Here is a 57,671-nt window from a genome sequence, read left to right on the forward strand (position 1 = left end):
TGTAAAAAAAGTAATTGCAGGAGATATCTATCAATATACCGGTCCAAAGTTCGATACTTTATTGATGCTGATGAACGGTATCGGTTTAGTGGGAACGCTAGATGGTCTTGCAGAGTTTTTAGTAAAAGCTAAAGACTATCTAAATCCGGGAGGTCAACTAGTATTTGATTCTTCAGATATCATCCATCTTTTTGAAGATGAAGACGGTTCATACCTTATTGACCTTACTGCAGAGTACTACGGTCAGATTCAATATTGGATGGAATTCAAGGATATCAAAGGAGCAGAATTTGATTGGCTTTATGTGAGTTACCCTGTATTAGAAGAGTATGCAGCAACGGCCGGTTACGACATCAAACTACTGTATGTTGGAGAGTTAAACCATTATTTGGTTTCCTTATCATTAAAAAACGATTAAATAATCAAAATATCATCAATAGTATAGAACAATACTTCTCAATACAGTTTAAATTGGAATATACTATTGGTACTGAGTAGAAGTTATACACTTCAATCTCAATAGCTTAGAATAGCCCTTTTATTATTGATTTATCCTTCAACTCTATTAACTATTTACTCTACTGTCTGAAACGACAGACTAACTTCAATTAAAAACCATATAAATAAAATTAATTTATGATAGAATTAACTAGAGCACAAGCATCGAGAGCTGCCATCGAAAGAATGTATGTTGTAATGCGTCACCTTTTTATAAGAGGTCATTACAAGCCAGGTGGAGCTTCGGGGCGTGCTATTATGCAGGACTTATTAATTTTACAACCTGAAATTTACGGCACATTGGCCGACCCTCAAAAAGTAGATCTTAATGGCTTGGTCTATGTTTTTGATCGATTACCAAAAGGTATTGAAGAAACTAGATATATTAAATTAACCTCTGAAGAAGGATATGAAAAATCTTCCTTCGAAAAAATTATTCCTCACGCAAGAAGAAGAAATTGCTACAGAATTGATGAGGAACAAATGTTTATCGAGATCACAAGAGGTAGATCAGAAATATACGACATCCTAACACATCTAACATTTATCTATATTGAAGCTCAAAAAATTAAAGAGCACGCAGAAGATGAAAAAGGAAACCCTGTTAGAGAGTGGGTTCAATTAGAAAAAATTGTCACAGGTGAAGAGGAATTATCACCTCAAAATGAAGAGGTTGCATTCACTTACCTAGCAACTTTATTAGGACAAACATACAAAGAGACGAAAAATGCCCACCAACGATTTGTTCAAAATCACGATAAAAATAATGGCCTTTTTCACATTGTTTACTGGATGGGTAAATTAGCTATCGATGAAGCTCAAAAAGGTGATGCTAGAGTGATTAGCTTTAGTCCAACACTTAGAGAAAGAATCGGACATCACATTTATGGCGATCGTTGGGCAACAAGAATTAAGAAAGTCCTGTCTGATCATCAATTAATTCATAGACCAATTCACATTATCAGTGCGAATTTGCACAGTGTAATGAATTCATTCTATGCTAAAGAGGCACTTTCCTCAGATGTAAATGAGAAAGACTTCGATAAATTGATGGAGATGGTGAGTCAGCCTGAAAATGGTCACCTAAGAGATAACATCAGAAAAAAGGCATTTGATAAAGGAATGATTCAAGTGACTGAGGATTCAGGAACCAACATTTCAGTTCAGATATTTGATACAGCATTTATCAACGATGCCCAATTACCTAAGGCGCTTAAACCTGAAAAGAAAAGAGATAAGAAAAATGCTCCGATCATTTTGGTAATGGATTACGCATTTGGTGAACAAGCCTTTGAAACAATGGATGAGTTATTAAAACCATACATTAACGAAGGATTAAACATTCCTTTGGATATCCAATCGGTTTCTATCATGGGTAAAGCAGGAATTCTGAAAGGTAACAAAGGAGATATCATGATACCTACAGCCCACGTTTTTGAAGGTACAGCCGACAATTACCCTGTAGAAAACGACCTAAAATTGGAAGACTTTACAGATGTAGACGATCTTAACTTTGTAGACGGCCCTATGATTTCAGTATTGGGTACGTCACTACAAAACAAAGATATTTTGAAGTTCTTTAAAGATTCTTCTTGGGGAGCAATTGGCTTGGAAATGGAAGGTGCACACTATCAAAAAGCCATCCAAGGTGCCTCTAAAATCAGGAACAACATCAAGAAAGATGTGAAGGTAAGATATGCCTATTATGCATCAGACAATCCTTTGATAACAGGTAGTACTTTAGCCAACGGAAGTCTTGGTTTGACGGGTGTGAAACCAACTTATGCCATCACTTTAAAAATCTTGGATAAGATTTTAAACTAAGTGCTTTGATAAAGTCGTAAGTCCCTTATTGAAGGAGATTTAATAATATCTAGAGGTTGTACCATTTATATGATGGTACAACCTCTTTTTTATTGCTTTTTCACTTTAAATTTTTGAATTTATATATTAGTTTAAGAAAATAAGTATTTACTTTCTGATATAATTAGAAACATGATAGGATTTTTTTAGTTTTGTATGCTGAGTAGCTGTTTTTTACTACTCACAATTATCCATTAAAAATATGTACTAATTATTAATTGAATTAGCCGTATTTATTTGACTAAAAAAAATGGGAAACTCTAATAATAAATCGAAAGAAGAAGAAATTGATTGGGATGCTTTAGAAGCAGAAGATAAACGTAACGCTGCTAATCTAAAGGAAGAGGAAGTGGATCAAGAAAAAATTGATTCTGAAAAGAAACATCTTTCCAAAGAAGAAAAGAGTAGCCCCTATCCAGATGATTTCCTAGCGGAAATCAATATCATTAGAAAAGACTATGATGATGCCCTTAAAAATGATGATATAGAGGAAGAAGACTTGTAAAATTTATAAATTCCATCGACTCTATACAATAGGACCAAAATCATATCGTTATATTTTTTGAAGTGCAAATACTAATGGAGTGTATTATTTTTTGCACAATTTTTATGTTGAAATTCTTTAGTACTATTTGATATGCCATTGATGTTTGATTCATCAAAATCCAGAGCCATTTTAATTGGAATAGGAACTTTTCTTAAGGATGAGCAACTCCAAAGAAGAGAGCATGTGTATAAAGATATCAGTCTTTTAAGAGAGACTTTTACAGACCAACAAATTCTTGGACTGAATGAAAAGGATATCATTTCTTTAGTGGATTCGGAAGGAAATACGATGATTAAGGAACGTATTGCCGAAATTGCCGATACCACTCAGGATACATTAATATTTTTCTACTCTGGCTACTTAATCGAAAGAAGAGGAAAGTTAATTCTTTCTTCCCCTCATACTACTATACAACAATGTCACATTAATGGAATTCCACTAAGTGAAATTGTAGAGTTAATCAATGAATCTCAAGCGAAAAGAGCATTCATTATTCTTGATGCAGAGTATAGAAAATCATCTACTTTTGGTGATGATTTCGAAGAACTTAGCATTAAGTCTATTGAAGATTTAAAACCTTATGGGCCTGACAAATCATTCATATTAACTCAGCTACTTCAAGAAAATAGTACAAAAACGATTGCTTCCGGCCTTGCCGATATTTTTCAAAAAGGTGTCGAAAAGGAAAGTGAAGTATTGACCGTTTTAGATTTAAAAAATCACTTTTCTAATACTGCAGGTTTAGAAGAAACCATATTTTTATCTGATAAATCTGAAGATGCTCCTATAAGTTTAAATAAGAGATATTCTATCACTAAAAAACTTAGAGTAGAAATTGATAAATGCTTCCAAGAAAAACGTTTTGATGATGCACTACCTTTATTAAAAGAGGGTATAGAGAATTATGAAAACGATGAGGATTTCAACAACCTTGCTTCTTTTATAGAAACACTCCAACAAGCTGAACACATGTACATTACGCAGTCTTATACTGCATCAATGGAACGTTTTAAAGCAGCTTACGAAATCAGAAATGAGAAAGTAGCAAAAGATGGCATTATCAAATCGTTAGAAAAAATTGCGATTGATCAGTTCGATCGTAAAGATTTTATTGCCTCTAAAGAAACATATCAACAACTTCAACAACTTAATCCTGAAAATACAGCCTACGTTCAACGTATTGAATATTGCGATACGGAACTGAACTTTGCAAATTGGGTCGACCAAGGAGATAAGGCCTATTTCGAGAATAAGTTTAACGATGCAAAAGAACTTTACAGTAAGGCATTAGAACATAGAAACGACCCTGTAGTGGCTCGTAGAAAAAAAGAATGTGAGAATGTTCTTTTAAGAGAAAATGAATTACGTGAAGAAGTTAGAAAAGAGCTTGAAAAAGAATTTGGACAACAAATCGATTCAAAATTATCTGAAGAAATTAAATCTAAGGAATCTCAGATTGAGGAGGAACTTAGAGCAAAAATAAAAGCTGAACTTATTGCTGAACTTCAACCACAATCTAAAGAAGAGGTCACAAAAGAGTTAGAAGATAATATCTGGAAAAAGACTGCTGTTTGGAATAGTATTGAAGGCTATCAGTTTTATTTATCGATGTTCCCTGAAGGAAAGTATATCAACAAGGCACATCAAAGAATGGAGCAGATCAACAATTTGATGGTTAATGAAACGATCAAAAAAGAAAAGTCTCCAACGGAATCAAAAGTCTTTGTTGATCCTCCAAAGAAAGCTGTAATTGTCGAAGAATTAGGCATTGACAGAGCTTTATTGATGGATCTAAGAATGGAACCTATCGAGGAAGTTCTTGCTAAAATAGAAGAAGCTAAAGGTTTAAAAGGTGAATTACTCCTTTGGACTGAAACTGACCGATTGCTATTCGATAAAAAACAAGAAACTATTACAGAAACAAAACCTGTAGAGGAGCCTGTTTCTGAATTAGACCTTGTCATGGATGAAGCAATCAGGGAGGTTGAGGAAGAAACGAAACCTGAAACTTCTACAGAGAAAATTGAAGAAGAAACTTCTGCTGTTGAAGAAGTAGAAGAAGTGATCATAAACGAAGTTGCTGAAGAGAATCCTTCTGCAATAGAAGTAACTGAAGTTAGCTCTGAATCTTTCTCTATTGAAGAGGCACAACAACTTTCTAAAGATGCTTTAGAAAAAGAGAACAATGAGGCTGAAATTCAAGCAGAGATCATTGAAAACACTTTTACAACAGAAGATAGTAGCATTGAAACTGTTGAAGAAGAAGCTGAATCTACTAACGATGTAGTTGATTCTATTGTAAATGACTCTGTAGAAGAAGAAACAGCGGCAGCATCTCCTTCAGTTGAAACAGAAGATATTGAAAATCTATCTGAAGAAGATTTATGGAAACGTGCTGAGCAGCTTAATAATAAAGAAGGATATTTAGAGTATATCAACCTTTCAAAAACTGCTGATCAGATTGCCGAGGCTTATTACAGAATTAATAAGATAGATCAAGGTGAAATTCCAGAAGTTTCAATTTCTGCTATAGAAACTCCTATTCCTGAAATAGTAGAAGAAACTGTCGAAGAGAAAGAAGAAGAATCTGTTGTAGATTCAATAATTAATACGACTGAAGAAGAAGTTGCTACTCCATCCATTTCTTCTTTTGAAGACGGAATGTCTGAAGAGGAACTTTGGTCAACTGCTAGCAACATCAATTCTATAGATAGTTATAAAGAGTATTTATCGAGAACGGAAGAAAACAATTTCCTTGCAGATGCCTACTCAAGAATTAATACACTTCAAAATGGAGAAGAGGTAGTTGTTACCTCCGAAACTTCAACAGATAGTATAGACACTACTAATGACATATCTTCAATAGAAGAAGACAGTAGTTTAATAGACGATCTTACTTCTGAAGAGATTACTCCATTGGAAACATCTGATGATTCTGAAAACACTTTTGGCTCTGAAGTAACAAGTCAAATTGAAGACGATTTAAACTTGGATACTCCTTTACCTACATCCTTTGAAATAGATGAAGAGGAAGAAGTAGAAACAGATGCTGAAGAAGAAGAATTGTGGTCTTCTACATGTGATGAAAATACTTTAGGTGCTTATTTTAATTATCTCAACCTGACAACCAAGAAGAAATATTGGAAAGATGCAAAAGAGAAAATTAAAGATCTGAAAAACGATTCTCAAGCAAAAGAAGAAGACGATTGGAAAAGAGCACAGAAAATTGATACCGTAGAAGGTTATAAAACGTATATTAGAAAGTATCCACTAGGAAACTTTTACGCAGCAGCAATGATGCGTTTAGATAAACTTGGTGATTAATTTTTAATCGCCTTATGAGTTAGAAAACTCTTAAATTAAGCCTCATGATAACAAATCGTGAGGCTTTTTTTATTTACTGACCGTAGTCATTTGATTTTCTTGAAAAAGTACTAATTTTAACAAGGAAATGAAGATCACTTACGTAAGATCTATAAATAATATAAATTGGGTATTCTACTCATTTTTAATTGATAAAACTATATAAATCCCTTTAGCCAATGTCAGTATTTAAAAGAACAATAATCGCTTTAGATGGAACAGAAAAAGACCTTCCGTTACTAAAACATGCAAGCAAATACCTGCAAAGAAATGAAGTAGAGAAAATTTATTTTGTGCACGTTCAAGAATCATTGGACCTGCCTAAAGAAGTATTAGAAAAATATCCTGATATGATGAGTCCTTTGGATGAGTCAATCAGAGAAAATATCGAAAAGCTAGTTACTGAACATATTCCATATATTAAAGATATGGATTATGACCTAATGGTAGAAGAAGGCGATCCTGCTGAGACCATCATTAAGCTTTCAAAAAGAAAGCAAGCTACTATGGTGATTCTTGGCAAAAATTCTTCTGGAAAGAAAACAGGTGCAATTGCTCGTAAAATTGCTTCCTTCTCTCCATCGTCTATCATGTTTGCACCAGAACTATTAAACGAAGAGACACCGAAAGTACTTCTTCCTATTAACTTTAGCGATACCTCTAAAGAAGCCTTAGAACAGGTAGAAGAAATCGCTGAATTAATCGATAATGTAGAGGTTGTTGCAGTAAACTGTTATAAAGTTCCCAGTGGTTACTCATCTGTGGGTAAAAGCTATGAAGAAATGACCAAAATCTTAGGAGATGTTTCTCAGAAGAAATTAGATAAGTTTGTGAGCACAACGAATAACTCTGATAATATTAAAACAGTATCTGTTTTAGTTAAAGACGACGAAAATGTAGCAGATACAGTCTATAAATATGCTAAACAAGAAGATGTCAATATCATAGTGATTGGATCAAAAAGTAGAACTTGGATGGCCTCTATGTTGTTAAGTTCTACGGCGGAACAATTACTTCAGTCTGATATAAATATACCTCTAATGATTTACAAGAATAAAAAGAAAACATTAGATGTATTCGATTTCTTCGAAAGAATTTAATAGTCATCAACAAAGAATATAGAAAGTTGTATCTCAATACTTTACTATTCTTTAAATTTTATAATTAGTCAAAATGCTATCATTTTATCACCTAATTTAATATTAGAAGATAAAATGGTAGCATTTTTCAATAACGTACTTTAAACGCTTAACAAACTATCACTTTTTTCGAAAAAAAGAATGAAAAAAATCATCATATAAAAGCAAAAATTATAATCATCTTTGTATTGTGCATCGTGCATTTTTGCAGGGTCAATTAAAAATAATCTCAAACTCAACATTCTTTCATTAATGGAGATGTTCTACACGCTACTGAAATCAGATTACGTAGCATTATTCGCAATTATTGCATTTGGTATATTATTAGGGAAAATCAGTGTTAAAGGAGTTTCATTTGGATTATCTGCCGTAATATTTGTGGCGATGTTCTATGGTTACCTCACCAATGCACTTGGTTTTGATGATTTCCAAATCCCAGGTATAATTCAAAAAGTAGGATTACTATTGTTCATCTTTACAATAGGCATGCAAGCTGGTCCTTCCTTCTTTGAAGCATTCAAATCTCAAGGTAGTAAATTAATCATACTCGCTATTGTCTCTGTGGTAGTAGGTGGTATTGTCACATTTGCTTTAGGAGTAGCATTTGATGTTGATTTTAAAATTGCTGTGGGCCTATTAACTGGTGCACTTACTTCTACACCAGGTTTAGCAGCAGCCATTGAAAGCTCACAATCTCCATTAGCCTCTATTGGTTATGGTATTGCATACCCGTTCGGTGTAATTGGTGTTATTCTTTTTGTGAAACTTGCTCCAAAGTTCTTTGGAGTTAAAGTAGAAGATGAAGAAAGAAAATATGAAGAAGAAGCTAATGCTGGCACTCCAGAGTTAATGAACAAAAACTTTATCGTAACTAACGATAACGTGGATGGGAAAAGTATTGGTGAGCTAAATATACGTTTCATGACAAAAGCGAATGTTTCTCGTGTGATGGAACCTAACAATAATGAAAGTAAACCTCCTACAAAAGAAACAATTTTACATAAGGGTGATCTTGTAAAGGCAGTAGGTACACAAGACGCTTTAAAACGTGTTGAATTACTCTTAGGAGAAGTTACTGATAAGAAAATCCCTCGTTCTGGTTTACATGAAATCCGTTGGTTTGTGGTTTCATCAAGAAATATCGTAGGTAAATCATTAGGTGAGCTAGATCTTCATAATAACTATTTGGCTACTGTTACAAGAGTAAGAAGAGCTGGTTTGGATCTAACTCCACGTCCCTCAACTAAATTAAGATTTGGTGATAAAATTCTAATTTCATCTACGAAAGGTAACGTTGAAGGCTTGACTGAACTATTCGGTGACAGTATCAAAATGGTAGAAACGCCAAGTTTCTTACCTGTAGCCTTGGGTATTATCGTAGGTGTATTACTTGGTAAAATTGAAATTCCTCTATTCGGAGGTACATCCTTCTCACTTGGTTTAACAGGTGGTGTGTTAATGGCTGCATTAGGTTTAAGTAGATTAGGTAAAACAGGTCCAATTATTTGGCACTTACCATCAAACGCAAATGCACTATTAAGACAATTTGGTTTATTACTTTTCCTAACTCCAGTAGGTGTTGGTGCAGGTTCTAAACTAGTAGCTACTATTAGTGAATATGGTTTCCAACTATTCGGTATTGGTGCTTTAATTACACTGGTACCTATGTTAATTGTTACCCTTTTAGGACACTTTGTTTTCAAAGTAAACTTCCTTTCTTTAATGGGTGCACTAACAGGTGGTATGACCTCTACTCCTGGTCTATCTGCAATGGATAATATGACAGAAAGCGATGCTCCTCAAGTAGCATACGCTACAGTATATCCTTTCGCATTGGTAGCCATTATCATTGTCGCACAGATAATTGGAGGTTTATAGCATAAATTATTATATTTGTAATAACAATACCTTAAATATCCCTTCACCTGTTGAATTCTTCAGCAGGTGTTTTTTTATGTCGATGCAAAACAAGGGATTTCACCTCCACTCTCAATATATTGCAAAATTACCCACTTCGTTTCTTAGTTCCTTAGTTTCTTAGTTATGAACGCGAGGTCAGGAGACCTCTAACGTCTATGGGCACAGATGACGCTATCGCTTAACATCTGCGCCAGTTTTACTTCTTCCCTCTTACTTCTTACTTAAAACTAGCGTTAATTTTGCTCCTGCTACCTGCTACCTAAAAATGTATTTATATTGGTAAATCCACCATCAATATCCACACCATGCAAGCTAAAGGCATCTTTTTCCCATAATTATACATATTTAGCCAATAATTTTACATCAAAATACTGTATTTAATCCTCCATCTTTGTAAAGTCAAAAAACTAAAAAAGGAGGACACTATGCATTACGAAGGAAAAATTTATCGCCCATGGATAGAATCTGAAAGTTTACTTATCCAAACAACTATAGGCTGTACACACAATACTTGTACGTTTTGTGATATGTTCAGAGAAAAGAAGTTTAGAAAAAGAAAGCTAGAAGATGTCTTTAAAGATATTGAAGAAGCGAGAACATTGTACCCCTATGTTCACTCTATTTTCCTTACCGATGGTAATGTAATGGTTTTAAAAACCGATTATCTATTACAAGTAATACAAAAGATCAAGGAAACTTTTCCTGAATTAGAAAGAATAGCTTTATATAGTAGCTACAACGATTTAAACAGAAAGTCAGTTGAAGAGTTAACCATTCTAAGAGAAGCAGGTTTAACAATGGCTTATATTGGTTTAGAATCAGGTGATCAGCAAACTTTAGATTTTGTTGAGAAAGGTCTAGATCACAATGAGATCATCAATGGTGCTAGAAAAGCCAAAGAAGCTGGAATACGTACTTTAGCTTCATTCATCTTCGGTTTGGGAGGTAAGTATCGTTCTGAGGAACATATTAAAGAAACGACTGATCTATTGAATATCATTCAGCCAGAAGAAATTGCTCCAATGGCTTTGGCTTTACAGCCAGGTACAACTTTGGAACAACAAGCTAGGGATGGTGAGTTTATTCTGGCATCGCCGCTTCAAATATTAGAAGAAGAGAAATATTTGATAGAGCATATGACTTTCGATACGATGTATTGGGGTGATCATGGCAATAATTTAACTCCTATGAAAGGGATGTTTATGGAAAATAAAGATCGTTTCTTAACTTACTTAGAACATGCGAGACAATATCATCCGGAGATCCATAAAGAAACACTAAGAACCTTCGCTTGGTAAGAAATTTCTCATTTAGAAAATAGAAATAGCGTTTGATAAATCTAAAAGTTTATCAAACGCTGATATAAAAATCCAAAACATGAAAAAAACAATCTTTATTACTGGAAGTACTGACGGTATTGGAAAACTAGCTGCTATAAAATTGGCTTCAGATGGACATGAAGTATACATACACGGCAGAAATGAAAATAAATTAAAGGCAGTCATTGAAGAAATCAAAGCACAATCGAACAACCAAAATATAGATGGTTTTGTGGCTGATCTATCTTCTTTTTTTGAAGTTAAAAAACTAGCTTCTGATGTAAAGAATAAGCTTAAGAAGTTAGATATCCTGATCAATAATGCGGGTGTTTACTATGGCGGAAGTTTAAAAAACGAAAATGGACTGGACTTACGTTTTGTCGTAAACTATTTTGCACCTTACCTACTCACCAAAGAGCTATTAGAACTATTGAAAAAAGGTGATGCTCCAAGGTTAATTAATTTAAGTTCTGCAGCTCAATCGCCAGTATCGATACCTGCATTACAGGGAACACAAGATATTTCTGAAAATGCTTCCTATGCTCAAAGTAAATTGGCTTTAACTCAGTGGTCATTTAATATGGCTGAAGAAGAAAAAGGCATTACTGTGATTGCCGTTAACCCAGGTTCTTTACTAAACACCAATATGGTGAAAGAAGCTTATGGTAAATTTTGGTCATCAGCTGATAAAGGAGGAAATATATTGTATGAATTGGCTGTAGATGATACCTATAAAAATAAGTCAGGTATCTACTTTGATAACGACCAAGAACAAATTGGCCGTGCACATGCTGATGCTTATAACTCATCAAAAAACCACAATTTAATTCAAGAAACAGAGTCTATATTGAGTAATTTATAAGGAAATGATCACACAATCGTTACAAAGAATATTTGAAATTCATATTGAAGAATTATCAGTTTGGGAAAAAAGACCACACAAACACAACTTTTTTGAAATCGTGTATATCGAAAAAGGAAGTGGCTACCAGTGCATTAATGATCATGAATTTGAATACAAGGAAGGTAATATTTTCTTGCTTCCACCACTCGATTGTCATTCATTCAAAATAAAAGAAACCACACGGTTTATGTTCATCCGTTTTACAGATCATTATTTTATGAATAGTGATGGTAAAACGGATTACAACCGTTGGTTTGAACAAATTTCTTATATCATTGCTCATTACAATAAAGTTGCAGGTGATATTATCTCTTCAGAAAGTGAGCGTCAGTTTCTTATTCAGAACTTGAATATGATCTACAGAGAATCACTTAAAACGGATGTATACTCAAAATCTATCATTAACAGTATTCTTGTGACTGTCCTTGAATTGTTAGGTAGGAACATTGAGGAAAAATATCTCAAAGAAACCCAAATATCTGATAGTAAATTCACTGAAATACTTCGGTTCATCAATCAGAATATTACGAATACTGAACAACTGAAAATACCTTATTTAGCTGAGAAATTTAATGTATCGAAAACTTATTTTTCTGAATACTTTAAGAAGAACGCTCAGATGAGCTTGGTGGATTACATCATCAAAGCGAAGCTTAGAATTGTTGAGACAAAAATTAAGCATACCGATCTGTCTCTAAAAGAAATTGCCTATCAGCTTAACTTTACGGACAGCAGTCATTTATCAAAATCATTTAAAAAAATGTACGGTATGAGTATTCGTGATTTCAGAAATACCCAAGTATGTTAGAGTGCATCTACAAAAGATAACATCTCCCCTAACACTTCGTCTTTTTTCTTTTCGTTATGTAATTCATGTCGTAAACCGTCCCAGCTTTTAAAGGTTAAAAGTTCACCTGCACATTTAAGTGTAAAGCTTCTTGAGGCATCGTATGAAGTGATATTATCATCTGTACCATGCATTAATAGTGTCTTCACTTTTAATTTTTGAGCCGTTTTTAAAGATCTTTTTCCTGATTCTTTCACCCCAAAATAGAGAGCTGAACTTATTTTTTTATGTACCAACGGATCTTTCACATACGCCTCTCCTACTGATAAATCGGTTGACAAATCTGATGGAGTCAACTTCGATGGCATCACAAAATCTTTGATTAAACCACCAAGGAACTCTCCAATTTTCTCTTGCCAATTAGGTGGTGATTTTGTTAAGCGCAACCATGGGGAAGTGATAATCGCTCCTTTTATTGGTGCATCAGGATAATTCAACACATAAGAAGTAACAATGTTTCCGCCCATACTATGACCATATAAAATTAGTGGAGTGTTTGGAAACTTCTCTTTGATTAATGAAAGGAACTCAGTGACATTATCAATAACATCTTTATAGCTTGGAACTACCCCTCTTTTCCCTTTGGTCTGTCCATGTCCTCTTTGATCGTAAGCAACAAAACCATAATTATGATCTGTAAAAAATTGAGCTACATGTTCGTATCGAAGTATATGTTCGCCAAAACCATGTACAAGACAAATCATTCCTTTTAATTGAGAATCGTTTTCTGGTAACCAACATTTGCCGTAGATATCTATTTTGTCGTACGTTTGCCAACCGTAATCAAAATTCTTCATGAGTATTTATTAGTTTTGGTTTTTATCATTTAAATCAAATAGTAAGTTAGGACAATGTGAGATACATTCATACTTTCTATATTATTTTTTTCATTCTACCTATATAAATGAATAATAAATCATTTCTTAACATCCATCATTCAAGTAAAAGATTATATTTGTGATTCCTTTTTCAAGTTATTAAAACAAAATTGTTATCATTTCTATTTAATGATAATGAACTAGAAATTAAAATTATGGTGCAATCGATGACTGGCTTTGGCCAACAAAGTGTAGAAAACGATCAGTTAAGTGTATCTATAGAGATTAAAACTTTAAACTCTAAGAATGCTGACTGTAACATTAAAATGTCATCTGCTTTTTCAGATAAAGAAATTGAAATCAGAAATCTTTTAACTTCTAAATTACAGAGAGGTAAAATATTACTGTTATTAAATTATGCATCTAAGAGAGAGGATTCTTTAAAAGCGGCTTTGAACACAAGTGTAATCAAAAGCTATTATAACGACTTAAAGAGTATTTCTGATGATTTGAATGAAAGCAATGAATCGCTTCTTCAAATTGTGATGACTATGCCTGAGGTTTATCAAAAAGAAAACAATGAGGATGTTTTAGCGGAAGATTGGCCTGTTGTTTTAAAAGCGATTAAAGAAGCAATTGATAAGACTATCGAATTTAGAACTCATGAAGGTGAAGCTTTAGAAAAAGCCCTTAGAGGTTCTATCGAAAAAATATCAGAATACTTAGAAGAGGTAAAAGTGTTAGACCCTCAGCGTATTGATCGTTTAAAAGAAAAATTAAAAAATCAGATTGCTGAATATGAAAACAACGATAACTTCGATCCAAGTCGTTTCGAACAAGAATTGATATTCTATATTGAAAAATTAGATATTAACGAAGAAAAGGTTCGCCTTACACAGCACCTTAAATATTTTATTCAGACTTTAGATACTCCACAATCAAATGGTAAGAAACTTGGGTTTATTGCTCAAGAAATTGGTCGAGAGATCAACACTATCGGTTCTAAAGCCAACGATGTAAATATTCAAAAAGTCGTGGTGAATATGAAAGATGAACTCGAAAAAATAAAGGAGCAGAATTTAAATATTCTGTAAAACAAAAAGAGGTTGAACGAAAAATTCAACCTCTTTTTTTATTTTGAGAAAGTGATTAACAATCTCCTTCTCTAATATTTTTTTCCCATGCCCATGCAGAACTCATCATTTCGTTCAGGCCTTTAGAAGCTTTCCAACCCAGTACTTCATTGGCAATTGTTGTATCAGCCCAAATCTGTTCTACATCTCCTTCTCTTCTATCTACAATTTTATATTTCACGGGGATGCCGTTGGCCTCTTCAAAAGCATTGATAACCTGCAATACAGAACTTCCTGTTCCTGTACCTAGATTAAAGAACTCAAAGTTTTCCTCATTATTTGCGTCCAACAATCTTTCTGCAGCAATAATATGTGCTTGTGCTAAATCAACAACATGAATATAATCTCTAACTGCAGAGCCATCTATAGTATTGTAATCATCTCCAAAAACAGATAACTGATCTCTCAATCCAATGGCCGTTTGCGTAATGAAAGGCACCAAATTTTGAGGTACTCCTTTTGGTAACTCACCGATTAAAGCAGTCTCATGTGCTCCTACAGGATTGAAATAACGAAGGGCAATGGTATTTAACTCTGGATAAGCCTTTGCGGTATCTCTCAATATTTCCTCACAGATTTGCTTGGTGTTACCATAAGGAGATTCTGCTGGTTGTACTGGAGCATTCTCAGTTACAGGCAATTTTTCTGGCTGACCATATACCGTACAAGAAGAAGAGAAAACCATATGCGGAACTTTATATTCCTTCATTGCATTCAATAAATTAATCAAAGAGACTAAATTATTTTGATAATATGCCAATGGTTTTTGTACTGACTCTCCCACAGCTTTAAAAGCTGCAAAATGTATAATTGCCTCTATTTTCGGGTATTTTTCAAAAAGTTGATTGGTTTTTAAAGGATCTACCAAATTGAACTCCTCAAAATGTGGTTTCACTCCACTGATCTTTTCAATACGGTCTAAAACATTTTTTTCAGAATTCGAAAGATCATCTACAATAACCACATCGTAGCCTTTTTTTTGTAATTCCACAACAGTATGAGAACCAATATAGCCGGTTCCTCCTGTAACAAGAATCTGTTTCATTTATATTTTATTTAATTGACTTTTACTTTGATTGTCTTTGTTTCTTTATCAGCTGAGACTTTTAGCAACAAATAATTACCCTGTGCCTTTTTAGGAACGTTCAATATCGTCACTTTTTCTACCTGATGAAGTTTATTTTTATCCAATTTACGACCGCTCATGTCGTACCATGTAATATCTAGTGTTTTTCCAACGACCTTTTGAGGCACTTCCATTTGAAATCGTTCCCCATTTACCGGATTTGGATATACCTTTAGGTCACCTAACAGATTTAAATCATGGATTGAAGTAACAGTTAAAGATTTCTCAAAATTAGCTGTACCATAACCATAATCATTCGTTATATCAGTTGACCTAGAGCCAGAATTTCTAATCTTTTGGAATATTTGTGATGGTGTTAGGTTGGCATCACTTTGCAGTAGACCTGCAACGAAAGAAGCCATTTGTGGTGCTGCAAAAGAAGTACCACTTGATGTTTTCACATTTGAGCTTGTACCTACAACATAACAAGCTTTCCCCAAAGCCATAATATCAGGTTTAATTCTACTATCCGCAGTTGGACCAATAGAACTACTTTCTGCTTTTACTTCATTTTTATCTATTGAACCTACAGTTAAAACAAATGGTGAATCAGCAGGAAATGTAATACGCTTCCAAGATGTTAAACCCTCGTTTCCTGCAGAAACTACCACACAAATACCTTTTGTAAAGGCATGATTGGCCGCCATGGTGATCCATGCTCTTCGACCATCTAAATCATCATGCGTATAGTTCTGAGAGGCATCATCAAAATCATAATATCCTAATGATGATTGAATAATATCTACTCCTAAAGAATCTGCTCTTTCAGAAGCAACTAACCACATCAACTCTTCTATTCTTGATTCATAGTAAACATTTTCAGTACGATACAATGCATAAGAAGCTTCAGGTGATCCTCCTAAGTAATCACCTCCTACAGCTGCCATGGTTGACATCACTTCAGTACCATGATGATGATCGTCTTCCACTGTAGCATTTTTAGAATAAAAATCGTAAGTATCTAAAATATCAGTTTCATCAAAGTAAGTAATGCTATCATAGTTATTAAACCCTGCATCAAGAACTGCAATGGATATTCCATTTCCTTTATAACCCATCTCATGCATATGATCAATACCAATCAATTCATTTTGAACTTGATTATCCACATTACTTCGTTTCCATTCAATCTCTTCACTTCGCTCAATTCCTCCCTTCGTTTTATCACTCATATTCATTACTTTATCTACAATAGATAGCTGAGCAATAGCAGTAGAGTCTGCTTCAGAAACAATTACTGCATTAAACCATTTAGAAGGATACCAAATTGTAGCTCCTGTGGTTTCTACCTCATCAATATTAGCTTGTGGTACAGGTAAATCTGTTGAGTCTATAGCAATAGAATATTTTGTTCTACGAGCAATAGCTTCTGCAGATAAATACTCTTCTGGACGATCCAACGCATGAGTAGTATTGTCTTTATTTTTAAAAGACACTAAATAAAAAGTCTCCTGTGCCTGAAGTTCAAACACAAAAGAAAGGAATAGTATTATAAAAAATGGTTTCATGTGAGATGCCTACTTTTGTCAACACAAAATTAAATAAATTGCTTGGTTGATGGTCGAATATATAAAAATTAAAACAAGTATCTTATTAGATAGTTTAGTATTTTGAATATTATCCTTAGAACACCTCTACAATTAAGAAAAAGTTATATTCTATGTCCAAAATCACTATCGTTTGGTTAAGAAGAGATTTGAGATTAACCGATCAAACAGCCCTTTCTGCAGCCCTAAAAACATCAGATAAGGTGCTTCCTATTTTTATTTTCGATAAACATATTTTAAATGACCTAGAGGATAGAAAGGATGCTCGGGTAAACTTTATACATCAACAATTACTTCAGATCAAAGAACAATTAGAAGAGTACGGTAGTTCATTAAAAACCTATTATGACACTCCAAAAAATGCCTGGGAGCAAATTATTCAGGAATTTGATATTGAAGCTGTGCATACTAATCATGATTATGAACCTTATGCCATCAAACGTGATCAAGAGATAGAAGACTTCTTATCTGGTCACAATATTCCATTCATCACACACAAAGATCAATGTGTATTTGAGAAAAATGAGATTACCAAAGACAATGGAGATCCTTATGTAGTCTACACTCCTTTCTCTCGCAAATGGAAAGCAAAATTAGCTCAAGAACCAGAAGCAATAGAGGTACGAAATTGCACATTATTTGATCATTATTATACCTGTGATCCTTTTTCGTTTCCCACTTTGGAAGACATGAATTTCTCCAATTCCTCCATCAAAATTCCATTAATTGATGTTGACCCTGAAATAATCAGAAAATATGATGAACAAAGAGATTACCCTGCCATAGCAGGCACTACTCATTTAGGCATTCATTTACGTTTTGGGACAATCAGTGTAAGGGAATTGGTTAGACAATATCAATTCTTAAACGAGGTGTTTCTCAACCAAATAATATGGAGAGATTTCTACATGAGTATTTTATTTCATTTCCCTCATGTGGTTGGAGAGAATTACAATAGAAAATACGATAAAGTACCATGGGAAAACAATGAGGCCTACTTTGAAGCATGGAAACAAGGGAAAACAGGATACCCTATTGTAGATGCTGCAATGCACGAGTTAAACACCACCGGTTACATGCACAATAGAGCACGTATGATTGTGGCTAGTTTCCTTTGTAAACATCTTTTGATTGATTGGCGATGGGGAGAAGCCTATTTCGCAGAAAAGCTTTTGGATTATGATTTAGCCGCCAACAATGGTAGTTGGCAATGGGCAGCAGGTACAGGTACTGATGCTCAACCTTATTTCAGAGTATTTAATCCTGAAGCCCAAATGAAAAAGTTTGATAAGTCTTTAGCGTATGTAAAGAAATGGATTCCTGATTATGATCCTGATAATTATATAGCGCCAATTGTTGAGCATAAAGCGGCTAGATTGAAGGCAATTGAAACCTATAAATTGGCGTTAAGCTAAAAAATAAGGACTGATTTAGGTTTAAATCAGTCCTTATTTATTATACTTTATCTTCTTAATTGTGATTCATCCTTGAAAACCAAAACTCTATTGGAGGATGGATTTAATTCCACATAATTTCTCTCCATACTAGACCCTAATAAATTCCAAGAATTAGAAAAAGATTGATCAGATAATTGATGCTCGCTATGTACTCTTAACCCAAAAACGGCATTGTTTGAAGAGATGATATTTGCAATGGATGGATCTTTATACTCTTCTAAACCAAAATCAATAGTATTTAAATCTATACTTATAGGATGATTACCTTTAGAACTTATTTCATTTTTGATTAAATACTCTCCTTCCTGATAAGATAATTTTTTTTGAAAACGATATACTATATCGTCGTCTGTCAATGAACTTTCTAAAATGACTTTATTACCTGCTACTGAGTAATTGAAAAGATTCTCCGGTACAAAATCCAAATAATTTTCAAAAGGCAAAGTGGTTGATGCTCTTGATATTGACTTATATTTACCATTCTCTGTTACATAAGAATCGATGAGGTACGTATTTTCATTTCCTGCATTCAGAGGGATATAACATTTTATTAACCTTCCGTCTTCAGTTGAACTTATGGTATTAAAATTAGTAAATACTTTTTTACCATTATAATTATACACGCCATATAAAGTAAAACTTATATAATGGTTAGATTCTACAGAAAGTGCATCGCTGTTAAATATCTGACTAAAATAATCTGTGGAGAAATCTTCCTCTTTTAATACAAGTGGTGTACCCGTCTCAATTAAATCTAACATCACATAAATGTAACCGCCTGTACTTTTTTCAATTCTAAAGAATTCTGGAAATATAAAATCATAATTCCAATAATCAGGGTCGTTCACTTTAAATGTCTTAGTGATAAGGTTGTTTTCCTCGACAGTTGTCACCGCTTCGAGGTTTACACTGATATCGTGATCATCAAATTGTTTTGGATAAGTGATACTTACTTCTTTTGTTACTTTTTCACCCATATTAATATATTCTATTGAAGCTTCATTTGAATATATCTTTTTCAAACTAATATTTTTATTCTTCTCACTTTCGGTACTTGGAGTCAAAGAATTCAATTGATAAGTCTCTAATTCTACCAAATAAAACTCTTGACTTGTATTGTCTTCAGGTATTTCTAAATCAATAGCATCTCCTTCAAGGTCCTTGAAGTTATAGATATCAGTTATTCTAACTCCCTCTTTATTCGCAAAAAATACTGAAATATCTAAGTCAATTAAATCTGAAAAAGTAATTTTGAGTGGTGACTGACTACGAAATTCAAGATACCCTTGATCAATCACGATTGAAGGAAAATAATTATCCACCTCCATCGAAAAATTAAAGGTCTTCTTACTTGTTTCTGATCCATTTACAGATAAAAATTCGGCCATTACTTCGAAATCATGGATACCATCTTTCATTTGTTTAGAATCTACTTCAAAAACATAATCTCCGTTCTCAGAGATGACGGCTTCTGATAGAACATTTCCATTATTAGATAATTCTATTTTACCTACCGAGATAATACTTTGGTCATATTCAGATAAACTTATCGATAAGTTTGTGGTTTGTCTTAGAAATTGAGAAGAGTCTGTTAAAGTTAAAACAGGAAGGATGTCGTCTGACAAGTTAGGGTTTTCGACATCATTTTTAGAGCAACAAAAAAATAGTTGCATAATAAACACCACTAAAAGTGGTTTAAGAGGTAATAGTCTCATTAATAGTCTGTTTTGTTAATTGTTTACTTTATTAAATAGTATTACAAAAGTATTTAAAAACACGAGTAATCCAATAATAATTAAAAAAGCCATTCAAAACTTTTCGTTTCAAATGGCTTTTTTCTACCCCCCTGCCTTCTTGGCTTTATACCCAGAGGCTTTCAGGAGTTCTAAGACTTTATCTCTAAAGTCACCTTGTATAATAATCTCTCCATCTTTGGCAGATCCACCTACACCACATTTGGATTTTAGTGTTTTGGCCAATGATTTCAAATCGTCTTCTGTACCCACAAAACCAGTAATTAGAGTAGCAGTTTTTCCTTTTCGGTTTTTACGGTCCAACATCACCTTTAAGTTTTGTTGTTGAGGTGGCAATGTTTCTTCTTCTTGCTCCTCGTCATAATCATAATCGTAATCAGGATCAGTACTGAATACTACACCTAAACGATCTTTCCAATCTCCAGAATCTTGTTTTGCCATAATTATATTTTTTGAGCTAGTACAAATCGTCTAACTTCATTTTTAGATACTTACTTATAGAGAAATATACGCTACTTACCACTACAAAGGTTCCTAAAATGATAGAAAACAATGCAATTAAGCCTACATCTACTGTATTTAGTAATTTTGATACCTGAGGAACCGAACTAATGGTTGAAGTGCTAATAAAAAGCAATAACACCGACGCAATCAATCCGCCAATAGCTCCTTGTATAGCTCCCCTCACTAAGAAAGGCTTTTTGATGAACATTTGAGTTGCACCTACCAACTGCATCGATCGAATTAAAAATCGCTGAGAGAAAAGTGCCAAACGGATAGAATTGTTAATTAGCATGATGGCAATAACAAAGAAGATCACTGATAATCCAATGATTATCCCCCCAATTATTTCCATATTGTTTCTAACACTTCTAATCAAATTGTTTGTGTAGATTACTTCGTAAACTCCTCCAAGGTTTTCCAAACTCTTTTTCGATTGAAGTAATTCTTCATCACTATCCAAACCTATGTTCACTCTTACAGCGAAGGCATCACGCAGTGGATTATCTCCAATAAACTTTACAAAGTCTTCGCCTGTACTTTCCTTCATTAACTCGGCGGCCTCTTCTTTACTTATGTAGATAGGTTCTTCACCTACTGCTACAAATTCAAATGATTTGATTTGTGCAAGAAGAGTATCTTTCTGAACATCAGATAGATTTTTCTCTAAGATCACCTGCATTTCCAGGCCAGATGACAAACGATTTGCCAGTCTAGTTGTACCCAATGCAAACAATGCAAAAAGGGCAATCATAAAGAGTGCTGCAGAGATACTAAATAAAACGTTTGCGTAAGGATAGCTTCCAACAATTTTCTTCTTCATATATCAAAAAAATAGGATCTTACCATTGTATCTCAGTCTTACCATTTTGCTTCAAATAGGCATTGGTATTACTGAACTGATGATTCCCAAAGAAGCCTCTTGATGCCGATAAAGGAGATGGATGTACCGATTTAAACACCTTGTGTCTCGTTTCATCGATCACTTCTCCTTTTTTCTGAGCATAACTTCCCCACAATAAGAATACAACCCCTTCACACTCATCAGAGACTTTTTTAATAACCGCACTGGTAAACTCTTCCCATCCTTTCTTCTGATGTGAACCTGCTTTATGTGCCTCAACTGTTAGTGTGGCATTCAGTAATAATACGCCTTGATCAGCCCATCTTTCCAAGTTACCCGATGTTGGAGGTTCAATCCCCAAGTCGTTGTTGATTTCCTTGAAAATATTTCTCAGAGAAGGAGGAATTTTCACCCCATCGTTTACTGAAAAACATAAGCCGTGTGCTTGGTTTACATCATGGTAAGGATCCTGTCCGATGATTACCACTTTAATGTCATCAAATTTACAACGATCAAAAGCGTTAAAAATTTGACTTGCGGGAGGAAATATTTCTTTTGAAGCATATTCTGCTTTCACAAAAGTAACCAACTCCTCAAAATACGGTTTATCGAACTCTTCCTGAAGTTTGTCTTTCCAGCTCGATGATATTTTAACGTCCATAGAGTAGACTATTAGTCTTTTACAATTTCAAATGATAAAGCTGCTGCTAATTTAGCAGTTCTACGATCAATATCATAAGTTGGATTTAATTCGGCAATATCTGAACTGATTACCTTACCACTTTTATGAATTTTCTTAAATAATTTCATAAAGGTTGGGTTTGGTGAAATACCATTAAAAGCTGAGGCACTTACACCTGGAGCGTAATGGGCAGCAAAAACATCCAAACATGTTGTCTGATATATAAAATCGACTTTATCCATAAAACCCACCAACTTATGGGTTGTTCCTACTTTATCTGCTTCGGTTAATCGACGACCAGAAATGTATCTTGCTCCTAGTTCATCTGCTATATTATACAAACGCTTTGTGTTGCTGTTTTTCTGAATCCCGATCACTAAATAATTAAAATCCTCACCTCTTTCTTTCTGATCTTGGGCAATCTGATAGAAAGGTGTTCCTGAACTTGGTAGTGGATTAGGTTCTCTCAAATCGAAATGAGCATCGATATTCACGATTCCCAAAGTTTTCCCTGGGTGTTTTTGATCCATAAAATCACGAATACCTAAGTAGTGTGCATAAGCAATTTCATGTCCACCACCCCAAACAAATGGCTGATAACCCGATAGCAATGCTTTAGTAATTAATTGACCAAGATTAATTTGAGCTTGCTCTAGATCTTCGTTTAAACATTGAATGTTTCCTAAATCGACTACCTTCAATTCTTCTGAAAAGTGAACAGGCAAGTTGGCACATGCTTTTCTTAGCTCATAAGGGCCATCAATAGCGCCTAATCTACCTTTATTTCTTTTCACTCCTTCTTGACACATGAAACCAATTAAGGCAATGCCTTTTTGATTTTCTGCAAGTGGAGGAATTTCTGAAGTGGATAAATCAATAACATCTACTCTTTGATGCCATCTTTGTAGGTCATAGTCTTCACCATCGTTACGTCCTGACCAAATGTTTTCATTGGTTGCTAAATATGCTTTATCTATCATTATAATTGTACTATTCTAATATGGATTTAGGAAAAAAAATTAGTATGTGTTTTATCAAATACAAATAAACAAAAAGCTTGATTATGAGCGAAAAATTTTGTATAATATAATTCGATTCTTTCAAATATATCACATAAACACATTAATATTTTATTCAAAATGTTCTTACCCTTGACATATTCAACTAGCTGTTTGTCTAAATATATAAGAACGCAACCTAATAACTTAATCTCATTTAAAAATATAATTTTCCCATGAAAAAGATTCCTTTATCACCTACTTCTACCATCCATCAATCACAACTTGAACATCCATCTACTGCCAACGAATTAGAAATCCCTAGAGATACACCCGAAGAAGAACGTATAAATAGTTTAACCCACGGAGTTGCTGCCTTACTTGCTGTCGTTGGTCTTTGGGTATTACTTTCTAGAATAGATATTCATGATCCTAAAATGATGATCAGCGCCATGCTTTATGGTGGTAGCATGATTATCTTGTTCACTTGCTCTACACTATTACACTTACATACTGACGACGCCTTTACAAAGACTTTTGTTATTTTAGATCATAGTGCAATTTATTGGTTAATTGCCGGAACATATACTCCAATGGCCTTAATCAAGATTCCTCATCTTGGTGGACATTGGTTATTTATTATGGTTTGGATCATCGCTTTCCTTGGTACAGTCTTTAAAGTAATTTTTGCTGATCGTTTTCAATGGCTGTCCGTAACACTATACATTTGTACCGGTTGGGTTGGAATATTCCTCTTACCGGAGATGTTTACTGAAGTGGGTGATGGCATGAATTATGTCATCGCAGGTGGATTATGTTATACATTTGGAGTACCTTTCTACCTATGGAGAAAGCTTAGGTATAACCATGCGATTTGGCACTTATTTGTAGTTGCGGGAGCTGCATGTGTCTACTATGGTTTTTATCACTATGTGTTTTAAAAGAATAAATGAGATAAGTAAAAAAAACAGGGTTGTTTCAATTTTTTGAAACAACCCTGTTTTTTTTATCCTTCTATATTTAAAACACTATGCCCAGATATCGTTCCTTCTGAAAGAACGATTTTGGTAGGTATCCTTTCTTTAATTTGTGGTAAGTGTGATATCAAAGAGATCGTCTTACCACCAGTATCTCTTAGATGTTCCAATGCAGATATTGCTTGATCCAACGTTTGTTCATCGAGGGTACCAAATCCTTCATCAATAAATAAACTTTCCACTTTTACATTCTTACTAGCCATATCGGCTAAACCCAGAGAAAGTGATAAACTTAACAAGAAGGATTCCCCTCCACTAGTGGAATTTACCACCCTTTCCTTATCTCCCGCATAACGATCAATAATGAAAAGCTGTTTATTATCTCCCGTTTTTGGTTCTGCAAACAGGTAGCGATCAGTAAACTTCACCAAATGATGATTGGCTTTCATCAATAAAGTTTTCAAAACAATACTCTGCGCAAACTTATTGAACTTATCTCCTTTTGCTGACCCAATAAGATCTTCCATTATTCGCCATAAGTTATACTCCGGCGTTAGTTTATCTCTTTGCTCAAGTTTATCTTTTACCTCTTTTTTCTTCTCTTCATTATTTTTTATCTCCCCACCAATCTCTTCCAAGGTCAGTCGTAATTCCTCCATTTTCAGAAGCTGCTGCTTTACTTTTTCCTCTATCTCATCCAATGTTTCATTCGGTAATGTGTCTTTAAGTAACGCCTGCTGTCTTTCCTGATTATAAGTCTTAATAGATGTTTTTAAAGTGATTTCTAAATCATCTACTTCCTTCAATAGCTTTTTATTTTCCTGATGATTTGATTCTTCTTTTAAAACTTCATCAAACTGCCCCACTAGAATTCCCTTTTCTTCAAGTGCTTTATCAAAAGATGCTTCTTGCTCCAACAAACTATCTGATAATTCCGCTAATTCAGTTTTCAAATCAGCTAATTGATTGGTCAGACTTTCTTCATTACTCTTTAGAGAAGCTAATATTACATTGATTTCATTTAGTTGCTCATCAATTTTCTTCCCTTTTTCCTGCATTAATTTTCTTTCTTCAGGAACCATTTGATCTTTGAAGAGTTCAAAACGTTTATCTTTTAGTTTTGATAAAAATGATTTTGTCTGATTCGTCTCCTCTTCTTTAGATGTATATAGAGTTTCCAGCTTTCCCAACTCTGACTGAAGTGCAGTTAATTGCTTTTGATATTCTTCCAACCACTTCGGTGCATTCTCTACAATTTGTTGCTTCTTCTGATATTCATCCAACCAACGTTTCAGATCCACCAGCAAACTTTCTTCTTGATAATACCCCTCATATTTCGATAAAATGCCATCCGATTGAAGATTACTTTTTCTAACATCATCTGCTTTATTCAATAACTCAAGCACCTCATTTAAACCTTCTTTTTTATTTTGAATGTCCTGAAGTAATGATTGTTCGTTCTTAAAAGTCTTGAAAGTATCTGATGTATAGGAAATATTCTTAAGTTCTAACTCACTTTGACTTTGAGCAATCAAAGTATTAATTGCCTCCAATTGAGATGTTAGGCTAACAATCTGTTTTTTCTTTTCTTCAATTTTAGTCTTGAATTTCACTTCATTTTGAAGGTATGTATTGAGCTCGTTCTCCTGTTGACTTTTCTTTTCCGTTACTTCTTTGAGTTGTTTTTGGACCGTTTGCAACTCATCTTCCGATTTTACTTCTTTTGTATAAGGATGATCCAAAGAACCGCAAACTAGACAAGGTTCATTCTCCACTAACTGATTTCTCAATACCTTTATATCCTCAGCAGCTTCCCACTTTAACCTTTTCTCTTTAGTAGAGAGCTCATCTAAAAACAACCCAATCCCCTCCAACTGTTTTTTACTTCCTTCAACCAGCTTAGTATTCCCCTCAATTTCTTGCTGAAGATCAACTACTTCTTGCTCCAAATCCTTCTTTTGTTCTTCTACCTTATTCGATTGCTGAGAATTAATATCCATCAACTGCAACTGCTCCATCAGACTATTTACCTCTTCAGTATTTAAATCAGGAAGCTGACGTTTTGCTAAAGCCTCATTGATATAGTTTTCAGTAGATAATTTCCATTGATTCAGTAGTGCTAATTGATCAGGAAATGATTTCCCATTCAAATGCTTTTTGATTCCCTCTTTAGATTGATCAATTTTAATATCAAATGCTTTTTGATCCTCCTCCACTTCTTTCATCAAATTGGTTAAAAGTGGGTAATCAAAAGCTATCTTTTCTATTTTTTGATGTTCAGTTAGCCATTCTTTTCCTAATTGGAGTTCCTGTTCTTGTTTATAAATTGAATCCGATTTTTGACTTATATCCGCTAGTAATTTCTTTTTATTTTCCTTTCTCTCCTCAAGATCTGATTCTTGATTTTTTAATTTTATTCCAGCATCATTAATTGCTTTATCCACCCCCTCTACTTCATTCCATAATTTCTCAGATGCTGATAATTCTTGGAGATACTTCTCTTTTTTACTTTGTATCTCAGATCCTTTAAGCTGATTTTTATCTATCTCCAGCTTATTATTTTTTGATTGATTATTTAACTCCTCCTGTTTTACTTGTCCTTTTGCTATTCGATCTTTTAGTGACTGACATTCTTTATATAAAGAAATTACAGGAAGCACTTGTTCATATTGTTCCACCTTTAATCGTAAAGGCTTCAACTTATCCTTCTTCTCGATTACTTGATCTAACTCCTCATTTTGTTTTTCTAATTTGAGATCAAAATCAAGAACAGTGCGTTTAACATCTATCGATTTCTGTCCAACCGTTTTGTCTTTATCGAGTTTAATCAATAAAGCATTGTGTTCATCATAAGATCTTTGGAGTTCTTCAATCTCTTCCTCTCCCTTAATTTCTATCGCATCAATTACTTGTGAAAGAATATCATATTGCTTCTTTAATTGTGAAGCTCTTTCAAAGACCGCAATACTGATTTGTCTATAATCAAGCTTCTTCGTAATCTTCTCCAATAATTCAGAACGATCTTTTTCATCTGCCGCCAATAATGCTTTAAACTCCCCTTGTGACAACATGATAGATTTCACGAATTGATCGTAACTCAAACCAATAAGTTCCTCGTTTTTCTTTGGGACTTCTCCTTTTTTAATAGGGATGATTTCACCTGTTTCAAGATGCCCTACTTCCATATGATAATCACGGATTTCTCCTTTTCTTGCCCCTTTAACTAAAGTAGAAACTGTCCATTTACTTCTATAACTTGATACTTTACCCAAGTTCTTCACCTCATAGTCCACTTCAACCACTGCTTCGGTTTCCCCTCTTGTTAATAATGATCCGGAAGACTGAATATTATTACTAGAAAACTGACCTGAAGCCCTGGGAATTCTGTTATACAAACCCAAAGTAATAGCATCTAAAATAGTCGATTTACCAGCACCTGTTTTCCCTACAATCGCTATTAAACCCGCCTCTTTTAAGGGAGTGTCATCAAAATTTATGGTGTGCTCACCTTTAAGTGAGTTTATATTCTTAATGTATAATCGTTTTAGTCTCATTAGTTAGTCGTTTCTTCGTTTTGTTCTATTTCAATAAAAGCCTGTATCAACTGATCTTTCAATTCCTCATCAATCTCAATTTTATCTTCTTTTTCTAATCGTTGTTTAAAAATATCCAATGGAGTCAGATCGTCTAAGTCAATATGATTTTCGAACAAATCGGCAGCCGATTTAGACTCAGATTTAAAAGTATGTCGATGTTTGATAATTATCCCTCTATGTTGTTCATAGTTTTCACTAAACTCCTTGATAAGCGTCTCAATATCAATAAATAAAGTGGGATTATATTTTGCTTCAATCACTTCCAATTCGATCAGTTGATCCAGCTGATTAGCATCATTTTCTAATTTGAAAAGTTTGGTTTTGCACTCCTCAAAAGTTCCACTCACTTTAACTAATTTTCTTTGAGGTGGAATTACCACTTTTTCAGAAGTCACTTCCTTGTCATTCACCTCAATTATTCTCACTCCGTGCTGGTAATTACGTTCTGAGAAACTCAAAGGATATGGAGAACCTGAATAAAAAATGGGCACTTTTCCTTTTACTTGTTGAGAAGAGTGAATGTGTCCTAAGGCAACATATTCAAAGATTTCTGGGAAAATATCACCTTCTACCCCCGCTTGATGCCCCATCTGTATTTCCCTTTCGCTGCTATTATCTGATAATGCTCCATGTGCATATAAATGCCCCATTGCTAAAGCTGGAACAGAATAATTTCTATTTTTAATTATCCCCCCAATTTCTTGATAATGAGATTTCACACCTTCTTTTATAACTTTAATTCTATCATCAAAAGTACTCCCTTCAACCATTTTCTTGAGGTCTCTATCTCTTAAAAAAGGGACAGCAGCTACCACCAATTGAACTGCACCATTTTTGTCTTTTACTTCAATTATTTCATCAGCTAACTGATGAGTCACACCACTTATAATTTGAGTGTTCACATGCTTGGCAATTTCAATAGTTATCCCCATAGATGAAACACTGTCGTGGTTACCATCCGTGATAATTACTTGGATCTGATGACATTCGTTTTGTAATCGACTTAAGAGATCTAAAAATTGTTTTTGACTACCTAAAGAGGGATAAGCTGAATCAAAAATATCACCTGCTACTATCAGTAAATCAATATTATTTTTATTTATGAATTGAATTAACCAATCTTTGAATCGTTCAAAATCTTCTTCTAAAGAATAATTAAGTAAGCGTTTACCAATATGCCAGTCTGCTGTGTGAAGTATTTTCATTAAAAAGGAGTACTTTGATTTAAGAAAATGAAAATACCGCTTTTACTTGTAAGCACAAAACGTAATATTCTTTTGTAAAACAATCTGATGATTATTGGATAAAAAATCGTTTGAGTATAATAATTATTTGGGATATTCATACACTCATTTACGTATGTAAGGGGTAGGCATACACATGTATGAAAAAATTCTAAAACATAAAAAAACTCCAATGTTTAAAACATTAGAGTCTATATCTATTTTGAATCTGTATTCGATTGATTTCCTACAATATCCGATCTTCTTTTAAATCTCTTCTTTTTTGAACGGTAATCTAAGTAATAGCCTACCATAGGGAAAATCGTACTTAAAGTAAGAATAAATATAACTTTATAAATAAAATTACTCGTTTCCATAGTTTATTGTGTTTAAGTTGACTCAAATATAGGGGTTTGATTAATTATTATAAAGTAGTTATCAATATTTAATGATAAGATGTAATTTCTTTTTTATTTTCATCCATTTAAATATCAAATACTATCGATGTAAGACCTTTACAAGAGAACCAATTATGTGTTGAATTGTTCTGAAATCTGATTTTTAATTAAGCACGAAATTACATGACTTATTAAATAAACTGTTCGGCATATTTAATTTTTTAAATCAAAAATGTGTTATTGTGATGACCCTAAACATTAAACTCATGAAAACCATTATTACCATACTTTTTACTTTACCTTTTATTCTACCCCTTACAAGTTTCAAGAATACTGTTATTGAAAATCCTTATGCTCAGCTCACTGTTTTCAGTGAAAAAGGGGGGCAATTTGAAGACAATATTCATGTCTATATAGTAGAATTTAGACAATCTTTTGATGTAAAAGCAAAAGTGACTTACAACAAAAACAATAAACAAGTTATCTTGGATTTTATTGGAGCAGATGGCTCACATCATCACGAAATGCTCGATGGTGTAATTATAGAAAAAAATAAAGAAACACCAAGTGTAGTTACTTTCGAGAATCATGATAAAAACGACGAAATCTATGTTTCTGTCACTGAATACATGGGGAAATTATCTGTCATTTGGAATGGGGAATTCTATCATATGATGTAAAAAAAAGCCATCAAATAATTGATGGCTCTCTTAATTTATCCTTTAAAATGTCCTTGTATCTAATTCAACAATTCTTGATTGTTTATTTTTTTTTCATACTTCAAGAATTATTTTTTCAATTTAGATTCATAATAGACATTTACTTTTGATCTTTGATACTGACGATCGCCTGCTTGACCGTCTGCCCATAAAATTCTTCCTTTATTTACATCATAAAATGGTTTGATATCAATTACTCTTAGTGTTAACTGACCTGACAATACGTGAGACGCGATTGTATGACCATTTTTTTCGTATTTAAGAATGTATTTATACGCCATATCACGCATATATTTTCCTCTAAAAGATGCTAACTTAATATTTCTTTTATCTTCTTCTCCAGATGCTTGTCCTCTACCTTCTAAAGAGATACGGTAAATACGATCCGGGTTTGCAGATAAGTTTTTCAAGATGCTTTCGCAAATCTGATCAAGTTGCTTTTTTTGATCGTCCGAGAAAATAGATAGTTTAGTTTCTCCTGCTCCATAAGTTTCAGAACTGTAAACTACTCCAATTGGATTATTTCTTAATTTTTCCCCTACTGGGACGATTTTTTCTTTTGATAAAATATAGCTCATAGGACGTGATAAATTTTAAAAGGATGATTTATTTTTAATAGGCTTTTTAAATACTGCCTACACAAAAGTACATAAAGTCTACCAACTTACAAGAGTATTAAGATATTTTTTATGTAAACCTTCGTTTTTTTGTATAAAATGATAGATTTTTAAGAGTTTAAAAGCATCTTCAAACGGTCAATTTCTTTGACATATTCTTCTTTCTGTCTTTTTAACTCCTCTTGAGTGGCTGTCATTTCCTCTAAGTTCTGTCTCATTTCTTCTTCCTGAGACCTCACCTGTTCAGCTTGCTCTTGAGAAACCTTAAGTAATTCTTTTAATCGTTCTGCTCCGATTTTGTTTAAGATAGTAATCGCTAAGCTTTCGCAAATACGTTTTAAGAAATCTAATTCAAATTCTTTTAGTTCCTTGAATCCAGCCACCTCAATTACACCTTCCACTTTTTCATAAGCGAGTAATGGATAGATAGCTACAAAAGATGCTGTTGCATCACCAAGTCCGGAACTAATATTTACATATCCTTGAGGAACATCTTTAATAATGATCGGCTTCTTCTCAATGTAACACTGACCAATTAGGCCCTCACCTCTTTCGATATTTGTCTTATCAAGATATTTTTTTCTATCGTAGGCATAAACCGACTGCTTTTTTAAAAAATCATTCCCATCGGCATCTTCTTTACGAGTAAAAACTGCTACTTGATTAAGATTAAGCACTCTTGCCAAGAAGCTAGCAGAATGATCGATCAGCTCATCTAGATCTTCTACAGATCGGGTTAAATCGTTAAAATCAGAAATATTTTGAGTGGTCCAAGACCTTTCTTCGTCTTCTTGTTTTGTTTTTTGAACTTGAGTAAGTGCTTCTTTTAATTCTTTTTCCGACTTCTCTAATGTTAAGTTTCGTTCAACTCTTTCTTTTGTTAATTTTTCGCTTTCATTTCTATACCTTAATTGCTCTTTTTGCATTAAAAACAGAAGAATTGCTAAACCAGCAAGACCTATAATTAATCCTCTTTTCGACATTGGAGCATAATTTAAATCATAATCCAAAAGTGGGTCAATCAGCAAGTCCGATAAAGGGAACATGGCAACAATGGTAAAGCATAAAACCAAAAATAGTGACCATTGAGCAATCCTCTCCTTCATATCAAAAACAAGGAATGGGATAATAGTATGCACCATACCTATTAGATAACCTGACATTCTTGGAATTGCACCGACTGGTGTTAAATAAGAGTTGTATATAATCACCACCGACATAGGTACCGTACAAAGCAAAATTCTAGCAATGGTAAATAACCTTAGATAATTTAAAGACAATACAATTAGGTTAGCAAGTATACCCATTAATGGCCATTGCAATAATGTAGGGGCTTTAACGATAGAAACAATAAGATAAAAAATATGAAAAATCATCAAGTAAAAAGCGAATTGATTGGTAGTGAATACCTTTTCGCTCATTATTGTTTTGGTATTTTTGTTTATACCTATATTAAATATCTGTTGAACTAAATTCATCTTAAAAAGTACTTCATTAATGCCTTTTGATTCTCATGCAATATTGGTGCTAACATGTTTATTTATGAAACGCATTCTATATAAAAATTAGTATGAGAGTGGATTAAAACCTTGGTTGGAGAAATTATTTTTCATCGAACACGGGTTATTAAGGAAAAAAATAGATTGTTTTTAATTACTCTCCAAAAAATTGGTAAATTAGTGTAAGCTGATGAAACAATAAACGGTAATAATACAATCTAGTACTCATTACCAAGTTAAGTGCTGTACATTTCCTCTTATGAACATTCGGTAAATCTATAATTTACCTTATTATTTATAAAGAACTGTAGATTTATTCCATATCCGATTAAATTATTATAATTTTGAAAGGATTCATTCCTGGTAAATGGAAACTTTTTAAACTTTCGCCACAAAATTCTAAATATGTCTTCTGAAAGAAAACAGAACGTAAGAAAAAATATATACAAACCTTCTTCAAATGATGAAAATTCTCATACATCTGATGAAGAGAAAAAGCCTAAACGAATCTCATTTGATGGTTTAAAATTCAATAGAGACAAGTTCAGTGACCCCCGATTTAAAACGAGCATAGGCCTTTCCCTTATTTTCTTAGCCATCTACTCATTCCTCGCACTATTATCTTTTGTCTTTACTGGCAAAGCCGATCAAAGTGTGATTGAAAATGTGGGTGGAATTTCCGAGTTAATTTCTACGGGAAAAGAAGTAGACAATTGGCTTGGTTTATTAGGTGCTGCCTTGTCACACTTATTGGTGTATGACCTTTTTGGTATTGGTGCTATCCTAATTGTACCTATGCTTCTTTCTAAAGGCTATGAACTATTTACTTTGGGTAGAGGCAAAGTGATCCGTTTTAGAAAGTTAGGATACATCTGCTTTTTCTACATGCTATGGACTAGTTTATTCTTGGGATACATAGTAGTAGTTAAAGATTCCCCCAATATCTTAGGTTTCTTGTGTGGTAAAGTTGGTTTCGTAATAGCCGACGCTTTATATAGTTTAATTGGTTTTGGTACATTAATACTTCTGATTTTAATGGTATTGATACATTCAGTGTATATATCAAAATTCAAAAAGTTAGACAAAGCCCTTCGTAAAGTCACAACAAATCGTTTTGAAACTGTTGAAGATCAAGCTGCAGCAGAGGAAATAGAAAAACTACATCAAGAATCACTACAAGAATTTGAGAATGATAATGAAGAGATTACTGAAAACAAAGTAGAAGAGGAAGATATCACCACTTCATCAGAAACTCAGATAGAAGAAAATTCTGTTACTGAAACAAAAGAAACTGTCAAGGAAACAGCAGAATCAAATGATTTGATGCCTGCAAAACCAATTCTCCCCGAATTAAAAGACGAGAAAGAAGAACAATCTATTAAAGTAGATCCTATTTCTGTAGATGTAAATATTCAAGTGGAACATGTACATGTAGGTCAAGAAACTTCACCTCAAGAAATTGAGGCCAAAGAAATTAACCGTCCAAACAATGTTACTCCACAAATGGAGGCTCCAAAACAAAAAACTGCTCCTGAAACTCCTCCTACACCTATGATTGATGTAAAGGAAGAAGGTAATGCAGCTCCTCCAATTGAACTTGATCCCCCTGCCCCTCCAAAACCGAGGGACAAATCGGTTGATCCTACATCATTAAGCAGTGTAAATAATACCGATGATGTAGATAAAGCCAGTTTAGATGCTTTAGATGAACCTGATGAATTAGTACAAGTGGAAGATATGGACGAATACGATCCACGTTTAGATCTAAGTCATTATCGCTTCCCTGAACTTACTCTTTTACACCCTCCGAAAGAGTCTAAGGCGAAGGTAACGAAAGAGGAACTAGAGGCAAATAAAGAACGTATTGTTAATACACTTCGTCACTTTAAAATTGGTATTGCATCAATTAGTGCGACCATCGGACCTACAGTTACTTTATATGAGATTGTTCCTGAAGTGGGAATCAAAATCTCTAAAATTAGAAACCTAGAAGATGATATCGCCTTAAGTTTAGCAGCTTTAGGTATTCGTATTATCGCGCCAATTCCAGGTAGAGGTACAATTGGTATTGAGGTACCAAATAATAATAGAGAAATGGTTTCGATTTCATCTGTGATAGCCACAGAGAAGTTTGCGAAGGCGAAAATGGCGTTGCCGGTTGCTTTTGGTAGAACTATTTCGAATGAAGTATTTGTCATGGACCTTGCTAAAATGCCTCACCTTTTGATGGCAGGAGCTACGGGACAAGGTAAGTCGGTGGGTATTAATGTTCTATTGAGTTGTTTACTTTATAGAAAACATCCATCGGAACTTAAATTTGTGATGATCGACCCTAAAAAGGTAGAATTATCACTCTTCAATAAAATTGAAAGACACTTCTTGGCCAGTCTTCCTGATGCCGAAGAAGCCATAGTTACAGACACCAAAAAAGCAGTTCATATCTTAAATTCATTGTGTACAGAAATGGATATGAGATACTCTTTATTAAAGGCTGCGGGTGTTAGAAACATTAAAGAATATAACGCTAAATTCTGTCAGCGTCGATTAAACCCTAAAAAGGGTCACCGATTCCTTCCATACATTGTGTTGGTTATCGACGAATTAGCCGATTTAATGATGACCGCAGGAAAAGAAATAGAAGGACCAATTGCTCGTTTGGCTCAGTTAGCCCGTGCCATTGGTATTCACTTAGTTGTAGCCACACAAAGACCATCCGTAGATGTTATTACGGGTATGATTAAGGCCAATTTCCCTGCTCGGTTATCGTTTAGAGTAACGTCAAAAATTGATTCTAGAACAATTTTAGATGCAGGTGGAGCTGAACAATTAATTGGTATGGGTGATATGCTTTTATCAACGGGCAATGACCTTACACGTTTACAATGTGCATTTATTGATACGGATGAAGTAGAACATCTTTGTGATTTCATCGCTGAGCAAACAGGTTTCCATACCGCATACATGCTCCCTGAGTTTGAGGAAGAACCACCTTCTTCTAAATCAGGTGGTGGTGCCGGAAGTCCAGATGACAGAGATGATTTATTTGAGGAGGCCGCTCGTTTACTGGTAAGACATCAACAAGGTTCTACCTCTTTAATTCAAAGAAAATTAAGTTTGGGGTATAATAGAGCTGGTAGAATCATTGATCAACTAGAGGCTGCCGGTATTGTTGGTCCATTCGAAGGTAGTAAAGCAAGGCAAGTTAATGTAAAATCAGAGATGGAATTAGAATCCCTTCTAGCCACTCTTTAATTTGCCTTTTCTATAGTAATAGGGTATAAAATGTAACTTTTATACCCTATTTTTACGTTAATAGTTAACATGTCAAATTATATTCAGTTCAACAATCAGAAAACGATGAGAAACAAACATATATACAATTCTATTTTATTTATTTTCGCCTTTATCTTATCATCTAACTTTGCGATGGCGCAAAAAGATGAAAAAGCACAAAAAATTCTAGATGATATGAGTAATCATTATATGAGTTTATCTTCATTTAGTGCGGATATTCATCAAGAAATGATTTCTATTAATGATGGAAAAATGGGCGACCTTGATATTAAAGCAATTATTGCGGGAAATAAATATCAGATGCATTTAGAAGGTCAGGTGATTTACAGCGATGCAAAAACTGTATATCGTTATGATCAAGAAATGGAAGAAGTAACCATTGAAGAGGCAGATACTGAAGGTGAATTAGCAAGTTCACCAGCTGAAATCTATCAATTATATAAAAAGAACTTTAAGTACCTATATACAGGTCAAGAAGGTGGATATGATATTGTAGACCTTTCTCCAGAAAAAGGTGCTGATATTAATTTCTTTAGAATAAGAATGTATATCAAACCTGGATCACACGAATTGGTAAAGTGGGAAATGTTCGAAAAAGGAAATCAAAACAAATACGTTTATACTGTAAGTAACTTTAAGAAGAATATTGCAGTAACAGACAACGATTTCAAATTTGACACTTCAAAGCACCCAGATGTTGAAGTAGTTGATTTGAGATAATTAAGACAACACTCTAATGAGAAGCTGTTTCATTTTAATGGAACAGCTTTTTTTATATTCTAATCAATCCTCCCAATTGCATTATTTATAGAATTATCTATACACTTCAAATAACTATCAAAATAATTCATATAGATATAATAAATCAGTGCTTTGTTAATTTAGTTTAAAAGGATTTTATATTAAGTTCACAATCAAATTAAACTAGTTTTTCAATCTTTTTATTTTTTTCATGCAATTCAATCGAAAACTACTACTTACGGCTTTACTTGGAGCTACACTATTTTCATGTACTAAAGAAGAAGTAGAAACTCCACTTTCGCTTTCTGAAGACGACCTACCTTCTTTATCAATAGCCGAAAAAGACTACCTTAGAGGTAATGACACCCTAGAGATCGACCTAGGAGAATACGCAAACGAACAGATTTCAATTGTTGATATTCAAGTATCAGCAGATGGAAAAACCTTGAACATTGATCAAACGACAACGGATAATAATCTTCAAATTGTATTTGATTCAAAACAGCTTAATGAGGGTGAGAATAATGTAACTATTAAAGTTTCTTTAAATAGTGATTTAGAATTACCATCCACTTCTTTATCTCAAGATATTTTAGTCGAAGTGGATAATTACCTGCCGCTTATGTTTATTGAAGAGGGTTTCATCCAAGTTGAAGATGTTGAACTTTCTGGTGAAGATGAAAGTATCGATCTTGAATGGATTCAACGATTTTTTAACAAAGAAGAAAGTTTTCTAGTACTTGATGAAAACTTTAACCAAGTAACTGAAATTTATAAAGCTGATGGCAAAGAGTTTAATAAAGTTTATGAAATCCCTGAAAATGCAGAAGGTCAAAACTTTATGATTTATCGAATTCAAAGTTCAGAGAAATATGAATACAGTAAATATCTTGGAGAAGTTCTAGCTGATCAATATGAAGATGAAAGAGTAGTTAATATAATTCCTTTCCATAGTCAAGGTGATGAATTCCGTTTAGAAGCTAATCACTTTCAATTCGATGAAAGAAATGAAAGAAATGTAGTCCTAGCTATTAAAAATGCTGATTTTGGTGAACTTAATGTAATATTAAATCGTCAACATGTTATTTCATACGATGATGATTACACCTATTACTCACTTGAAATAAAAGATGCTTACCATTATTTTGAAAATAATTTTGCTTTCACTAATAATACTGTTTTGATTAAAGATAATTCTGATAACCAAGGAATTAAAGTAGATCTTGATCAATTAAACGAAGGAGACACGATAGTAGTAAGTAAAGATTTATTAAGTGAGCCTATTGCTAAAGAATTGAATGATGATGTTGTGGGACTATATCAATGCTTTGAATATAATGACCTTTTGCTTCGTGATAATATTTTTTGTGAGAAGAATGGTAATGCTTTTATAGTTTATAAATTCTTAAATCATGAAGATTCTGAAATCTCTTATTTTGGAGAAACAAAAGTAAGTCCTGAAGTAAATAATAATTCTTCATTCTTTTCTCTTGTAAATTCTTTAGATCAAAGCTTCACAAAACCTCTTGATTTTTCTTTACAAGACTATGAAATCACAGATGATTATATTGCATTAAACCCTTTCAATTATGATACTCCTTTGAACATTTATAATTCAGTTCATTTAGTAATTCAAGATGAAACTATCGGTAATACTATATATAAAAATTATATAAGATGTAGTGGTCGTGATAATGTTAGAGTGGTCGTACCTTTAAAATTTGACTTTGAGGGTTTTGAGGAAATTAATTCAGGGAAATTTAAAGATTTCTTTTCTAATAATATTGAAAAAGTAGGATTCGTTACTTCTACTAACTTTTTAACATCATTAGAAATAAATTCATTCTCTATCTATTCTCAAAAGGATTTATAGAAAGTAACTTATAATCAAAAAGGCAATCTCTTTTTATATTATTTAAAAGAGATTGCCTTTTTTCATTTTTCTAAATTACTTCCACAAATAATCCAAAGTATAAGGACTTCCTCCATCGGTAAAGATAGTTCCATCTACAAAACGATATTTCTCGTTAAGTAAAGATATTTCTCTCAAATCCCATGGAGTTAATTGTATATTCAGAGCATCTAAGTTTTGTTGTAACCTATGTTCATGTACAGATTTTGGTATAGCTACCGTCTCTCTTCTATTCGCCCAAGCCAACATGATTTGAGCTGTTGAAGCATCGTGTTTTTCGGCAATTTCTTTCAGTACCTCGTTTTCTAATAATATTGGAGGGTGTACACCATCTTTTTCCTGTAAACTATCTTTGGAACCTAAAGGTGAATAGGCAGTCAATATTATTCCATGAGCATCCGCATACTCCATCATCGTTCTTTGTTGATTTAATGGATGCATTTCGATCTGATTCACTACCGGTTTGATTCTGCAGTTTGATAATATCAATTCCAAGTTGGTAACTCCAAAATTAGAGACACCAATAGAAACAGTTTTACAAGCATCTACTAATGCCTCCATTGCTTCCCATGTTTCTAAAATAGGTGCCTGTTCAGAAGTAAGAAACTCTTCTTCTTTCTGAGTAAACTTCACTCCATTCTTGTAAGCAATAGGCCAATGAATTAAATAAAGGTCTAGATAATCTAACTTAAGGTCAGATAATGTTTGAGCCAAAGCCTTTGGAACATCATCCTTTAGATGTGAATCATTCCAAAGTTTACCTGTAATAAATAAGTCTTCTCTTTTTACCAACCCCTCATCAATACACTCTTTAATTGCATTACCTACTTCAGGTTCATTTTCGTAGATCGCCGCACAATCTATGTGACGGTATCCTAGTTTTATTGCTTTTTTTACAGCATCGTATACTTCTCCTGGTTTTGATTTCCATGTACCCAAACCGATGCTGGGAATAGTTTTGCCATTGTTTAATTTAAATGATTTGCTCATGTTAAATAGTTATTTGGTTGGTATTTGGTAACTGTTGGTTACTTATTAGAGGTATGTTTATATATACTTTATGTGTAGGATAGATAAGTTTATTACTCCCTAGTAACCTATCATTATTTTACTGTACTGAATATACAATTAATAAAAGGTTATTAAAAGGTAATTCTTTAAAATGTGATGCAACCTTTTTAGTTTTTTACGAGTCTTTCAATTAAACTTTCAGTCTATTGAAAATCATTTTTAATTACACAGTTAAATTTGTATTTTTAATATTCTTAATATAACTCTCTTATACTACATATCATGGCTAAACTAATTATTCAGGATCTCAATAAAATCTATAGTAACGGAGTTCATGCATTAAATAATATCAATTTGACTATTGATAATGGCATGTTCGGATTATTAGGTCCCAACGGTGCTGGCAAGTCCTCTTTGATGCGTACTTTAGCAACCCTTCAAACTCCTGACAGTGGTTCCATTACATTAAATGGATTAGATATTCTGAAAAATCAAGATCAACTACGACAAATTCTAGGTTATCTCCCTCAAGAGTTTGGCGTTTACCCAAGAATTACGGCTGAAGAATTACTCGATCATTTGGCAATTCTAAAAGGAATCACCCAAAAGAAAGAAAGAAAAGATTTGGTCGACTTCCTTCTGAATAAGGTGAACCTTTATGAACACAAAAATAAAGCTGTAAAAGGATTTTCTGGCGGTATGAAACAAAGAGTGGGTATTGCCCAAGCTTTAATTGGAGACCCAAAAATAATTATTGTTGATGAACCTACTGCAGGCTTAGACCCTGGAGAAAGAAATCGTTTTCATAATTTATTAGCTGATGTTGGTGATAGTGCTGTGGTCATCCTATCTACCCATATTGTCGACGATGTTCGAGAATTATGTACTGACATGGCCATCATGAGTCATGGTGAAATTGTATATAACGGTTCTCCAGAAAATGTAATCAGTGAATTAGAGGGATTGGTTTGGCAAAAAACAATTGCTCGAAATGAATTAGAAGAATATAACAGTAACTATAAAATCATTTCTAATAAAATGGTGGGTGGTAAAACTGTTATTCACATACTAAGCAATTTAGATCCTTCTAACGGTTTTGTTCAAGTAGAACCCGACTTGGAAGACGTATTCTTTACCAAAACATCATTAACTCCTCAGACTCAAGAACTATAATTTATGTTTGCAGAATTTTTTAAAAAAGAGGTTGTTAGTGCTTTCAAACAACCTATGATCTATATATTCTTATTTGTTGTGACCTTGCTTTGTTTCGGAGCAACTGCATCAGATAAAGTAATGATTGGAGGTGCTATAGGAAATATACATTCTAACTCCCCAACAGTAGTTATTAATTTCACTTTAATCTTAAGTATTTTCGGTATTCTGTTTGCCACTGCATTTTTTAATAATGCAGCTTTAAGAGACTTTAATAGCGGGTTTAACGAAATAATGTTTTCTGCTCCAATTAATAAAAGAGATTATTTCTTTGGACGTTTTTTAGGAGCTTTACTTCTCTCTACAGTACCTCTACTAGGTGTTGCCTTAGGTATTTTATTAGGCAGTATTATTGGACCAATTTTCGATTGGACCGATCCCGAAAAATTTGGACCTACACCTTGGTTAGCCTTCCTTTGGTCATATTTTGTGATCATTCTTCCAAATATGCTCATTTCTGGAGCCATCATTTTTGGATTATCTACTCAATTTAGATCAACAACTATTTCATTTGTTGGTGCCGTTATCATTTTTGTGGGGTACATTATTGGAACAACTTACAGCTCTGATTTAGAGAATGAACAATTGGCTGCATTGATCGATATTTTTGGTTTATCAGCCATCAACTTAGAAACGAAGTACTATACACCAGTTGAAAAGAATACATTAATTCCTGCTATAACATCAATTATAAGTTTGAACCGTATTATTTGGGTGGGTATCAGTTTCTCTATCATAGGACTGTTCTATAAACTTTTCTCTTTTGAAGTTAGAAAGAAAATTAAAAAAGAAAAGGTCGCTGTTGTTGAAAAGAAAATTGATTTCATCAAACCAAAACTTAATCATCAATTTACAAGTAAGACAGATTGGGTGCAATTCATTAGTTTTCTGAAAATCAATTTCAAGAATATCATGAAGAGCAACACTTTCAAAATCCTTTTAATTTGTAGCTTGATAATGATTCTTGCTGATTTATTAGAAGGATATGAATATTATGGTCTTCAATCCTATCCTGTAACTTATAAAATACTTGATTCTATAGGTAATAACTCTGGATTATTTATTACAATTATTATCATTTTCTATAGTGGAGAACTGATATGGCAAAGTAGAGAAACGAATATCAACGAAGTTATTGACTCTACCCCTCACTCTAGTTTTTTATCGTTATTGGCCAATATTATCGCTATCGTAGGCAGTATCTGTATACTATATTTCATCAATTGTTTCATAGGAATTCTATATCAATTAGGTAATGGATTTACCAACATCAAATTAGATGTTTATTTTATTGATTTTATTCTATTGAAGCTTCCAGAAATGATCACACTTACATTAGTGTGTACATTTATTCATGTGCTTATCAACCATAAATATATTGGTTATGGTGCCTCGGTACTCCTTTTGATAGGATCTAACATCATTTTCTCTATAATGGATATTCAATCCAATATGTTGAAAATTGCTTCTGCACCTTACATTATGTATTCAGATATGAACGGGTTTGGCCCCAATGTAGACGCAGTAATATGGTTTAATATGTATTGGGTATTTTTCGGAATACTTCTACTTTTATTGGGCAGTTTGATGTGGACAAGAGGCACCTCGAATTCATTTAAATATCGTCTTAAAAATATATCGAATAATCTAGATACTAGTTATATCGGAGCACTCGGTTTAGTTGGTTTAATATGGATCGGTTTGGCAGGTAACATTTACTACAACACCAAAGTATTGAACTCGTACAAATCCTCTGATGAGAATTACGAACAACAAGCAGAGTATGAGAAAAAGTATAAAAAATACGAAGGTGTTGCACAACCGGTGCTTACTGATATACATCATAATATCAGTATTTACCCTAAAGAAGGGAATGTATATACAGTCAACAATCTTACTTTAAAAAATAAGTCGAAAGAAGCAATTGATTCTCTATTCTTTGTCGTCGATGAAAAATGGAAGGTTGAATTTTTAATTAGCAATGCTGAAGAATCGTTTTTTGATGAAGAAATTGGGTTCAAGAAATTTGCATTGAAGAAACCACTAATGCCTGGTGATACATTAAAAATGACCATTAAATCTAATTTCATACAAGAAGGTTTTCAAAATGGATCTGCTAGTACAAAAGTAGTAGAGAATGGAACTTTTATTAATAATTTCGATATTCTCCCCGTTTTTGGTTACTCCAATTATTTTGAAATATCAGATAAATATAAAAGAAGAGAATACAACCTTCCACCTAGGGATAGAACACCAAAGCTTACAGAAGATAATAACCACGATTTGTGTTTTAAAAATTACTTATCGCGAGGAAATGCTGATTGGGTTAATATCACAACAACCATTTCCACTTCTGAAGATCAAATTGCCATCGCTCCAGGTTCTTTAACTAGAAAATGGAAACAGAATGGACGTAATTATTATAATTATGAGGTGGACCACATTTCACAAGCTTTTGCTTCTTTTGTCTCAGCTAGATTTGAGATTGCGAAGAAAGAGTGGAATGGAATCGACCTAGAGGTGTATTATATAAAGGAACACGAAGTAAATGTACCTAAGATGTTAAGTGCAATGGAGCGCTCCTTAAAGTATTATACAGAGAATTTTGGCCCATATTATCATAATCAAGCTAGAATTATTGAATTCCCAAGGTATGCCACTTTTGCACAAGCATTCCCTGGAACAATGCCTTATTCAGAAGCCTTTGGATTTATCACCAATTTAGAAGATGAAGAAGAAAACAATATCATAGATGCTGTTATTGCTCACGAAATGGCACATCAATGGTGGGCTCATCAAGAAATCAGTGCTGATATGCAAGGCTCTACTATGTTGACTGAATCTTTTGCAGAATATTCAGCTTTAATGGTGATGAAACAAAATAACGATGACGTCAAGATGAAAAATTTCTTGAAGTACAATATGAACCGTTATTTAAGAGGACGTTCAGTAGAACAAGAAAAGGAAATGCCATTGTACAAAGTGGAAAATCAAGGATACATTCACTACGGTAAAGGCTCATTGATAATGTATGCATTGCAAGATTATATTGGAGAGGATAGTGTGAATGCAACCTTAAAGGAATTTCTTACAGAATTTAGATATAAGGAACCTCCATATCCAACTTCTTTAGATTACTTAAACCTTCTAGAAAACAAAGTACCGGATTCTTTGAATTATCTAGTAAATGATTGGTTCAAGGAAATCACTTTATACGATTACCGCTTAACCAATGCCGAAATGTTTGAGGAAGATTCCATTTTCACATATGTGATAGATATTGAAGCCAAAAAATTTCATTCTGATTCTCTTGGAAATGAAAAAGAGGCTACATTAGATGATTGGGTAGATGTCGGTTTATATGCTGATGCAGAGGAGAAAGATCTTATTTATGTTGAACGCATAAAATTAGATAAGAATCAAACGCAAATTCAGATAAAATCAGATAAAAAAGCCGTTAAAGCCAGTGTTGATCCTAAACGTATTCTTATCGAAAGAATATATGATGACAACACAGCAAAAATCAATAGTAAAAGCTAATTGATGGTATTTAATAAAGTTCTTTTTGAGCTAAAAAGAGATTGAAATGTGGAAATAGAGTTAAGAGTAATTGATTTTGTAAATTATAAGATTCATATACTTATTTTATGCAAAGTTATTTTATTTCATTACTCACAATTGTACTATTTTCTACTTCAATCTCCTTAGCTCAAAAAAGAGAATTGCATGGTAGAGAAGAAGCCCATGGGGAATTAAAACATCACCGCTTATCTGTTATTTGGGGGCATGCATATGTCCCAAAAGCATTTTCCAACCCAGATAAACCTCAAACACTAATTATACCTACTATAGGGTTAGACTATGAATATTTTTTCTCACACAAATTTGCTATCGGTCTTTCAAATGAATTGGAACTATCCAATTATGTTGTGGAAACTAGGCATCATACTGAAGAAGTAGAAAGAGAGTATGCCTATGTAGGAGCCATATTAGCTATGTATGAAGTGTCTCACCTTTTGATAATTGGTATTGGTCCCGGTATTGAAATAGAAAAAAATCATAATTTCTTTGTTGGTAAAATTACTGTAGAAAGAGAATTTCCAATTATGGGTGAAGGCGGTTGGGATGTTACCCCAGTATTATCATACGAATTAAAATCTAGCCATGGACATGGTATTTACGACGCTTTTACATTTGGTATTGGTATCGGAAAACGTTTTTAATAAAAAGCCTCATGCATTAAGAGTATAAATCTTAAAACATGAGGCTTTTATATATTTACCAGAGGTATTTCCTTAGAAATTCACCTGCATTTGTAATCTTAATAAGTTACCAGCTTGATCGTTTACTGGATTTTTAGAATCTACATACGATCTGTTTGCAATAGTGTACATTGCTACAAATTCAAACGCTCTATTTGGTTGCCACTCTACACCAATTTCCCAATCATCAACCTTATAGCTTCTCGCGTCTAATTCAAACTTCTTACCACCATCATAATTAATGTATCTAACAAAAGGGAAGAATGTATGATGATCGTAATTGATTTTAGCGAAAACCATCCCATAGAAACCAAATAAGTTCTTTTCCTTAATCACATTCTCTGCAGCATCGTACTCTGGTCCAACACCATAATTTGCTTCAAATTGGAAACCAATTGGTTGAGGGTAGTATACAAATGTAGCACCTACTCTTGAATCATTAAAATTATAACCTGCTGCTTCAACTAGTTCACTTTTACCATTGTTACTCACTTCTGCCATCATTCCATCTGTTACATTTGGTAAGATATATTTACCTGTATAAGCATGAGCAGAAACTTCAATAATCTGATTGTTTGCTAATTGAAATGGCCATGAGGCTCTACCAACAACATGTAGGTTATCGTTAGCGTCTGGCGTATTAATACCTTGTCCGTTAAAAGCACCTAACGCGAATGTACCATAGTTTCCAGAGTGCTTAAGGTTATTTTCTTTCATATAGTTATATATCTTTCTCACTTTTTGAGGAGTGTGATATAAAACTGCCATCAAATCACGTTCATTTGGCAATGCAGAGTTAATAGCGTCCGTACGGTCTAGAGGCATACGGAATTGAGAAGATTGCATGTTTTCATAACCGAAAGGTACTTTAGACTGACCAACTCTAATCCATGTTGACCTATGATGATCGAAATAAACATCCATGTATGCGTCTCTTAAAGATGGTGCTCCAGCAAAATCAGCTTGCATGTACATGTATACATTGTCTAACAACCATCCACTAACCTTAAGACGTACACGTCTAAGAGATATACCTTTATCAGCCCCCCAATTCTTATCCATTTGAGGTACTTCTAAATCAGGGTTTGTTTCAAACAGTCCGTTGTAACGAGCTTGAATGTAACCACTTACTTTAATTCTATCAGTCCAGCTTTTTGGCAATGACTGTTGAATAAGTCCTTCACCATCTTGATCTAAGTCTAATGCTGCAGAATCAATCAGGATTTCTTCATTTTCAAAGTTATCTTGAGCATATAAGCTCATAGACGACATAGCGAATAGCATCACCAATAGTAGTGATATATGCGATTTCATAAAAGATTTTATTTGTTTGTAGTATGCGTATGCGATTGTGATGCAAGTATAGAGGTCGTGATTGGTAAAAAATATAGAAATCAATAACTTAACATTAAGTTCATATTAGATAAACACTACGTAAACATTTAAGCCATTTAAGTTTACTCAGTGTTACATGCATTAATACTCATTAAGAAATTGTATATTTTTAAGAAATATATAGATATTTTAAATGTTATTTTCACCCTTTTTATAAAACCTAAACAGTCGATTGTTCTGTTTTGTAAACACATACTACAGTGTAATATAAAGTAGACTTTTTATTCAATTTATTATATAAGAGAAAGGTATATAAAAAATGGGTTACCGAAAATTCAGTAACCCATTAATTAGAAATCGATTTATATCAGATAGTCTTTATAGACTAAACATTTGCTTTTACTTTAGGAGCCCCTTCAAGAATAGATTTATCTTCTAAACCTTCTTCAAATTTCTTAAAGTTATCCACAAACTTATTCGCTAATTTTTCAGCTGTTTCGTCATAGCCTTCGAACCCGTTAGCAATCCAAGATGCTCTTGCATCAAGTGCTTCTGCAGGAACACCTTCTACAACTTGTGGAACTTGTACTCCGAATACTGGGTGCTCAACGAATTCAACATTATCTAGTTTACCTTCTAAGGCAGCAGTAATCATCGCACGAGTATACTTCAATTTAGTACGACCCACTTTGTCAGATGGACCATTAGACCAACCTGTATTAATTAACCAAATGTTTGTATTGTGCTCTGTCATCTTCTCTCCTAGTTTCATAGCATAAACAGATGGATGAAGTGGCATAAATGGAGCTCCAAAACAAGCTGAGAAAGTTGGTGTTGGCTCTGTAACACCCGCCTCGGTACCTGCTACTTTTGCAGTATACCCTGACATAAAGTGATACATGGCTTGCTCTTTCGTTAACCTAGAGATGGCAGGTAATACACCGTAAGCATCACAAGTTAGGAAGAATATATTTTTAGGGTGTGTTTCTGAAACAGAAGGTATCTTAGCATTTTCAATGTGACTGATAGGATAAGATACACGTGTATTTTCAGTTACAGTTACATTGGTGTAATCCACTACAGATGTACCAGGGAAGAAACGAGTATTCTCTAAAGTTGCACCAAACTTGATCGCATCCCAAATTTCTGGCTCGTTTTCTCTAGTTAAGTCGATAGTTTTAGCATAACAACCTCCTTCGAAATTGTAAATACCATTATCTGACCAACCGTGCTCATCATCACCGATTAGGTTACGGTTAGGATCTGCAGATAAAGTTGTTTTACCAGTACCTGATAAACCGAAGAATACAGCTGAATCGCCATTTACTCCTTCGTTAGCAGAACAGTGCATTGGTAATACATTTTGATCTACTAATAACGCATTAAGTACTGAGAATATACCTTTTTTGATTTCACCAGTGTAACGAGAACCACCAACTAAAGCTGATTTCTCTTCGAAGTTAAGGATAGAGAAGTTTCCTTGGCGAGTACCATCAATTGCTGGATTAGCATTGTACTCAGGAGCTTGCAATACCACATAATCTGGCTCTCCGAAAGATCTAAGTTCCTCGTCTGTTGGAACAATAAACATGTTGTTTACAAAGTGAGATACAGAAGCCAAAGGAGTAATTACTCTTACTTTGATTCTGTATGCTGGATCTGCACCCGCATACACATTGTTTACGTATAATTTTTGATTATCTACTAAATAGTCCACCATCTTGTGTGCTAGACCATCGAATTTATCTTGTGGGAATGGTTTATTGATATTCCCCCACCACACTCTGTCTTTAGTGTAATTATCTTCTACAATAAAACGGTCTTGGGGAGAACGGCCTGTAAATTTACCAGTGTCGCACATAATTGCACCTGTAGAGTTAAGAACACCCTCTCCGTTTTTAATTGCTTCTGCAACTAATTGTGCAATTGACAAGTCTGTGTTTACTTGTTTCGACTCTGCTAAAAGTTTACTGGCTAATTTGTGTGTATTTGTCATTGTATTGGTTAATGTACTACAACTATCATATTGAAAAAATCCAATACCATAAAGTAGTGTGTTAAATATAAAATGTTGTTTATGTGCTTTCGTTGTTTTCGAAATACCTAGGTTATTTGTGCTAATCGATTATATACAAACCTAAGCATATTGATAAAGTGTCAGAATGACTTTTGTCAATAAGTATTAAAAACTTAATCATCATTATATAATGACTATTTACAAATCATTCATAATAACTTAATATACAGCGTTTTATATGATTAGAGATTAAAACAGATGATGAGATTTTAGGATGAATTCTATTCAAAAACATTTAATAATGAAAAAATTAATGAATTGGGACACTCAAATGTATAAATTACACTTTTTAATACAAAAGTTTTTTTGATTATTTTTTCGTTTTTCTTCTAAAAAGACAATTTATAGATATAATACAACAACATTAGTCACTGAATAGTAATGATTCTCATCCAAATAATATTTTGTATATCATTAAAGAATAAATGAATTCTTATCATTTAGATAGAAAGTTGTTTATATTGAACGCCTATTGAGAACATTTAACTATAAAATGGAAAACCATCGAAAAATTAATGTATCGTCTGAAGTTGGTACATTAGAACGACTATTAATTCACAGTCCTGATGAAGGGATCGGCAAAGTGATTCCTACTAAGGCACAAGATTGGCTATTTGAAGATATCATACATGTAGACACAATGAGAAAAAAGGAGTATGATTTATATCTGAAAATCTTACTCTACTTTCTAGATTATGAAAACATTCATCCGAGAATTAACGAAATTGATTCTAAGGAAGCACAAAGACATTTTTACAAACCAGACAAGGAGAATTACTTTGCTTCAGACAAAGTAATAGAACCCCAACATCTACTTGCACATTTATTAGACAACAAAGACCTTAGACAAAGGATGATTGCTTCTATCTGTGCACATGAGGGTACTGCTTACTCCTTACAATCTGAGTTAATGGAACTAGAAAGTTCTGTATTGGCTCGAGTGATGATTTCTGGAATCTTGCCAGATAAACGTATGATCTTCCCTCCTGTTCCTAACTTTATTTTCACAAGGGATATAGGTATCACGGTGAATGATCATATACTTCTAAACAAGCCTAAGAAAAAAGCCCGTACTAGAGAGTCGATTATTATGAAGTATATCTTCTTTAATCATCCAATGTTTGAAGCCTATACAAATAATATCATTGAAATTAACGATCCTGAAGATTTCTTCTTATTGGACGAAGAGGAACAAGAGAAAAAGCTTGTCACTATTGAAGGTGGTGATGTAATGATGGTGGCTCCTAATCATTTATTGGTTGGGGTGAGTGAGAGAACCTCCATTCATGCAGCAAGTAAAGTGATACGTACGATGCATGAAAGAGATATTGTAGAAAAAGTAACGATCGTTAAAATACCTGCTAAAAGAGCCTACATGCATATAGATACTACTTTTACTCAGGTGAAACGTAATATGTGGGTGATTTTCGGATCTTTCTCTAAAGAAGGTTTAAAACAAGAACAAGGAGATTACATCATGTCTCTTGGTGGATCAAAAAGTGAGAACGAAATCGAGATCCTGCAATACATCAAAGGCAGATCTTACGATGACCCTATCAAATTTGATTACCTAGAAGACTTATTGAACGACATCAGTCAAACTGATTTAAGATCTGAGGAGCCAACACAGTTTATTTATTCTGGTGATAATGAATTTCCGCATGGGCGTAGAGAGCAGTGGACTGACTCTTGTAATGTGTTAGCACTAAAAGAGGGTGTGGTGATTGGTTATGACAGAAATGACAAGACATCAAAAGGTTTCCAGAAACAAGGAATTGAGGTGATCAGAGCAGCAGATTTATTGGATAAATTCAAAAATGAGGAACTTCACCCCTCGGAAGTAAATAATACCTTAATATTATTACCTTCAGCAGAATTATCTAGGGCAAGAGGTGGTTCTCATTGTATGAGTATGCCGCTGCTTAGGACTCCTCTTTGGTAGCAGCTCCCGATCTCATTTGTATCAAATAATAAGTATTTACGATAGCTATAAATGCATTTGATATAATTACGGGCCAAGCCGTTATCATTATTCCATAAGCTACAAAAGCAAGACAAGCTATAGAATTCACAATTCTTAATTGTCTTGTTTTTTTTAACGTAAAAGAAATCATTAAAATTACAGAGGCTACATGCCCAACATATTCTGGATTCATAAAATTATTTATTAATGAAAAAGATCATTCAATCGTTTACTTTATCGATACTTCTCACCTTAAGCTTCAATAGCTTTGCACAAACAGAAACCTACGATCCTTCTGCTGATGCCATGAAGGACATTCAATCAGCTGTAAAAACTGCTTCCAAAGAAGGGAAACATGTTTTTGTAAAGGTCGGTGGTAATTGGTGTGGTTGGTGTAAGAAATATGCCAAATTTACACATGAAGATGCCGAAATTTCAAAACTTATGGAAGATAACTATGTTAAAGTGTTAGTAAATTGGAGTAATGACAACAAAAATCCTGAAGCAATGAAGTATTTGGGAAATCCGCAACGCTTTGGCTATCCTGTTTTTGTTATTTTAGATGGCCATGGGAAAGTGATTCATATTCAAAATTCGGCTTATCTAGAAAGTGGTAAAGGATGTGATAAAAATAAAGTGATGATGTTCTTGAAAGGTTGGACAACAACAGCAATAGATCCTAAGACGTATAATTAAAAAATAGGCAATTGAAGTATTAAGTTTATTTACTTCAGTTAATCATAAAAGAGTTTGATATAACTTTGAGGTTATATAAACCAAGGAGTTATATCAAAATCTACAAACAACCACCTTAAATATATGAAAAACACCCTACTTAAATTCCTTTTATTTTCAAGTATTCCTTTATTAATTTATGCCTGTAAACCTGTAGAAAATTACCCAATGCGTACTGTTATTATTGCTTTTAATTGGGAAAAATGTAATTCATTAGATGGACGCGTAATTGTGTTGGACCGCTACCCACTTGAACCTCCTGTTTATGGAAGTACAAGAAATCTTAAAAGAAATAGTAAAACTGATACTACCACTTATTTAGCAGTAAATTACAGAGGTAACCTCACTTTCGAACGTTATGATAATCCAGAAAACTTCTCCTATGCATCTGTAAAGGAATCTACAGCAATTCCAAGAATTGATACTGTTGAAATTGTTTTATGGGATGTACTAAACACTCAAACGAACTAAACACCATTTTTACCCACTTATCCAATTTCATAACACCACACACTTTATGTTAATATCCACTAATATATTTGATGGTTTTTAGGAGTTTTTAATAAATTAAGCCTGTGAAATTATTACAATGTGTGCAACAGCAATTATTTACGTTTTAAACCTAAGGCTGAATAAAAGCAACTAAATTCTTAAACTTACAACATGGTGGTGACCAATAAATTTTATTTACAATATTTATTAGCAATGTTTTTCTTTATTCCGGTTTCTGTAGAAGCTTTTGGTGATGAAGATGATAAAAAACATACAAAAAACTCAGATACTCATCATGAAAATCATTTTGAGGTAGAGTTATCTTATAATAATGCTAGTCATTTTGAGTTTACAAGTTCTGTTTACTTTGCTCATTTGACGAAGTTTCAGGGTACAGTCGAATTCACGGGACATCATTTTGCGGGATGTTTTGTAAGAGAAATACCTTTGGGACATTCTAAATTCGGTACTTTTGTAGGATTAGGTTCTACTTTTGGCTTTAGCCACGAAGAAGACCAACATTCTGGTTCTGTTCCTCAAACAGATCATGAAGATCACTTAGATTGGTCGGGAAGTTTAATTTTCCAATCGGGCATTGCTTATTCACTAGACAGACATTGGAGTACAGGTTTTACACTTTCTCCAGGTGTTGATTTTGAAACACACCAACCCAACTTTGGGATGACATTCGATTTGGTGTTTGGTTTCTAAGCTTAAAAAAAACTAAAGAAAAACAGTCTATAGAACTGTAGGGTGGTATTATTTGATGGATTAAAAATCAGATAATACCACTTTTTTATAAAGTATCTTAAAACATTGTTTGATAGCTAACATAATATTTTCCTTTACGTTACTTCACTTAGAAAACAATTTTATTGCTATTCTACCTGTTATTCCGGTTACAGGTAATTTATCTCTATACTAAGTTTCAAACCTATGTTTTATTACCGTACATCAATCAAAACTATTTTAACCTTCCTTTTCATTACGGGATCGTTTGCCTGTGCTATAGGTCAAACCGCTCATAATTATACAGATGTTGAACAAGAAGATCTCACTACTAAACACGAGTCTACTACTCAAGTAGAACATCACGAAGAGTTAACTTCCCATGAAGGGAAACATCATAAATATGAATTAGAAATTTCATACAGTAATTCAGGTCATTGGGAGTTTACAGGGTCCATTTATTTTGCTCACCTTACTAAATTCCAAGGTACAGTAGAATTTACAGGTAAACACTTTGCTTCAGTTGTTGTAAGAGAAATTCCAATTGGACATTCAAAATGGGGTACGTTTGTAGGTGTAGGTGGTACATTCGGTTATCATGATAGTCATGACTTCACTGATGAACATTACATTGATGTAGATGTAGAAGATATAACTCATCCAGATGATGTTCCTGTTGAAGACGGGAATCATCGTGAATGGGGAGGTGCTGTCATTGTACAAACTGGACTTGCTTATTCATTAAATAATCATTGGAGTACAGGATTTACACTATCTCCTGGTATAGATGTTCATACTCATCAGCCAACATTTGGGGCTACACTTGATTTAGTATTTGGTTTTTAATACCAAAATAAAAATTTGATACAGAAAGAGGCTATAATTAATTATATAATTATAGCCTCTTTTTGATTGAATCCAGAAACTTGTTTGTTTCAAAAGTACTTATCTCGTACTTTTTCCTTTGTGTTTAAATCTACAGATGTTCATTTCACCTGTTTCATTAAAGTAAGAAGTGTGGATTAACACATCGTTGATTTTGAAATAAACATTCGTGATGTGCTTGGTTTTAACAACCTCGACTAAACTTGCGGTTTTAATTCCTTTTTTGAATTTCGCAACAAGGTCTTCTGATCCTGTATGATACAGGTAATCAGCCTTTCCTTCTGAGTGGATACCAATGTAATCCAGAATAAACGACTTAGCATGTTCTTCTGTGAATACTTTGTTTTTTACTGATGATAGATGCTCATCTGTAAGTTTGTCCAATTCTGTTGCAAATGATGGGGTAATTGCAAGGTAAAGTAATGCCACTAATTGTATTAGGGCTAGGGTAAAGTTTTTCATTGCTAGAAAGAATAAAATAATTTAATAGCTACAAAATGTAACTATCTGCTAGTAATAGGGTTAAAACTACAAAGGTTTGGTCAATGTTAGAGGTAAATGTTCCTTACGTTCACTTTTATTAGGAATTTATTAGATTATAATTCCTTTTTCAACTCTTTAACGACATGAAATACTACTGGACAAGTGATGGTATTTCTAGCGTGGAGTGCCGGTCTTTGGTTAAAACCTTGGTTTTGAGTTAATGGATATTCCCTACAAGCTTTCGGACGTGCCTCATATATTGAACAGTAATTATCGCTTCCAAGAAAAGGACAAGGTTGTTGATTCATCACGTAATCACCTTCGTGATCTACATTTAAATACTGTTCAATCACCTCAGTTTCCTTAATTCTTAAATGCTTACCTATACGTTTTACATCGGTTTGCGTAACTACTGGACTTATCGTTTTACAGCAATTGGCACAGGCTAAACAATCAAACTGTTCAAAAGCTTCTTCGTCCAAGCGATTGACAATTTGATCTATTTGTTTTCCTTTTTTTTGTTTTTTCAAGCGTTGAAGAAAAGTCTTGTGTTCCTTTAATTTCGCTTTAGAATTTTTCTGCCAATCTTCGTATAAATCCATAATTATTCTTGCATTCGGTAGGCGATCATTTTATTCTTTACAATACAATAGACTGTATGATTTGACGCACTATATACCGCAAATTTTACTTTTTTCGCGGGCAAATCTAGGGTATTTTTTTCAGTTGAGTACAATGATTTAAAATGTATTTGATCTTTCTTTAACCAATACATTTTATTGTCGGTAAACCCAATAACTGTTGCTCCTCCAATATCAGTAGGTTCTGATAAAATATTACCCAATAAATCGAAAGTAAATACACCCATTCTTTCCTCTACAACATATAAGTTATTTTGATATTCCCTCATCCAAGTGGGGTTCCAATAACTCGCAGAAAGAATTTGTTCAATCGATACATCTAGGCTGACTTGTTGTTGTTGAGGATAATATTTTTTGAGGCGAAACGATGGTTGGTCGTATACCCATATTCCTCCGTCAGTAGCATTAGTAGCCACGGAAGCATATTCTATCAATTCTTCATCAAATAAATATTCGGATTGTTGAGTGAGCTGTTGGCCTAAAGTTCTGATACCCTGCCAATCGGGAGAAAATAAAACCGTATTGAGCATTGCCCAAGCATCAATTTGAACCTCAGCAGGAGTTGTTGGTGAATAACGACGTACTTCCACATCATCTTTATATTGCATCACGTTTCCTTCATGATCTACAATATAAATAAAGCCCATTCGGTCGATATCTATGGCAGCGACTTCCCCTACTTCTACTTCAAAAAGCTGAGTTTGTGCAAATGTATTTCCTGTTAAGAACAAAAGGCTACTCAAAAGTAAGCAGCTCCACTTTTTCACCGTCGAAAGTAGCGTATTTATATTGAGAGAGCCATTCGCCGGTATTAATATATTTTCCTCCATTGTCGACATCTAGTTCAAGATATAAGTGTCTATGTCCAAATATATAATAATCTCGGTACTCTTCCTTTTGTTTTTCCTGACAATACAACCAAATCCATTCTTTTTCGGGTCCATGGTACTCATGGTCTTTTTCTGCTCCAGCCGCTCTAGATTGTTTTGACCATGTTTGTGCAATGCCCATACCTATGGTTGGATGCAAAAAGCCAAATAACCACTGACACAACGGATTGGCAAACACCTTCTTGATAAACTTGTAAGTATAATCTCCAGGACCTAAACCGTCACCGTGACCGATATGAAACTTCTTACCCCACCATTCTACATCAATCGGTTCTCTAATGACCTCTACACCTAATTCTTTTGGGAAGTAATCAAACATCCACATATCGTGGTTGCCAGTAAAGAAAGTGATGGGTACTCCTCGGTCTCTTAACTCCGCTAGTTTCCCTTGAAACCTCAAGAAACCTTTTGGTACGGCGAATCGATACTCAAACCAAAAATCAAATAAATCGCCTAATAAATAAATATGTTCTGCATCTTCTGCCACCATATCCAACCAACGGCATATCTTCTTTTCTCTTTCAAGACTTGCCTCGTAGGAAGGGGTTCCTAAATGAAAATCGGATGCGAAATATATTTTCTTAGACATAAATTTTATTGATGTATGATTTTGTTCTGAATACAAAACTAACAGTTTCATCAAAAAACTGATATACATTAAGTGTATTTGATGAATAATTACTTTTAATAATTATTATTATATGATTCAATCGATCAAAGTATCTGTTTATTTTTGATATTTGATCATAAATCATCGAAAGATTCAAATGCAGGAAGTATTACCTATTCTTAAAGTGTGGCAATCAAAATTAGGAGGTGAAATAAATAATAACACCTTACTAATTGATAATGATAATTGTATTGGTAAAATAGAAAGTTTCTCCTTTTCTGAAGAAGTTCAAATTTTAAGATTCGACTTTACCAGCAAAAAAGTGATACGTTTTTCTGGTTTAGATTTTAAAGATGATGAGTTTATTCCCATCTTTTTTGAAGAGCCCACCAATAACACCATCGAAAATGGACTTGAACTAATTGAGGGTCAAAAGAAAGAGGAATATGATTTTGACTTACACGGAGCATTCTGCACCAATAGCAAATCAAACCTCACCTTTGATTTTAATACGAAGAAACCCATAAAATTTCTTTCCATCCGATTAACTAAAGACTTATTTCAAAGATTTATTAATAAGTCAGAAGTCCTAACTTCTATGCTGGATTTAAGCCAAGCATTTTATGTTGTCGAAGAATTCAATCAACTTATTGCCGGCTCCTATATGAGAGCAATGAACATCCACAAAGATGAATTATTTAGTGATGAATTAATGTATTCAGTTGGACTTCACTTAGTGACTGCATTTTTCTCTAAATTATCTGAAAGAGAACTAATTACTGATGAGAATAAATACCCTATCAATATTCAAGCAGTGGTTCAAGCAAGAAATCTAATTCGGCTGAATTGGGATAAACAGTACAGTCTCGAAAAATTATCAAAAGAATGTGGGTTGGGAACAAGTCGTTTACGCTTTCTATTTAAACAAACTTTTGGTGTGACTATTCATCAATTTCAAAATGATGTTAAATTAGAACAAGCCCGAAAAATGTTGCTGCAAAATAAATTAAGTATTTACATGATTGCCGTTGAGTTAGGATTTTCAAGTAGTAGTCATTTTGCGGCTGTATTCAAGAAGAAATTCAACATTACTCCTAGTAATTATCAGAAGAAATATTTGAAAAACTAGACAAAATCACTTTTTGATACATCAAAGTCAGTTTTTGATGTATGCACTTTCTACTTACCCGTTTTCATAATCAAAATCAATTTATCAATAGATAAAATAATATGAAAATGGAAACTTTAGAAAGACAATTCGAACAAACAAAGCAAGCATTCCTTGATCAAGCAACACCAAATGTCAATCAAAGAATTGAGCAACTACAATTTCTAAAAGAAGTATTACTTCGATATCAACAAGATATATTTGACTCTTTACACCAAGATTTTGAAGGCAGGAGTGTTCAAGATACTTTGTTGGAATTTCTACCGTGTATCAACAACATCGATTATACCATCGAACACTTACCTGAATGGGTAAAATCTTCTCAAAGAGATCCTGGAGCTCTTTTATCTGGTACTTCCAAGGCTAAAGTAGTCTATCAACCTAAAGGAGTTGTTGGTATTATTAGTACTTGGAACGCGCCCATAATGGTAACTCTAAATCCATTAACCACAGTAATTGCTACAGGGAATAGAGCAATGATCAAAATGAGTGAATTTACTCCTCATTTTAACGCTGTTCTTCGCACAATTTTAGAGGAGGTATTTTATACCAATGAGGTGTGTATTATTGAAGGTGAAGCAGAGGTTGCAGCACAATTTTCTTCTTTACCATTCGATCATATCTTATTTACAGGTTCCTCTACCGTAGGTAAATTAGTGATGAAAGCTGCATCTGAAAACCTGACTCCTGTTACTTTAGAGTTAGGCGGTAAATCCCCAGTATTAATTGATGATACCCAAGAAATTGACCACATTGTTGAGCGAATTATTATTGGGAAAAGTGCCAATAATGGACAACTCTGTATCGCTCCAGATTATGTTTTACTTCCAGAGGATCGATTGGATGAGTTTGTGACTGCTTACAGAAATTATTATCAAAAACTCTTTCCGAAAGGAGTTGATTCTGAAGAGTTGACGTCTGTAATAAATGAAAGACAGTTTA

46 protein-coding genes and 2 pseudogenes (2 of these 48 only partly in view) are annotated in these 57,671 nt (G+C 33.7%); 27 read left to right on the forward strand and 21 right to left on the reverse strand.

Annotation, left to right across the window (positions count from 1 at the left end):
- The 9 genes from KMW28_RS14475 to KMW28_RS14515 form a co-directional block, all read left to right on the forward strand.
- Positions 1 to 418, forward strand: partial view of a class I SAM-dependent methyltransferase gene (locus tag KMW28_RS14475; RefSeq protein ID WP_169665184.1) — the 3' portion only. The gene continues 332 nt to the left of window position 1, outside the view; 418 of the gene's 750 nt are visible here — the last part of the coding sequence; its start codon lies beyond the left edge, outside the window; the stop codon is at positions 416 to 418.
- Positions 419 to 636: 218 nt separating this feature from the next.
- Complete coding sequence (locus tag KMW28_RS14480; RefSeq protein ID WP_169665185.1) at positions 637 to 2,322, forward strand: DUF6909 family protein; 1,686 nt, start codon at positions 637 to 639, stop codon at positions 2,320 to 2,322.
- A 289-nt stretch (positions 2,323 to 2,611) separates the two neighbouring features.
- The gene (locus KMW28_RS14485) at positions 2,612 to 2,866 is read left to right on the forward strand and encodes a hypothetical protein (protein ID WP_169665186.1); all 255 of its coding nucleotides are present in this window, start codon (positions 2,612 to 2,614) and stop codon (positions 2,864 to 2,866) included.
- Positions 2,867 to 3,007: 141 nt separating this feature from the next.
- Positions 3,008 to 6,232 carry a hypothetical protein gene (locus tag KMW28_RS14490; protein ID WP_169665187.1) on the forward strand — a complete coding sequence of 1,075 codons (3,225 nt, stop codon included), beginning with the start codon at positions 3,008 to 3,010 and terminating at the stop codon, positions 6,230 to 6,232.
- Positions 6,233 to 6,450: 218 nt separating this feature from the next.
- Positions 6,451 to 7,371, forward strand: coding sequence for a universal stress protein (locus KMW28_RS14495; protein ID WP_066205464.1), 921 nt, complete (start codon positions 6,451 to 6,453; stop codon positions 7,369 to 7,371).
- 297 nt (positions 7,372 to 7,668) lie between these two features.
- Positions 7,669 to 9,288 carry an aspartate:alanine exchanger family transporter gene (locus KMW28_RS14500; RefSeq protein WP_169665265.1) on the forward strand — a complete coding sequence of 540 codons (1,620 nt, stop codon included), beginning with the start codon at positions 7,669 to 7,671 and terminating at the stop codon, positions 9,286 to 9,288.
- A 467-nt stretch (positions 9,289 to 9,755) separates the two neighbouring features.
- Positions 9,756 to 10,628: a B12-binding domain-containing radical SAM protein gene (locus tag KMW28_RS14505; protein WP_169665188.1), complete on the forward strand. Its 873-nt coding sequence runs from the start codon at positions 9,756 to 9,758 to the stop codon at positions 10,626 to 10,628.
- Between the two features lie 79 nt (positions 10,629 to 10,707).
- The gene (locus KMW28_RS14510) at positions 10,708 to 11,511 is read left to right on the forward strand and encodes an SDR family NAD(P)-dependent oxidoreductase (protein WP_169665189.1); all 804 of its coding nucleotides are present in this window, start codon (positions 10,708 to 10,710) and stop codon (positions 11,509 to 11,511) included.
- Positions 11,512 to 11,515: 4 nt separating this feature from the next.
- Positions 11,516 to 12,361, forward strand: a complete 846-nt coding sequence (locus KMW28_RS14515) for an AraC family transcriptional regulator (RefSeq protein WP_169665190.1) — start codon at positions 11,516 to 11,518, stop codon at positions 12,359 to 12,361.
- Here the strand turns inward: KMW28_RS14515 and KMW28_RS14520 are convergent.
- Positions 12,358 to 13,197 carry an alpha/beta hydrolase gene (locus KMW28_RS14520; RefSeq protein WP_169665191.1) on the reverse strand — a complete coding sequence of 280 codons (840 nt, stop codon included), beginning with the start codon at positions 13,195 to 13,197 and terminating at the stop codon, positions 12,358 to 12,360. The genes KMW28_RS14515 and KMW28_RS14520 overlap by 4 nt on opposite strands.
- A 191-nt stretch (positions 13,198 to 13,388) precedes the next feature.
- Between KMW28_RS14520 and KMW28_RS14525 the strand changes: the two genes are divergently transcribed.
- Positions 13,389 to 14,312, forward strand: coding sequence for a YicC/YloC family endoribonuclease (locus tag KMW28_RS14525; protein ID WP_240972914.1), 924 nt, complete (start codon positions 13,389 to 13,391; stop codon positions 14,310 to 14,312).
- A 55-nt stretch (positions 14,313 to 14,367) separates the two neighbouring features.
- Here the strand turns inward: KMW28_RS14525 and galE are convergent, their stop codons facing one another.
- Together galE and KMW28_RS14535 are read right to left on the reverse strand one after the other, a co-directional pair.
- The gene (gene galE / locus KMW28_RS14530; RefSeq protein WP_066205452.1) at positions 14,368 to 15,396 is read right to left on the reverse strand and encodes a UDP-glucose 4-epimerase GalE; all 1,029 of its coding nucleotides are present in this window, start codon (positions 15,394 to 15,396) and stop codon (positions 14,368 to 14,370) included.
- A gap of 11 nt (positions 15,397 to 15,407) precedes the next feature.
- Positions 15,408 to 16,985 carry a S8 family peptidase gene (locus KMW28_RS14535; protein ID WP_169665192.1) on the reverse strand — a complete coding sequence of 526 codons (1,578 nt, stop codon included), beginning with the start codon at positions 16,983 to 16,985 and terminating at the stop codon, positions 15,408 to 15,410.
- 152 nt (positions 16,986 to 17,137) lie between these two features.
- Between KMW28_RS14535 and KMW28_RS14540 the strand changes: the two genes are divergently transcribed.
- The gene (locus KMW28_RS14540) at positions 17,138 to 18,439 is read left to right on the forward strand and encodes a cryptochrome/photolyase family protein (RefSeq protein ID WP_169665193.1); all 1,302 of its coding nucleotides are present in this window, start codon (positions 17,138 to 17,140) and stop codon (positions 18,437 to 18,439) included.
- Positions 18,440 to 18,486: 47 nt separating this feature from the next.
- Here KMW28_RS14540 and KMW28_RS14545 read toward each other — a convergent pair whose 3' ends face one another.
- From KMW28_RS14545 to hutG, 5 genes are all read right to left on the reverse strand, one after another.
- Positions 18,487 to 20,196, reverse strand: coding sequence for a hypothetical protein (locus KMW28_RS14545; protein ID WP_169665194.1), 1,710 nt, complete (start codon positions 20,194 to 20,196; stop codon positions 18,487 to 18,489).
- Positions 20,197 to 20,319: 123 nt separating this feature from the next.
- A complete protein-coding gene (locus tag KMW28_RS14550; protein WP_066205442.1) occupies positions 20,320 to 20,676 on the reverse strand; it encodes a translation initiation factor in 357 nt (118 codons plus the stop codon).
- 16 nt (positions 20,677 to 20,692) lie between these two features.
- The gene (locus KMW28_RS14555) at positions 20,693 to 21,559 is read right to left on the reverse strand and encodes a cell division protein FtsX (RefSeq protein ID WP_169665195.1); all 867 of its coding nucleotides are present in this window, start codon (positions 21,557 to 21,559) and stop codon (positions 20,693 to 20,695) included.
- Between the two features lie 19 nt (positions 21,560 to 21,578).
- The gene (ung, locus tag KMW28_RS14560; protein WP_169665196.1) at positions 21,579 to 22,241 is read right to left on the reverse strand and encodes a uracil-DNA glycosylase; all 663 of its coding nucleotides are present in this window, start codon (positions 22,239 to 22,241) and stop codon (positions 21,579 to 21,581) included.
- A gap of 11 nt (positions 22,242 to 22,252) precedes the next feature.
- Positions 22,253 to 23,242, reverse strand: coding sequence for a formimidoylglutamase (hutG, locus tag KMW28_RS14565; protein ID WP_169665197.1), 990 nt, complete (start codon positions 23,240 to 23,242; stop codon positions 22,253 to 22,255).
- A gap of 254 nt (positions 23,243 to 23,496) precedes the next feature.
- Here hutG and trhA point away from each other — a divergent pair, with 254 nt between their 5' ends.
- Complete coding sequence (gene trhA / locus KMW28_RS14570; RefSeq protein ID WP_169665198.1) at positions 23,497 to 24,201, forward strand: PAQR family membrane homeostasis protein TrhA; 705 nt, start codon at positions 23,497 to 23,499, stop codon at positions 24,199 to 24,201.
- A 65-nt stretch (positions 24,202 to 24,266) separates the two neighbouring features.
- Here the strand turns inward: trhA and KMW28_RS14575 are convergent, their stop codons facing one another.
- From KMW28_RS14575 to KMW28_RS14585, 3 genes are all read right to left on the reverse strand, one after another.
- Positions 24,267 to 27,791, reverse strand: coding sequence for an AAA family ATPase (locus tag KMW28_RS14575; RefSeq protein WP_169665199.1), 3,525 nt, complete (start codon positions 27,789 to 27,791; stop codon positions 24,267 to 24,269).
- Positions 27,791 to 29,038, reverse strand: a complete 1,248-nt coding sequence (locus KMW28_RS14580; protein ID WP_169665200.1) for an exonuclease SbcCD subunit D — start codon at positions 29,036 to 29,038, stop codon at positions 27,791 to 27,793. The genes KMW28_RS14575 and KMW28_RS14580 overlap by 1 nt, the downstream gene beginning before the upstream one ends.
- 236 nt (positions 29,039 to 29,274) lie before the next feature.
- Positions 29,275 to 29,433 carry a hypothetical protein gene (locus KMW28_RS14585; protein ID WP_158297517.1) on the reverse strand — a complete coding sequence of 53 codons (159 nt, stop codon included), beginning with the start codon at positions 29,431 to 29,433 and terminating at the stop codon, positions 29,275 to 29,277.
- Between the two features lie 287 nt (positions 29,434 to 29,720).
- Here KMW28_RS14585 and KMW28_RS14590 point away from each other — a divergent pair, with 287 nt between their 5' ends.
- Complete coding sequence (locus tag KMW28_RS14590) at positions 29,721 to 30,134, forward strand: hypothetical protein (RefSeq protein ID WP_169665201.1); 414 nt, start codon at positions 29,721 to 29,723, stop codon at positions 30,132 to 30,134.
- Positions 30,135 to 30,241: 107 nt separating this feature from the next.
- Here KMW28_RS14590 and KMW28_RS14595 read toward each other — a convergent pair whose 3' ends face one another.
- Entirely contained in the window at positions 30,242 to 30,751 is a 510-nt protein-coding gene (locus KMW28_RS14595) for a hypothetical protein (protein WP_066205423.1), read from the reverse strand.
- Between the two features lie 149 nt (positions 30,752 to 30,900).
- The gene (locus KMW28_RS14600; protein ID WP_169665202.1) at positions 30,901 to 32,211 is read right to left on the reverse strand and encodes a GAF domain-containing protein; all 1,311 of its coding nucleotides are present in this window, start codon (positions 32,209 to 32,211) and stop codon (positions 30,901 to 30,903) included.
- Between the two features lie 483 nt (positions 32,212 to 32,694).
- Here KMW28_RS14600 and KMW28_RS28735 point away from each other — a divergent pair.
- The 4 genes and pseudogenes from KMW28_RS28735 to KMW28_RS14615 all read left to right on the forward strand — a co-directional run.
- A pseudogene (locus KMW28_RS28735) lies at positions 32,695 to 33,351 on the forward strand (DNA translocase FtsK 4TM domain-containing protein); the annotation flags it as partial.
- 681 nt (positions 33,352 to 34,032) lie between these two features.
- Positions 34,033 to 35,541: pseudogene (locus KMW28_RS28740) on the forward strand (DNA translocase FtsK); the annotation flags it as partial.
- 105 nt (positions 35,542 to 35,646) lie between these two features.
- Positions 35,647 to 36,303, forward strand: a complete 657-nt coding sequence (locus KMW28_RS14610; protein ID WP_169665203.1) for a LolA family protein — start codon at positions 35,647 to 35,649, stop codon at positions 36,301 to 36,303.
- Between the two features lie 232 nt (positions 36,304 to 36,535).
- Positions 36,536 to 38,197 carry a hypothetical protein gene (locus KMW28_RS14615; RefSeq protein WP_169665204.1) on the forward strand — a complete coding sequence of 554 codons (1,662 nt, stop codon included), beginning with the start codon at positions 36,536 to 36,538 and terminating at the stop codon, positions 38,195 to 38,197.
- Between the two features lie 75 nt (positions 38,198 to 38,272).
- On the opposite strand, the gene KMW28_RS14620 is transcribed toward KMW28_RS14615, so the two are convergent.
- The gene (locus KMW28_RS14620; protein ID WP_169665205.1) at positions 38,273 to 39,226 is read right to left on the reverse strand and encodes an aldo/keto reductase; all 954 of its coding nucleotides are present in this window, start codon (positions 39,224 to 39,226) and stop codon (positions 38,273 to 38,275) included.
- Positions 39,227 to 39,529: 303 nt separating this feature from the next.
- Between KMW28_RS14620 and KMW28_RS14625 the strand changes: the two genes are divergently transcribed.
- From KMW28_RS14625 to KMW28_RS14635, 3 genes are all read left to right on the forward strand, one after another.
- The gene (locus KMW28_RS14625) at positions 39,530 to 40,420 is read left to right on the forward strand and encodes an ABC transporter ATP-binding protein (protein ID WP_169665206.1); all 891 of its coding nucleotides are present in this window, start codon (positions 39,530 to 39,532) and stop codon (positions 40,418 to 40,420) included.
- 3 nt (positions 40,421 to 40,423) lie between these two features.
- Positions 40,424 to 43,999 carry an ABC transporter permease/M1 family aminopeptidase gene (locus KMW28_RS14630; RefSeq protein ID WP_169665207.1) on the forward strand — a complete coding sequence of 1,192 codons (3,576 nt, stop codon included), beginning with the start codon at positions 40,424 to 40,426 and terminating at the stop codon, positions 43,997 to 43,999.
- Between the two features lie 107 nt (positions 44,000 to 44,106).
- Positions 44,107 to 44,682 carry a hypothetical protein gene (locus KMW28_RS14635; protein WP_169665208.1) on the forward strand — a complete coding sequence of 192 codons (576 nt, stop codon included), beginning with the start codon at positions 44,107 to 44,109 and terminating at the stop codon, positions 44,680 to 44,682.
- 72 nt (positions 44,683 to 44,754) lie between these two features.
- On the opposite strand, the gene KMW28_RS14640 is transcribed toward KMW28_RS14635, so the two are convergent.
- Together KMW28_RS14640 and pckA are read right to left on the reverse strand one after the other, a co-directional pair.
- Complete coding sequence (locus KMW28_RS14640) at positions 44,755 to 46,035, reverse strand: porin (RefSeq protein ID WP_101958123.1); 1,281 nt, start codon at positions 46,033 to 46,035, stop codon at positions 44,755 to 44,757.
- A gap of 406 nt (positions 46,036 to 46,441) precedes the next feature.
- Positions 46,442 to 48,052 carry a phosphoenolpyruvate carboxykinase (ATP) gene (gene pckA, locus KMW28_RS14645; RefSeq protein ID WP_169665209.1) on the reverse strand — a complete coding sequence of 537 codons (1,611 nt, stop codon included), beginning with the start codon at positions 48,050 to 48,052 and terminating at the stop codon, positions 46,442 to 46,444.
- 574 nt (positions 48,053 to 48,626) lie between these two features.
- On the opposite strand from pckA, the gene KMW28_RS14650 reads away from it, so the two are divergent.
- Entirely contained in the window at positions 48,627 to 50,075 is a 1,449-nt protein-coding gene (locus KMW28_RS14650; RefSeq protein WP_066205397.1) for an arginine deiminase family protein, read from the forward strand.
- On the opposite strand, the gene KMW28_RS14655 is transcribed toward KMW28_RS14650, so the two are convergent.
- The gene (locus tag KMW28_RS14655) at positions 50,056 to 50,289 is read right to left on the reverse strand and encodes a YgjV family protein (protein ID WP_066205395.1); all 234 of its coding nucleotides are present in this window, start codon (positions 50,287 to 50,289) and stop codon (positions 50,056 to 50,058) included. The two genes, KMW28_RS14650 and KMW28_RS14655, sit on opposite strands and share 20 nt — an antisense overlap.
- A gap of 14 nt (positions 50,290 to 50,303) precedes the next feature.
- Between KMW28_RS14655 and KMW28_RS14660 the strand changes: the two genes are divergently transcribed.
- From KMW28_RS14660 to KMW28_RS14675, 4 genes are all read left to right on the forward strand, one after another.
- Positions 50,304 to 50,792 (forward strand): thioredoxin family protein, encoded by a 489-nt coding sequence (locus KMW28_RS14660; RefSeq protein ID WP_169665210.1) that lies wholly within the window; start codon positions 50,304 to 50,306, stop codon positions 50,790 to 50,792.
- A 123-nt stretch (positions 50,793 to 50,915) separates the two neighbouring features.
- Positions 50,916 to 51,302 carry a hypothetical protein gene (locus KMW28_RS14665; RefSeq protein WP_169665211.1) on the forward strand — a complete coding sequence of 129 codons (387 nt, stop codon included), beginning with the start codon at positions 50,916 to 50,918 and terminating at the stop codon, positions 51,300 to 51,302.
- Positions 51,303 to 51,536: 234 nt separating this feature from the next.
- Positions 51,537 to 52,034, forward strand: coding sequence for a hypothetical protein (locus KMW28_RS14670; RefSeq protein ID WP_183363972.1), 498 nt, complete (start codon positions 51,537 to 51,539; stop codon positions 52,032 to 52,034).
- A 225-nt stretch (positions 52,035 to 52,259) separates the two neighbouring features.
- Positions 52,260 to 52,898 (forward strand): hypothetical protein, encoded by a 639-nt coding sequence (locus KMW28_RS14675; protein ID WP_169665212.1) that lies wholly within the window; start codon positions 52,260 to 52,262, stop codon positions 52,896 to 52,898.
- Between the two features lie 99 nt (positions 52,899 to 52,997).
- On the opposite strand, the gene KMW28_RS14680 is transcribed toward KMW28_RS14675, so the two are convergent.
- The 4 genes from KMW28_RS14680 to KMW28_RS14695 all read right to left on the reverse strand — a co-directional run bounded on the left by KMW28_RS14680 (position 52,998) and on the right by KMW28_RS14695 (position 55,540).
- Positions 52,998 to 53,399: a hypothetical protein gene (locus KMW28_RS14680; RefSeq protein ID WP_066205380.1), complete on the reverse strand. Its 402-nt coding sequence runs from the start codon at positions 53,397 to 53,399 to the stop codon at positions 52,998 to 53,000.
- A 134-nt stretch (positions 53,400 to 53,533) separates the two neighbouring features.
- Entirely contained in the window at positions 53,534 to 54,022 is a 489-nt protein-coding gene (locus KMW28_RS14685) for a YkgJ family cysteine cluster protein (protein WP_169665213.1), read from the reverse strand.
- Between the two features lie 2 nt (positions 54,023 to 54,024).
- Complete coding sequence (locus KMW28_RS14690; protein ID WP_169665214.1) at positions 54,025 to 54,828, reverse strand: hypothetical protein; 804 nt, start codon at positions 54,826 to 54,828, stop codon at positions 54,025 to 54,027.
- Positions 54,797 to 55,540: a UDP-2,3-diacylglucosamine diphosphatase gene (locus KMW28_RS14695; protein WP_169665215.1), complete on the reverse strand. Its 744-nt coding sequence runs from the start codon at positions 55,538 to 55,540 to the stop codon at positions 54,797 to 54,799. Before KMW28_RS14695 ends, KMW28_RS14690 begins: the two co-directional genes overlap by 32 nt.
- Before the next feature lie 178 nt (positions 55,541 to 55,718).
- Here KMW28_RS14695 and KMW28_RS14700 point away from each other — a divergent pair, with 178 nt between their 5' ends.
- Both KMW28_RS14700 and KMW28_RS14705 read left to right on the forward strand, forming a co-directional pair.
- A complete protein-coding gene (locus KMW28_RS14700) occupies positions 55,719 to 56,690 on the forward strand; it encodes a helix-turn-helix domain-containing protein (RefSeq protein WP_169665216.1) in 972 nt (323 codons plus the stop codon).
- 107 nt (positions 56,691 to 56,797) lie between these two features.
- Positions 56,798 to 57,671 carry the 5' portion of a coniferyl aldehyde dehydrogenase gene (locus tag KMW28_RS14705; protein ID WP_169665217.1) on the forward strand. It continues 512 nt past the right edge of the window, so the window shows 874 of its 1,386 coding nt (coding positions 1–874); it begins with the start codon at positions 56,798 to 56,800; the stop codon falls past the right edge of the window.

It is taken from the genome of Flammeovirga yaeyamensis (genome assembly GCF_018736045.1).
Classification (GTDB): Bacteria; Bacteroidota; Bacteroidia; order Cytophagales; family Flammeovirgaceae; genus Flammeovirga; species Flammeovirga yaeyamensis.

Coding starts and splice junctions, on each gene's coding strand:
- KMW28_RS14655 (WP_066205395.1), bottom strand. CDS start 50,289: ATGAATCCAGAATATGTTGGGCATGTAGCCTCTGTAATTTTAATGATT.
- KMW28_RS14585 (WP_158297517.1), bottom strand. CDS start 29,433: ATGGAAACGAGTAATTTTATTTATAAAGTTATATTTATTCTTACTTTA.
- KMW28_RS14505 (WP_169665188.1), top strand. CDS start 9,756: ATGCATTACGAAGGAAAAATTTATCGCCCATGGATAGAATCTGAAAGT.
- galE (WP_066205452.1), bottom strand. CDS start 15,396: ATGAAACAGATTCTTGTTACAGGAGGAACCGGCTATATTGGTTCTCAT.
- KMW28_RS14695 (WP_169665215.1), bottom strand. CDS start 55,540: ATGTCTAAGAAAATATATTTCGCATCCGATTTTCATTTAGGAACCCCT.
- KMW28_RS14550 (WP_066205442.1), bottom strand. CDS start 20,676: ATGGCAAAACAAGATTCTGGAGATTGGAAAGATCGTTTAGGTGTAGTA.
- KMW28_RS14675 (WP_169665212.1), top strand. CDS start 52,260: ATGTTTTATTACCGTACATCAATCAAAACTATTTTAACCTTCCTTTTC.
- KMW28_RS14665 (WP_169665211.1), top strand. CDS start 50,916: ATGAAAAACACCCTACTTAAATTCCTTTTATTTTCAAGTATTCCTTTA.
- hutG (WP_169665197.1), bottom strand. CDS start 23,242: ATGATAGATAAAGCATATTTAGCAACCAATGAAAACATTTGGTCAGGA.
- KMW28_RS14580 (WP_169665200.1), bottom strand. CDS start 29,038: ATGAAAATACTTCACACAGCAGACTGGCATATTGGTAAACGCTTACTT.
- KMW28_RS14595 (WP_066205423.1), bottom strand. CDS start 30,751: ATGAGCTATATTTTATCAAAAGAAAAAATCGTCCCAGTAGGGGAAAAA.
- KMW28_RS14700 (WP_169665216.1), top strand. CDS start 55,719: ATGCAGGAAGTATTACCTATTCTTAAAGTGTGGCAATCAAAATTAGGA.
- KMW28_RS14635 (WP_169665208.1), top strand. CDS start 44,107: ATGCAAAGTTATTTTATTTCATTACTCACAATTGTACTATTTTCTACT.
- KMW28_RS14590 (WP_169665201.1), top strand. CDS start 29,721: ATGAAAACCATTATTACCATACTTTTTACTTTACCTTTTATTCTACCC.
- KMW28_RS14650 (WP_066205397.1), top strand. CDS start 48,627: ATGGAAAACCATCGAAAAATTAATGTATCGTCTGAAGTTGGTACATTA.
- KMW28_RS14515 (WP_169665190.1), top strand. CDS start 11,516: ATGATCACACAATCGTTACAAAGAATATTTGAAATTCATATTGAAGAA.
- KMW28_RS14630 (WP_169665207.1), top strand. CDS start 40,424: ATGTTTGCAGAATTTTTTAAAAAAGAGGTTGTTAGTGCTTTCAAACAA.
- KMW28_RS14680 (WP_066205380.1), bottom strand. CDS start 53,399: ATGAAAAACTTTACCCTAGCCCTAATACAATTAGTGGCATTACTTTAC.
- KMW28_RS14555 (WP_169665195.1), bottom strand. CDS start 21,559: ATGAAGAAGAAAATTGTTGGAAGCTATCCTTACGCAAACGTTTTATTT.
- KMW28_RS14485 (WP_169665186.1), top strand. CDS start 2,612: ATGGGAAACTCTAATAATAAATCGAAAGAAGAAGAAATTGATTGGGAT.
- KMW28_RS14670 (WP_183363972.1), top strand. CDS start 51,537: ATGTTTTTCTTTATTCCGGTTTCTGTAGAAGCTTTTGGTGATGAAGAT.
- trhA (WP_169665198.1), top strand. CDS start 23,497: ATGAAAAAGATTCCTTTATCACCTACTTCTACCATCCATCAATCACAA.
- KMW28_RS14600 (WP_169665202.1), bottom strand. CDS start 32,211: ATGAGCGAAAAGGTATTCACTACCAATCAATTCGCTTTTTACTTGATG.
- KMW28_RS14610 (WP_169665203.1), top strand. CDS start 35,647: ATGAGAAACAAACATATATACAATTCTATTTTATTTATTTTCGCCTTT.
- KMW28_RS14480 (WP_169665185.1), top strand. CDS start 637: ATGATAGAATTAACTAGAGCACAAGCATCGAGAGCTGCCATCGAAAGA.
- KMW28_RS14625 (WP_169665206.1), top strand. CDS start 39,530: ATGGCTAAACTAATTATTCAGGATCTCAATAAAATCTATAGTAACGGA.
- KMW28_RS14540 (WP_169665193.1), top strand. CDS start 17,138: ATGTCCAAAATCACTATCGTTTGGTTAAGAAGAGATTTGAGATTAACC.
- KMW28_RS14490 (WP_169665187.1), top strand. CDS start 3,008: ATGTTTGATTCATCAAAATCCAGAGCCATTTTAATTGGAATAGGAACT.
- KMW28_RS14495 (WP_066205464.1), top strand. CDS start 6,451: ATGTCAGTATTTAAAAGAACAATAATCGCTTTAGATGGAACAGAAAAA.
- KMW28_RS14640 (WP_101958123.1), bottom strand. CDS start 46,035: ATGAAATCGCATATATCACTACTATTGGTGATGCTATTCGCTATGTCG.
- KMW28_RS14500 (WP_169665265.1), top strand. CDS start 7,669: ATGTTCTACACGCTACTGAAATCAGATTACGTAGCATTATTCGCAATT.
- KMW28_RS14510 (WP_169665189.1), top strand. CDS start 10,708: ATGAAAAAAACAATCTTTATTACTGGAAGTACTGACGGTATTGGAAAA.
- KMW28_RS14685 (WP_169665213.1), bottom strand. CDS start 54,022: ATGGATTTATACGAAGATTGGCAGAAAAATTCTAAAGCGAAATTAAAG.
- KMW28_RS14520 (WP_169665191.1), bottom strand. CDS start 13,197: ATGAAGAATTTTGATTACGGTTGGCAAACGTACGACAAAATAGATATC.
- KMW28_RS14545 (WP_169665194.1), bottom strand. CDS start 20,196: ATGAGACTATTACCTCTTAAACCACTTTTAGTGGTGTTTATTATGCAA.
- KMW28_RS14575 (WP_169665199.1), bottom strand. CDS start 27,791: ATGAGACTAAAACGATTATACATTAAGAATATAAACTCACTTAAAGGT.
- KMW28_RS14660 (WP_169665210.1), top strand. CDS start 50,304: ATGAAAAAGATCATTCAATCGTTTACTTTATCGATACTTCTCACCTTA.
- KMW28_RS14615 (WP_169665204.1), top strand. CDS start 36,536: ATGCAATTCAATCGAAAACTACTACTTACGGCTTTACTTGGAGCTACA.
- ung (WP_169665196.1), bottom strand. CDS start 22,241: ATGGACGTTAAAATATCATCGAGCTGGAAAGACAAACTTCAGGAAGAG.
- KMW28_RS14620 (WP_169665205.1), bottom strand. CDS start 39,226: ATGAGCAAATCATTTAAATTAAACAATGGCAAAACTATTCCCAGCATC.
- KMW28_RS14535 (WP_169665192.1), bottom strand. CDS start 16,985: ATGAAACCATTTTTTATAATACTATTCCTTTCTTTTGTGTTTGAACTT.
- pckA (WP_169665209.1), bottom strand. CDS start 48,052: ATGACAAATACACACAAATTAGCCAGTAAACTTTTAGCAGAGTCGAAA.